Annotated in this window: 52 protein-coding genes and 2 pseudogenes (1 of these 54 only partly in view); 20 read left to right on the top strand and 34 right to left on the bottom strand. The window is 64.1% G+C overall.

Annotated features, from left to right (window positions below; all coding sequences use genetic code 11):
- Positions 1-64: 64 nt before the first annotated feature.
- From ACKUB9_RS16330 to ACKUB9_RS16340, 3 genes are all read right to left on the bottom strand, one after another.
- Positions 65-346: a hypothetical protein gene (locus ACKUB9_RS16330; RefSeq protein WP_407523692.1), complete on the bottom strand. Its 282-nt coding sequence runs from the start codon at positions 344-346 to the stop codon at positions 65-67.
- A gap of 64 nt (positions 347-410) precedes the next feature.
- Positions 411-632: a hypothetical protein gene (locus ACKUB9_RS16335; protein ID WP_407523695.1), complete on the bottom strand. Its 222-nt coding sequence runs from the start codon at positions 630-632 to the stop codon at positions 411-413.
- Between the two features lie 115 nt (positions 633-747).
- Positions 748-1,266 (bottom strand): hypothetical protein, encoded by a 519-nt coding sequence (locus ACKUB9_RS16340; protein ID WP_407523697.1) that lies wholly within the window; start codon positions 1,264-1,266, stop codon positions 748-750.
- Between the two features lie 643 nt (positions 1,267-1,909).
- Between ACKUB9_RS16340 and ACKUB9_RS16345 the strand changes: the two genes are divergently transcribed.
- Positions 1,910-2,116 (top strand): hypothetical protein, encoded by a 207-nt coding sequence (locus ACKUB9_RS16345; RefSeq protein ID WP_407523699.1) that lies wholly within the window; start codon positions 1,910-1,912, stop codon positions 2,114-2,116.
- A gap of 111 nt (positions 2,117-2,227) precedes the next feature.
- Here ACKUB9_RS16345 and ACKUB9_RS16350 read toward each other — a convergent pair.
- The 10 genes from ACKUB9_RS16350 to ACKUB9_RS16395 all read right to left on the bottom strand — a co-directional run bounded on the left by ACKUB9_RS16350 (position 2,228) and on the right by ACKUB9_RS16395 (position 11,424).
- A protein-coding gene (locus ACKUB9_RS16350) for an IS5 family transposase (protein ID WP_407523880.1) occupies positions 2,228-2,937 on the bottom strand; the annotation gives its coding sequence in 2 pieces (ribosomal slippage) (positions 2,228-2,661 and positions 2,661-2,937; 711 coding nt in all).
- A gap of 692 nt (positions 2,938-3,629) precedes the next feature.
- Positions 3,630-4,028 carry a response regulator gene (locus ACKUB9_RS16355; RefSeq protein ID WP_407523701.1) on the bottom strand — a complete coding sequence of 133 codons (399 nt, stop codon included), beginning with the start codon at positions 4,026-4,028 and terminating at the stop codon, positions 3,630-3,632.
- 903 nt (positions 4,029-4,931) lie between these two features.
- Positions 4,932-5,297 carry a Ros/MucR family transcriptional regulator gene (locus ACKUB9_RS16360; RefSeq protein WP_407523703.1) on the bottom strand — a complete coding sequence of 122 codons (366 nt, stop codon included), beginning with the start codon at positions 5,295-5,297 and terminating at the stop codon, positions 4,932-4,934.
- A 428-nt stretch (positions 5,298-5,725) separates the two neighbouring features.
- A complete protein-coding gene (locus ACKUB9_RS16365; protein ID WP_407523705.1) occupies positions 5,726-6,073 on the bottom strand; it encodes a hypothetical protein in 348 nt (115 codons plus the stop codon).
- Positions 6,074-6,283: 210 nt separating this feature from the next.
- Positions 6,284-6,541, bottom strand: coding sequence for a hypothetical protein (locus tag ACKUB9_RS16370; protein ID WP_407523707.1), 258 nt, complete (start codon positions 6,539-6,541; stop codon positions 6,284-6,286).
- A 15-nt stretch (positions 6,542-6,556) separates the two neighbouring features.
- A protein-coding gene (locus ACKUB9_RS16375) for an IS5 family transposase (RefSeq protein WP_407523709.1) occupies positions 6,557-7,326 on the bottom strand; the annotation gives its coding sequence in 2 pieces (ribosomal slippage) (positions 6,557-7,011 and positions 7,011-7,326; 771 coding nt in all).
- A 74-nt stretch (positions 7,327-7,400) separates the two neighbouring features.
- Positions 7,401-8,117, bottom strand: a complete 717-nt coding sequence (locus ACKUB9_RS16380) for an SDH family Clp fold serine proteinase (RefSeq protein WP_407523711.1) — start codon at positions 8,115-8,117, stop codon at positions 7,401-7,403.
- A gap of 572 nt (positions 8,118-8,689) precedes the next feature.
- On the bottom strand, positions 8,690-8,926 hold the full coding sequence (locus tag ACKUB9_RS16385; RefSeq protein WP_407523713.1) for a hypothetical protein: 237 nt from the start codon (positions 8,924-8,926) through the stop codon (positions 8,690-8,692).
- Positions 8,927-9,062: 136 nt separating this feature from the next.
- Positions 9,063-10,397, bottom strand: coding sequence for a calcium-binding protein (locus ACKUB9_RS16390; RefSeq protein WP_407523715.1), 1,335 nt, complete (start codon positions 10,395-10,397; stop codon positions 9,063-9,065).
- A gap of 628 nt (positions 10,398-11,025) precedes the next feature.
- A complete protein-coding gene (locus ACKUB9_RS16395) occupies positions 11,026-11,424 on the bottom strand; it encodes a response regulator (RefSeq protein WP_407523717.1) in 399 nt (132 codons plus the stop codon).
- A 299-nt stretch (positions 11,425-11,723) separates the two neighbouring features.
- On the opposite strand from ACKUB9_RS16395, the gene ACKUB9_RS16400 reads away from it, so the two are divergent.
- The 3 genes from ACKUB9_RS16400 to ACKUB9_RS16410 are packed head-to-tail and all read left to right on the top strand — an operon-like array spanning position 11,724 to position 13,354.
- Positions 11,724-12,815 carry an IS5 family transposase gene (locus ACKUB9_RS16400; protein ID WP_407523882.1) on the top strand — a complete coding sequence of 364 codons (1,092 nt, stop codon included), beginning with the start codon at positions 11,724-11,726 and terminating at the stop codon, positions 12,813-12,815.
- 56 nt (positions 12,816-12,871) lie between these two features.
- Positions 12,872-13,159: a hypothetical protein gene (locus ACKUB9_RS16405; RefSeq protein ID WP_407523719.1), complete on the top strand. Its 288-nt coding sequence runs from the start codon at positions 12,872-12,874 to the stop codon at positions 13,157-13,159.
- Positions 13,160-13,354: a PDZ domain-containing protein gene (locus ACKUB9_RS16410; protein ID WP_407523884.1), complete on the top strand. Its 195-nt coding sequence runs from the start codon at positions 13,160-13,162 to the stop codon at positions 13,352-13,354.
- Between the two features lie 249 nt (positions 13,355-13,603).
- On the opposite strand, the gene ACKUB9_RS16415 is transcribed toward ACKUB9_RS16410, so the two are convergent.
- Both ACKUB9_RS16415 and ACKUB9_RS16420 read right to left on the bottom strand, forming a co-directional pair.
- Complete coding sequence (locus ACKUB9_RS16415) at positions 13,604-16,111, bottom strand: CHAT domain-containing protein (protein ID WP_407523721.1); 2,508 nt, start codon at positions 16,109-16,111, stop codon at positions 13,604-13,606.
- Positions 16,111-16,506: a hypothetical protein gene (locus ACKUB9_RS16420; protein ID WP_407523723.1), complete on the bottom strand. Its 396-nt coding sequence runs from the start codon at positions 16,504-16,506 to the stop codon at positions 16,111-16,113. Before ACKUB9_RS16420 ends, ACKUB9_RS16415 begins: the two co-directional genes overlap by 1 nt.
- 980 nt (positions 16,507-17,486) lie before the next feature.
- On the opposite strand from ACKUB9_RS16420, the gene ACKUB9_RS16425 reads away from it, so the two are divergent.
- Positions 17,487-18,392, top strand: coding sequence for a CVNH domain-containing protein (locus ACKUB9_RS16425; RefSeq protein ID WP_407523886.1), 906 nt, complete (start codon positions 17,487-17,489; stop codon positions 18,390-18,392).
- Positions 18,393-19,156: 764 nt separating this feature from the next.
- On the opposite strand, the gene ACKUB9_RS16430 is transcribed toward ACKUB9_RS16425, so the two are convergent.
- Entirely contained in the window at positions 19,157-19,381 is a 225-nt protein-coding gene (locus ACKUB9_RS16430; protein WP_407523725.1) for a hypothetical protein, read from the bottom strand.
- Positions 19,382-19,655: 274 nt separating this feature from the next.
- Positions 19,656-20,894, bottom strand: coding sequence for an RHE_PE00001 family protein (locus tag ACKUB9_RS16435; RefSeq protein WP_407523727.1), 1,239 nt, complete (start codon positions 20,892-20,894; stop codon positions 19,656-19,658).
- A 175-nt stretch (positions 20,895-21,069) separates the two neighbouring features.
- Between ACKUB9_RS16435 and ACKUB9_RS16440 the strand changes: the two genes are divergently transcribed.
- Entirely contained in the window at positions 21,070-22,131 is a 1,062-nt protein-coding gene (locus ACKUB9_RS16440) for a tyrosine-type recombinase/integrase (protein ID WP_407523729.1), read from the top strand.
- Positions 22,132-22,574: 443 nt separating this feature from the next.
- Here the strand turns inward: ACKUB9_RS16440 and ACKUB9_RS16445 are convergent, their stop codons facing one another.
- The 7 genes from ACKUB9_RS16445 to ACKUB9_RS16475 all read right to left on the bottom strand — a co-directional run bounded on the left by ACKUB9_RS16445 (position 22,575) and on the right by ACKUB9_RS16475 (position 31,758).
- The gene (locus tag ACKUB9_RS16445; protein WP_407523731.1) at positions 22,575-23,513 is read right to left on the bottom strand and encodes a hypothetical protein; all 939 of its coding nucleotides are present in this window, start codon (positions 23,511-23,513) and stop codon (positions 22,575-22,577) included.
- Entirely contained in the window at positions 23,495-24,862 is a 1,368-nt protein-coding gene (locus ACKUB9_RS16450) for an AbiJ-related protein (RefSeq protein ID WP_407523733.1), read from the bottom strand. Before ACKUB9_RS16450 ends, ACKUB9_RS16445 begins: the two co-directional genes overlap by 19 nt.
- On the bottom strand, positions 24,859-26,742 hold the full coding sequence (locus tag ACKUB9_RS16455) for a UvrD-helicase domain-containing protein (protein WP_407523735.1): 1,884 nt from the start codon (positions 26,740-26,742) through the stop codon (positions 24,859-24,861). The genes ACKUB9_RS16450 and ACKUB9_RS16455 overlap by 4 nt, the downstream gene beginning before the upstream one ends.
- A 3-nt stretch (positions 26,743-26,745) precedes the next feature.
- Positions 26,746-28,710: an ATP-dependent nuclease gene (locus tag ACKUB9_RS16460; RefSeq protein WP_407523737.1), complete on the bottom strand. Its 1,965-nt coding sequence runs from the start codon at positions 28,708-28,710 to the stop codon at positions 26,746-26,748.
- 863 nt (positions 28,711-29,573) lie between these two features.
- On the bottom strand, positions 29,574-30,851 hold the full coding sequence (locus tag ACKUB9_RS16465) for a hypothetical protein (protein WP_407523739.1): 1,278 nt from the start codon (positions 30,849-30,851) through the stop codon (positions 29,574-29,576).
- Positions 30,848-31,198, bottom strand: a complete 351-nt coding sequence (locus tag ACKUB9_RS16470; RefSeq protein WP_407523741.1) for a hypothetical protein — start codon at positions 31,196-31,198, stop codon at positions 30,848-30,850. The genes ACKUB9_RS16465 and ACKUB9_RS16470 overlap by 4 nt, the downstream gene beginning before the upstream one ends.
- Entirely contained in the window at positions 31,198-31,758 is a 561-nt protein-coding gene (locus ACKUB9_RS16475) for a hypothetical protein (protein WP_407523743.1), read from the bottom strand. Before ACKUB9_RS16475 ends, ACKUB9_RS16470 begins: the two co-directional genes overlap by 1 nt.
- Positions 31,759-31,930: 172 nt before the next feature.
- Between ACKUB9_RS16475 and ACKUB9_RS16480 the strand changes: the two genes are divergently transcribed.
- The 5 genes from ACKUB9_RS16480 to ACKUB9_RS16500 all read left to right on the top strand — a co-directional run bounded on the left by ACKUB9_RS16480 (position 31,931) and on the right by ACKUB9_RS16500 (position 36,472).
- Positions 31,931-32,524, top strand: a complete 594-nt coding sequence (locus ACKUB9_RS16480) for a DUF6088 family protein (RefSeq protein WP_407523745.1) — start codon at positions 31,931-31,933, stop codon at positions 32,522-32,524.
- Entirely contained in the window at positions 32,517-33,536 is a 1,020-nt protein-coding gene (locus ACKUB9_RS16485; RefSeq protein ID WP_407523747.1) for a nucleotidyl transferase AbiEii/AbiGii toxin family protein, read from the top strand. Before ACKUB9_RS16480 ends, ACKUB9_RS16485 begins: the two co-directional genes overlap by 8 nt.
- Positions 33,533-33,730 (top strand): hypothetical protein, encoded by a 198-nt coding sequence (locus ACKUB9_RS16490; protein ID WP_407523749.1) that lies wholly within the window; start codon positions 33,533-33,535, stop codon positions 33,728-33,730. Before ACKUB9_RS16485 ends, ACKUB9_RS16490 begins: the two co-directional genes overlap by 4 nt.
- A gap of 432 nt (positions 33,731-34,162) precedes the next feature.
- Positions 34,163-35,941, top strand: a complete 1,779-nt coding sequence (locus tag ACKUB9_RS16495; RefSeq protein WP_407523751.1) for a Rieske (2Fe-2S) protein — start codon at positions 34,163-34,165, stop codon at positions 35,939-35,941.
- 237 nt (positions 35,942-36,178) lie between these two features.
- A complete protein-coding gene (locus tag ACKUB9_RS16500) occupies positions 36,179-36,472 on the top strand; it encodes a site-specific integrase (RefSeq protein ID WP_407523753.1) in 294 nt (97 codons plus the stop codon).
- 471 nt (positions 36,473-36,943) lie between these two features.
- On the opposite strand, the gene ACKUB9_RS16505 is transcribed toward ACKUB9_RS16500, so the two are convergent.
- Positions 36,944-37,813 (bottom strand): replication initiation protein, encoded by an 870-nt coding sequence (locus ACKUB9_RS16505; protein WP_407523755.1) that lies wholly within the window; start codon positions 37,811-37,813, stop codon positions 36,944-36,946.
- A gap of 1,550 nt (positions 37,814-39,363) precedes the next feature.
- Here ACKUB9_RS16505 and ACKUB9_RS16510 point away from each other — a divergent pair.
- The 5 genes and pseudogenes from ACKUB9_RS16510 to ACKUB9_RS16530 all read left to right on the top strand — a co-directional run bounded on the left by ACKUB9_RS16510 (position 39,364) and on the right by ACKUB9_RS16530 (position 42,848).
- Positions 39,364-40,026 (top strand): AAA family ATPase, encoded by a 663-nt coding sequence (locus ACKUB9_RS16510; protein WP_407523757.1) that lies wholly within the window; start codon positions 39,364-39,366, stop codon positions 40,024-40,026.
- On the top strand, positions 40,023-40,433 hold the full coding sequence (locus ACKUB9_RS16515) for a hypothetical protein (RefSeq protein ID WP_407523759.1): 411 nt from the start codon (positions 40,023-40,025) through the stop codon (positions 40,431-40,433). The genes ACKUB9_RS16510 and ACKUB9_RS16515 overlap by 4 nt, the downstream gene beginning before the upstream one ends.
- A 649-nt stretch (positions 40,434-41,082) precedes the next feature.
- Positions 41,083-41,955: pseudogene (gene repC / locus ACKUB9_RS16520) on the top strand (plasmid replication protein RepC); the annotation flags it as partial.
- The gene (locus ACKUB9_RS16525) at positions 41,952-42,404 is read left to right on the top strand and encodes a hypothetical protein (protein ID WP_407523761.1); all 453 of its coding nucleotides are present in this window, start codon (positions 41,952-41,954) and stop codon (positions 42,402-42,404) included. The pseudogene repC and the gene ACKUB9_RS16525, both read left to right, overlap by 4 nt.
- Positions 42,405-42,695: 291 nt before the next feature.
- Positions 42,696-42,848, top strand: coding sequence for a hypothetical protein (locus ACKUB9_RS16530; protein WP_407523763.1), 153 nt, complete (start codon positions 42,696-42,698; stop codon positions 42,846-42,848).
- Positions 42,849-43,196: 348 nt separating this feature from the next.
- Here ACKUB9_RS16530 and ACKUB9_RS16535 read toward each other — a convergent pair whose 3' ends face one another.
- From ACKUB9_RS16535 to ACKUB9_RS16545, 3 genes and pseudogenes are all read right to left on the bottom strand, one after another.
- Entirely contained in the window at positions 43,197-44,060 is an 864-nt protein-coding gene (locus ACKUB9_RS16535; RefSeq protein ID WP_407523765.1) for a hypothetical protein, read from the bottom strand.
- Positions 44,057-46,999, bottom strand: a complete 2,943-nt coding sequence (locus ACKUB9_RS16540) for a DUF927 domain-containing protein (protein WP_407523767.1) — start codon at positions 46,997-46,999, stop codon at positions 44,057-44,059. Before ACKUB9_RS16540 ends, ACKUB9_RS16535 begins: the two co-directional genes overlap by 4 nt.
- Before the next feature lie 1,372 nt (positions 47,000-48,371).
- A pseudogene (locus tag ACKUB9_RS16545) lies at positions 48,372-49,100 on the bottom strand (SDR family oxidoreductase); the annotation flags it as partial.
- Positions 49,101-49,674: 574 nt separating this feature from the next.
- Here ACKUB9_RS16545 and ACKUB9_RS16550 point away from each other — a divergent pair.
- From ACKUB9_RS16550 to ACKUB9_RS16560, 3 genes are all read left to right on the top strand, one after another.
- Positions 49,675-50,145: a hypothetical protein gene (locus ACKUB9_RS16550; RefSeq protein WP_407523769.1), complete on the top strand. Its 471-nt coding sequence runs from the start codon at positions 49,675-49,677 to the stop codon at positions 50,143-50,145.
- 179 nt (positions 50,146-50,324) lie between these two features.
- Positions 50,325-50,582, top strand: coding sequence for a hypothetical protein (locus tag ACKUB9_RS16555; protein ID WP_407523771.1), 258 nt, complete (start codon positions 50,325-50,327; stop codon positions 50,580-50,582).
- A 627-nt stretch (positions 50,583-51,209) separates the two neighbouring features.
- Complete coding sequence (locus tag ACKUB9_RS16560) at positions 51,210-52,310, top strand: VapE domain-containing protein (RefSeq protein ID WP_407523773.1); 1,101 nt, start codon at positions 51,210-51,212, stop codon at positions 52,308-52,310.
- A 456-nt stretch (positions 52,311-52,766) separates the two neighbouring features.
- Here ACKUB9_RS16560 and ACKUB9_RS16565 read toward each other — a convergent pair whose 3' ends face one another.
- The 3 genes from ACKUB9_RS16565 to ACKUB9_RS16575 all read right to left on the bottom strand — a co-directional run bounded on the left by ACKUB9_RS16565 (position 52,767) and on the right by ACKUB9_RS16575 (position 54,693).
- Entirely contained in the window at positions 52,767-53,393 is a 627-nt protein-coding gene (locus tag ACKUB9_RS16565; protein WP_407523775.1) for a hypothetical protein, read from the bottom strand.
- Positions 53,394-53,538: 145 nt separating this feature from the next.
- On the bottom strand, positions 53,539-54,096 hold the full coding sequence (locus tag ACKUB9_RS16570) for a hypothetical protein (RefSeq protein ID WP_407523777.1): 558 nt from the start codon (positions 54,094-54,096) through the stop codon (positions 53,539-53,541).
- Between the two features lie 123 nt (positions 54,097-54,219).
- Positions 54,220-54,693 (bottom strand): hypothetical protein, encoded by a 474-nt coding sequence (locus ACKUB9_RS16575; RefSeq protein WP_407523779.1) that lies wholly within the window; start codon positions 54,691-54,693, stop codon positions 54,220-54,222.
- Between ACKUB9_RS16575 and ACKUB9_RS16580 the strand changes: the two genes are divergently transcribed.
- Complete coding sequence (locus tag ACKUB9_RS16580) at positions 54,686-54,844, top strand: hypothetical protein (RefSeq protein WP_407523781.1); 159 nt, start codon at positions 54,686-54,688, stop codon at positions 54,842-54,844. The two genes, ACKUB9_RS16575 and ACKUB9_RS16580, sit on opposite strands and share 8 nt — an antisense overlap.
- 126 nt (positions 54,845-54,970) lie before the next feature.
- Here ACKUB9_RS16580 and ACKUB9_RS16585 read toward each other — a convergent pair whose 3' ends face one another.
- The 3 genes from ACKUB9_RS16585 to ACKUB9_RS16595 form a co-directional block, all read right to left on the bottom strand.
- The gene (locus ACKUB9_RS16585; RefSeq protein ID WP_407523783.1) at positions 54,971-55,432 is read right to left on the bottom strand and encodes a hypothetical protein; all 462 of its coding nucleotides are present in this window, start codon (positions 55,430-55,432) and stop codon (positions 54,971-54,973) included.
- A 332-nt stretch (positions 55,433-55,764) separates the two neighbouring features.
- Complete coding sequence (locus ACKUB9_RS16590; RefSeq protein WP_407523787.1) at positions 55,765-56,307, bottom strand: hypothetical protein; 543 nt, start codon at positions 56,305-56,307, stop codon at positions 55,765-55,767.
- Between the two features lie 536 nt (positions 56,308-56,843).
- Positions 56,844-57,010, bottom strand: partial view of a hypothetical protein gene (locus ACKUB9_RS16595; RefSeq protein WP_407523789.1) — the 3' portion only. Its footprint extends 163 nt past the window's final position; only the last 167 of its 330 coding nucleotides appear in the window; the start codon falls outside the window, past its right edge; its stop codon occupies positions 56,844-56,846.

Below are 57,010 nucleotides of genomic sequence, written 5' to 3' on the forward strand. Positions count from 1 at the left end.
CCATCTACTTCCCCTACTTGGCCCGCCCAGCCCTCTCCTCCGAGCTGTGGAGGGCTTCCTCGTCTCAGGCCTGCTCATCTGGCCACGGCACGTCCCGCCCGATCACCCGGTAGTCCGGCGGCAGTTCCGCCATGGGGCCCGCACCCGACCGACACCGGGCGTAGTGGGCGCGCATGTCCTTCATCACTCCGACCTCGCGCGAGCCGCAGGCCGAGCATCGGACCCTGAGCGCGATGTCGGGGAAGGGCAGGTCGGCCGGGAAGCGGTCGGTGCTGATCACCGCGCTGTGGTGGCAACCCCGCGCGTGGCAGAACACGGCAGCCGTGGTCTCGCCTTGCTCGCGCAAGAAGCCGATCGTGGGCGGGGCGATCTCCCGGCCTCGCGGTCGTAGGGGCGGCGGGGGTTGCGCCTCACTGGTAGAGTGGGCGCTGGTCGGCCAGGGCGATGAGCAGCGCCGTCGTGACGGCCCGCCGCTTCGCGCTGCGGTCCACCTGCGGATCAGCGACGAGGCGGGCCGCCCGATCATTGAAGGCGACCACTGCCGCGAGGTCGAGTGTGTACAGCCCGATCTGGTGCGAGCGCGTTGACGGGTCAGCGAGATAGACCTCGGCAGCCGCGATGACCGCGTCCATGTCGATCGGCGGAGCAACATTTCGGCGGCTCATGGCGTCTCCTCTGGAACACGGGCGCCGGGGCCACGTTGATGCGGCACATCCTGATCTCCATGACCAGACGCCCGGCAAGGTCCTAACCCTCCGCCGGGCGTTCTGCTGTTTGCTCCTGCTTTATCAGCAGGTCAGCCCCCAACCGCGACAGACGCTCAAGCTCCTCGGCCAAGAGGCGGCTGAGCGTTGTTGCTGGTGATGCATCGCTTTTCGCGAGCTGGATCGCCTCCAGACGCTGCAGATCGTCCGTCGTCACGATGAGAACCGGAAGCGCATCCGCCTCCGTAGGCGAGGGCTCCTGCATCGTAGCGGCCTGGTTCGCCACCAAGGCTTCGACAGGGTTGGGCTGTGGCTCCAGAGGCAGGATCGTGACCAGCACGGCTGTCCGCCGCTGGCCCGGCGTGATGTCCTGTCGGCTCAACAGGGTGCGGGCGTACTCACAGGCCATCACGGCTGCGGCGACGTCGAGCCACACCCCCTCTGCGATCCGAAGCAGCCGAGCGCGTTCATCGCCCAAATAGGCATCGGCAGCTGCGATCAGGTCGGCGTTGGTGATGATGCCAGCCTTGAACAGGGCTTGGATGGTGCGCAGTTCTCCCATCCTGGTGACATCGCACGCTGGGTGACTGCTGACGATTAGCCATTCGGCATGCGCACAATCCATTAGGCTGATTGGCTATTCACATTTCGGCGAGCGCACCGCCACCACCGAGCACCGGAACCGGTGACACATCTGCTGCAGAGGTGACACATCTGCTGCAGAGTGGGGGCCCAGGTCGAGCATGCGGCCGCTTCGAGTTCGGCAGCGCTCACGTGGCCGCGGTCGGCACGCTCAGCCGCACGGCCTGGGCCATGCGGATCAGCTCCCGGCGGTCAGGGCGCGCTGCTCTTGCTGCCGCCACGCGTCGTCCATCCCACGCTCCGCGATCAGCTCGACGGTCGAGAAAGCAAGCCGGCTGGGTCGAGCCGACCTGAGATGCCGACCGGATCGGACCCGCGATGCCTTCGCTGCTGCAACCATGCTGGCTCCCGTGAGAATCAGGTGTGCATGGTTAGCAAAGCGTGGCGGTCCGGCACATTCTTGAAGTGGTCGTAGCGCGCTCTAACCCGAGAAGTGAGCGGGCCGACAGCGGGCCACGCGGCTTGTTGCAGCTGTGGCTTCCGAGAGCCTGTGCACGCCAATTGCTGGCCCACCAACCCGCCCTCCCTATCTGCAGCTGCATGGTGGGTGGTCAGGAGGGGGCATGGGCTACATCATCGCCGGATCGAACCTCGCCAACTTGGATCGGCCTGTCGTGACCGACACGGTCGAGACGGTGCTCGATGCTTTGGTGCTCGTCGCGCGGCTCCAGAACGACGGCTATCAGGTACGTATCGCGACCTCGGAGGGCGACGAGGTCACACTGGAGGAGTTGAAGGCGCGCGCCGGTGTGGGAGGACGCTCCAGCTGATGCGTCCTGCAACCAATCGGCGGAACTCGGTTGTGCTCTGGATGGTTGATGAAGCGGCATACAGCCACGGGTTCACTTCTCGGCGTCGGCTAGGGTGTGGTGAGGATTTCACTACCTGAGCCAGATGCAGATGGCGGCGAGGGTGACGAAGCCGATGAAGTTGACGAGGAGCTTGTCGTAGCGGGTGGCGACGCGGCGGAATTGCTTGAGCTTGGCAAAGCAGCGCTCGATCAGGTTGCGTTCCTTATAGAGGTGATGGTCATAGCTATGAGGCCTGCGCCGCCTGGGCCGCGGCGGGATCACCGGGACCGCCCCGGCCTCCAGGACGGTGTCGTGGACGTGCTCGGCATCGTAGGCGCGGTCGGCGATGACATGGCCGCAGGCCAGCCCCTCGATCAGTTCGGCGGCACGCCGCACCTCGCCCTGCTGGCCCGGACCGGCCAGCAGGCGCACGGGATTGCCGAGCGCGTCACAGGCCAGGTGGATCTTGGTGCTCAGGCCGCCGCGGGAGCGACCCAGGCCTTGGGCATCAGAGCCCCCTTTTCGCGTGACGCTCCCGCCGCTTGGCTCTGAGCCCGCACGATGGTGGCATCGACGCAGACCCATTCCAGGTCGGCTTCCTCGGCCAGAGCGGCCAGGATCCCGGCCAGAACACCACGGGCCATCCAGTCATAATAGCGCCGCTTGACCGTCCCGACCTTGCCGAAGCGGTCGGGCAGATCCTTCCAGCGTCCGCCCGACCGCGTCATCCAGATCAACGCATCGAGAAACAAGCGATTGTTGGTGCGAGGGCCGCGCTTGCCCTTGCAGCCCCCCGGCATCAGCGGGGCCAAACGGGCCCATTGTTCATCCGTCAGGGCGTCCGGATCAGCTCTGGTCGACAAGGCCGCTCTCCCAAAGCGCGGCCTTGAACCACAACCACAAGCGATCCGGAAGCCCCAATCGTTAAATCCTCACCACACCCTAGGCTCTCGAGCCTCGGTCGGCGCTTTTTTGCCGCCATGAAGCACCCCGACGATCCTCATCACCTGCACGCTCGCGCCACCCTCATCAGGCCGCTGCTGCACCCGCGCGAGTTCGGCCGCGCCTTCGATCCGGTACTCAGCGGCGTGGCCGATGGGCTCGACGCTCTGTTCCCTCCAGTCCCGCATCCGCACCGGCTGAACGGGACCGATCGGGAGCCGATGCCAAGCGCCGATGCCAAGCGAGGCACGGGGGTGCGGCGGGATGCTTCACACGACCGGTGCCCGGCGAGCCTGCTAGCGTCGCATGGTGTCAGGCGCTAGGATGGGCGTGATCTCCGAAATTGGTCCGACTTCACGCCGGCCGAGTTCCCCTCGCGCCGGCGTCTCTTTGCGCGCGCAAAAAGGGACGGACCGGGTGCGGGACCGCTGCAATGGTCGCACCCGGTCCGCAGCCCGCGCCCTTGGAGGACGACGCGGACGGCATGATCCTGACCGAGGCCGAAGACGACCCGCAAGCCACTTCGCTGCCACAGGAGCAGGACAGCACATCACCCGACTGCAGCCAGGATCTTGTCCTGCAACGTCTGCGGCGTGAACGGTTTGAGCATGTAGCCGTCCACCCCTGCGTTCTTGGCCGCCAGGATCGCGGCGGCATCCGTGCGGGCGGTCATGATCAGGAACCTAATCGCGGCGAACTCCTTGTCGGCCCGTACCGTGCGCAGCAGCTCGAAGCCCGTCATCGGCTGCATGTTCCAGTCCGCGATCACGACATCGTAGGGCTGCTTGCGCAGCATCTGCAGCGCCTCGTCGCCGTCCTGCGCCGTGTCCACGGTGCCGAAACCGAGCTTCTCCCCGATGGCGCTGACGATCTGGCGGACGATGATCTGGTCATCGACCACGAGCAGGCGCTTGTCGCTGAACGGGGTTCGCTTCAGGCTCTCCGTCATCTTGCACTCCGCGCCAGGGCAGGACGTAACGCTAGGCCATCAAAGTCAAGTTGGATTGGGGTTGCGGGAGATCAGCCCCAGCGGCCAGCACCCGGCGCGCGCTGAGGAACCGGCCCTGATCATGTGCGGTTGTTCTGCTGCACATGATGACTTCCCCTTCGACGCCGGCCGGCCGTCCCCCCGCGCCGGCGTCCCTTTGCGCGCTGAAGGGGCGGACGGGCCGGGCACGTGGCCGCTGCAAGGTCCGCCACCCGACCCGCCGTCCCGCGCCGGAAGAGGCCGCTGCCGGGATGCGGAACACGGAAGCTTCGCACGGACCTGTTCTCCCACAAAGAGCAGGCCGCGCCTGCTGACCCGGAGCGGGCCGGGCGCATTGCGCCAGCGGGTCTTCCGTCGTGCACCCGGCCCGCCGTCCGGGCCAGGAGGGCGGCACGGACGGGCGCGATCCTGACCGAGGCGGGAGGCGATCCTCGAGCCGCCTCTCTGCCGCAGGAGCAGGGAAGAACAACCGCGCGCTTGTCGAGCCCTGCGGAGGGCCGATCGACTGAGCCTCGACTACGCGCCGGCTCGAAGCGCCCGAGAGGACTTCCGAACATTGTTCGGAGGTCCCATAACGTGTTCCATACTCGCCCTTATGCGGATCGACCGCCCTTGCGCGTGCGCGCCGGATCGTCTCGCGGCGGGTCGTCACATGGGCGGAGCGGCCAGCCTCAGGCATCCAGCGGATAGGGGAATTCATATAATGTCTGCACTGATCGTGAATGCTCGCTGGCGCTGCTGGCGGCCTGGCGCTCGTCGCCGCCATGCACCCGCGTGTCGCGCGCCTCTGGATCCGGAGGGTACGGTGACGAGCGGGCAGCGACCGGACCGGGATCATGGCCGCCCGGCCGCTGCCCGCGGCGATTAAGCGGACTGCCTCCGCCGCGGTCCGCCGAGACCGATGGTCTTGGCGAGTTCGGAGCGCTGCGCCGCGTAGTTCGGCGCGACCATCGGGTAGTCGGCCGGCAGGCCCCACTTCGCCCGGTACTGGTCGGGGGTGAGACCACGCCTCGCGAGATGGCGCTTCATCGTTCGGTAAGACCGTCCATCCTCCAGGCTGATGATGTGATCTGGCGTCACTGTCTTCTTGATCGGCACCGGCGGTACCAACGGTTCACGCTCGGGAGCGGCTGGCTGACCGAGCCTGAGGAGCTGGTCGTGGACGCTGTGGATCAGCGCCTGCAGCTCACCCATAGGAATGTTGTTGTGGGAGACGTATGCCGAGGCCATCCTGGCCGTCAGAGTCACCCAGACCGGATTAGCAGAGTTTTCGTTCCTCACCGAGTCACCTCTTTATTGTTGAGGTGAGCAAGTTGCTGATGCATGGCAACCATGTCAATGCATCGAGCTGCGACATTCTTGAATGACGTTGGCGCCCGCACCGACCCTATTAGCGATCTAACATGGCAGAGTGATCGTTGTCGTTCGTCAGCCTCACCCCCCGCACCCTCATCGTAAACATTGCCGAATGGAAGCCCATGGTGACCGCGCCTTGAGCAGCACGCCGGTGAGAAATTCACCGCGCTGGGGTGGCAGCCTCGCGCGTGGCAGTGCACGGCGGTGGTGGTGTCGCCCTGCTCGCGCAGGAAGTCGACCGTAGGCGGGATGATCTCCCGGCCCTCGCGGTCGTAGGCGCGGGGCGGGTTGCGGCGCATGGGTCAGAAGGGATTCGGCACGGTCTGCGTGGCGGGCGCCTGTCGCTGCGGGGCTGGCGAGCGCTCCCGCTGGGCCGGCGCCGCGGGCTGCCGCACGTTCACCTGCTCGGCCTTGCAACGCGACGTCGGCGGGCTGCCGCATGTCTCCGCCAGCGCGTCCCAGCCCACGCATCGCCCGTTCGGGCCCCGGTAGCCCGGCCCACCCTTGCAGCCGCAGCCGGAGCAGCTCGCCGCTTCGGCCTGCCGGGCGCAGAACGTCGGCCCCACGCCGATCAAAAAGCTGAAGGCGAGGGTTCCCAGGAACGTAATGTGGATCGCCCCGCGCCCGCGAGACTGCTCGTCCTCGGTCATGACTCCCTCGCCAGCAGATCGCCGTCCGGACCGGCATTCGCCGGCAAAGTCCGAATCCTCCACCGGGCGTTCTGTCGCAGGCTGGTCAGGTACTGCCATGGTGCCAACTACCAAGTGGTCACGCCAGCCCTGCCGCTCGCTCGGCCGGTGTCACATCGGGCGGCCCGGCAGCACTCTCCCCCTCCAACTAGGCCGGGCCGCCTTCGCGCCTCACCCTGTCCGCGCCAGCAGGATCGTCGTCCGGACCGCCATGCGCCGCCGGCCTTCCGGCGCATCCTCGCGCGCCAGGATCTCCGTCGCGTAGGGGCTCGCGAGCACGGCCGCGGCGATGTCGAGGCTGATGCCCTCCGCGATCTCGCGCGGGCCCGGCGTTGGGTCAGCGAGGTAGCCGGCGACGGCCGCGGTCATGTCGTCGTCGGTGAGGCGCTTGGCCTTGTAGAGGTCGGCGAGGGTGGGGGTGTCGGGCACGCGAGCTACGGCCTGTTATGGCTTGAGCCAGTCGAGTGCGGCGGCAAGGCAGAGGACACCGGCGAAGCTGGTGGCGGTCTTCTCGTAGCGCGTGGCAACAGCGCGCCACTCCTTCAACCGCGCCCAGAGACGCTCGACCCGGTTACGGTTGTTGTAGATCCACGCCGGACAAGCGACAGGAGCCTCGTGCCGCTGCGGCGGGATCGCAGGCCGTGCGCCCATGCCCCAGATGTGCTCGCGAAAGTGGTAGCTGGTGTAGCCGCGGTCGCCCACCACCCACCTCGGCACGCCCGGCAGCTGATCGAGCAGTAGGATGGCCTGAGGCAGTTCATGCGCTTGCCCAGGCGCGATCCGGAAGGCGATGGCGCGACCAGCGCCATCGGCGATCACGCAAGCCTTGGTGCCATAGCCGCCACGAGAGCGGCCAAGCGCCTCACGATGGTCTCGCTCAGCTTGAGATCCCCCCTTCGCGCAGCCCCAGCCGCCTTCTGGTGAGCGCGCACGCTGGTGCCGTCGAGGAACACCATGCCGAGTTGCACGCCGCGTTCTTGCACAAGGCTGAGGAGCCGCTCCCAGACGCCGGCCCGCGCCCACCGGATGAAGACCTGAGCGGCACGCCACCAGGGTCCGAGTTCAGCTGGCACAGCGCGCCACTTGGCTCCATTCTGATGGCGCCAGAGGATGGCCGAGACGGTGCGGCGCAGATCCTGAGGCGGCGTCTTGCCCTTCGGCCGGCAGGCTTCGACCAGCGGCTCCAACTCGGCCCATTGCGCGTCTGACAGCATCGCTCTTCCTCGTCCACGAGAGGCGAAACGCTCGCCGCATCAGGTGGTTCAAGCGATCACAGGCCGTAGACCCGTCAGCCAATTACCCAGGCGTTTCCGGCTGAATTTTCAATCAATTTGACTGCCTGCGTGCGTGCGAAAGTGGCCATGTAGGAATGATGCACGCTAAGTAAATTTTCTTGCAGCTCTTGATCATCTTCAACGGCAACAACATTCAAGCCAATGGTCCGACATTTATCAATCAGATAGTGCTCACCATGCTCTGTGTTTTCGCTATAGCTCATCAGGCCGCCAACTGCGGCCTCAGCCGCAGCTTCGGGGTCCTCCAAGTGAGCGAACATATTGCCGGCCAGCCAACCCTTGACCATTGCCCGCGCACCTTTCACGGAACGCTCGCAATCAAGGATAAAGGCCGGCGGATACTTTGCGAAAACAGCCTGCCAAACAACTTGGCGCACAGGATCGTGTTTGATGTCCTCTATTGCTGTGTCGACTTCAGCAAGTATACCCATTGCCGGAAGCCCGTTGATTTGCGGGTCCGTCGGCCCCAAACAGGAATGTTTGGCCATGAAAATCTGACGCGCAGCGCAGGCCATCATGGTCCCAACGCTCATCGCCATGTGGGGGATTAGCACACGCAGATCTGTGCCAAACATCTTGTAGAGATATTCGACCATGGCTCGGCCAGCTTCTATTCCCCCGCCTGGGGTGTGAAGCACGAGATCAAGGCCCTTCGACCGATCAAGACCGTGCACAACGGCCATCAAGCCGTTCATGTCGAGATCACTCACCGCGCACTCTGGATGCATTCTCCCGGAAGCATCCCTGCGGAGAAGGAACCCAGAGTAATACGCAATAACTGGCCTTTGAAGCTTTGCAGACAACTGGCCGAGATATTTATGCCTTACCGCATCTTGGGCATTGGGAACTCCTTGACCCTGGAGCGAGTCAATTTCCAGGTTGATCTCGTTCCAAGTCGGCATGCTTGATCTGCGAAGTGTTGGACCTGATAGTCACAGGTGTGAACTCTCCATACCCGGAGAGCGAGGGAAAAACGGGCGCGGTATGAGGAGTATACTTATGCAGCGGTTCGACTTGCGCCTCCTGCTGCCCGACGAGAGAAATGCCGAGCGCCTGAAGACTTGCTTGACGATCCGTCATTGATTTCCTCGCCCGGCGTTTAACCTGATCATTGCGCGTCCGTAGCATGGTAGCCCCCGTCGTGCCAATCACGATGCGAGGCCGGAGCCAACCTGCGTCGCGGTAGGCGGTTCCGACTTGCAGCATCAGAAGTTCGGCATTCGAGCACGCGATTCTGCCGCGGAGCTTGCCGTCTCGAACGGGTCCCCGCATTCAACTTAGTTCACAGCCGCTTGTCCCCGAACTCCCACACCACCACACCCCGATGCCGCGGCTTGTTCCGCTGGCAGCGCCACAGGTGCACCCGCAGGAACTCCGCTGTCACCTCGCGCACCGGGTAGGCGCAGGGCATCAGCACGCCGCGCCAGTCGCCGCGGGTCGCGCCCGACTTCGGGTGCACGTTGAACCGCGTGAGAATGTCCCACCCAAGCCGGTCGACCTGAAGCTCAGGCTCGTTCACGGAGCGGCGAACCTGCAAAGGGGTCGCGAGCGAACACCGTGATGAAGAATGTGGGACTCGGCAGGCTGGAGCGTCAGGACAAACCATCCTGAGAGGAATGTCCTGACGCTTTCATTATAGCTAAGCGCGCCGCAACTTACACGAAGACGAAGTTGTCCTGTGTGAAGTTCTTGGCTGCCAGATCAGAAACCGACTGCACATCCGTGAAGCGCGCAATCGACACAACATCGTTCTCGCCCCGCACATATAGCAGGCTGCCTACGTTGACAGTCGAATTATAGTAGACGATGAGATCACCGGTGGCTTCACCGTTGACGGAGGCAGCGGCTGCACCTGCCGAGGCGAATGCCTGATCCGTGAGCACCATCACGCTCTGACCGGTGGCTCCGGAGGCGGCACCGCTATAGAAGCTGTTGACGCGCGTCGATGCCCCAGCTGACGAGTTATTTACGAAATTCGCGCCAAGTTGATCAACTCCAAGCCCTGCGGCATCGAAGTTCAGTCGGTCCTCCGCTGCGTTGAAGTCCGTGATGTTCGTGAACCCTGCAGCGGAGGCGCCGTTCACAATGGCCTGAGGATTGTTGAACTTGAATTCGAAGATGTCGCGGCCCTGCTCTCCGGTGAGCGTGTCGATGCCTTCGCTCTGGTTGAGGATGTCGTTGCCCTGACCGCCGCGCAGGTTGTCGTTGCCGAGGTCGCCGCGCGCGGACTCGCGTCCGTCGTCGCCGAACATGACGTCATCGCCCGTGTCGCCGAACATCAGATCGTTACCTAAGCCACCAACGGTGGTGTCGTTGCCTTCGCCGCCCGAGACGAAGTCATTGCCATCCTGGCCATAGACACCGTCGTTACCGGATTCGCCGAAGACGAGGTCATCTCCGAGCGCGCCGATAACTGTATCGTTGCCAGTACCTCCCCGGACCTGATCGACGCCGCTGCCGCCGTTGACGACGTCGTCATCCTCATCGCCGTAGACAAGATCGTCGCCGGCATCTCCGTACACAGCATCACGGCCATTGCCGCCCGAAACGAAGTCATTCTCTGAGCCGCCCTGGACGAAGTCGTCGCCGTCTTGGCCGTAAACCAGATCAGCGCCCGGCTCACCGACAAAGAAATCATTTCCGGCTTGACCGAACAGGGTATCGTTGCCTGCGTTTCCTGCAGCGTAGTCGTTCCCGGTACCGCCGTAGATCACATCATCATCATCTTCGCCAACGATTTGGTCGTCGCCTTCGTCGCCGAAGATTAGGTCTCGTCCCGGGCCGCCTGCGATATAGTCAATATCGTTGCCGCCTGAGAGAAAATCGTCGCCCTCCTCGCCCTTGATGCGATCAAAGCCGTCCTGGCCAAGAGCAATGTCGTTACCCAGACCAGCGAAAATAATGTCAGCGCCTGCTGCTCCCGAGATCGAGTCCGCAAGCGGTGTGCCGATCAGGTTATCGTCGCCCAAGGTGCCATTGATGGTCGCCATTGCGATCCCTCCCCGCTCGCCGTGAGCCGGCAGCAGGAGGAAGCTAGGTTGGGTAGCAAGCAAATCAATAACGCGCGATATAGTCGGTGCTCGACCGCTGAACCGAAGCGGCCATTCCGATGGACGTGTTGGAAGCCACGTACGAGACGTGCACTCGATCAGGCTGTGAGCGAGCTTTCGTGTCTAGTGCGGTCGAGGCGCCCGACGCGCTGGTCCAGTGCCGTGATCGATGTAGGAGTCCGCGAGCCTCGCGCGAAAGGAAGTACGGGCCGGGCGTCTGTTCTCCCGTGTGTTCTCAAGGGGTCCGCCGCCCAGCCCGCTGTCCCCCGCTTGGAGCGCGGGACGGACGGGTTGTTGCACGAAGTCGATCGCGCGTCCCTTCCTCCGTTCGGATTAGTCCAGACGAACAGCTACCCCGGCAGGCCCTGCCGGAAGCAGATCAACCGGGTCTCCAGCCAGTCCTCAGGTTTGAAGCCGGGCAGGGCGGCTGGCCCGGCGAGAGGCCGGTGAGGCCGCGGGACCATTCGAGGACGGTGGGGGAGGGGGCAGCATCGGACATGCCAACACGCCTACTGCCTGGAGATGGAGTGGAGCTTGCCTGGGCGCGGTGGCGGAACACCGGCCTGTGTCAGGCTGCCGTGGCCAGGATCTTGTCGCGCAGAGCCTGCGGCGTGAACGGCTTGAGCATGTAGCCATCCACCCCCGCGCTCTTGGCCGCCACAACGGCGTCCTTGTCCGTGCGCGCTGTCATGATCAGGAACTTGGTCGCGGCCAGGTCCGCGTCGGCCCTAACGATGCGCAGCAGCTCGAAACCCGTCATGGGCTTCATGTTCCAGTCCGCGATCACGACGTCGTAGGGCTGCTTGCGCATCATCAGAAGTGCCTCATCCCCATCCTGCGCCGTGTCCACGGTGCCGAAGCCGAGCCTCTCCCCGATGGTGCTGACGATCTGCCGGACAATGATCTGATCATCTGCGACGAGCAGCCGCTTGCCGGCGAACGGGGTTGGCTTTGTCGGCTCGGTCATGGCGCATTCCTACCAACGCTGACGCCCGAGTTGGGGCAGAGAGCCGGAAAGTAGGATTGGGGCTACGCGAGGCTAGCGACGCAGCGCCACAGTCCAGAGCTTGCAGCGCGGAGACCCGGACAGGGCAATCGACTTGACGAGAGGCTGGCGAGGCCAAGGGATCACTCGAAGATGGTGAGGGAGGGCGGGACGGCCCGTGAGTCGAGCATGCGCCCCATCTAGCAGGGTGCTGAAAAACCCCGTGGCACGCGGGACGGCGGCGTGATTCACTCCCGATGGGACTGTTGTCGGGGGCGGGAATGCGGGGATCAGACACACGCTCTGGATCGCTGTTCTCCTACGTGGACCTGGAGGCGCGCGTCAGAGCCAACCACCCGCTCCGCACCATCCGGCAGATCACCGATGACGCCCTGCAAGCCATCAGTGGTGTGTTCGCGCCGCTCTACTCGCGGGTCGGACGGCCTTCGGTCGCACCCGAAATGCTGCTCAGGGCCATGCTTTTGCAGGCGTTCTACTCCATCCGCTCAGAGCGGCAGTTGATGGAGCGGCTGGAGTTCGACCTCCTGTTCCGCTGGTTCGTGGGTCTCGGCATCGATGAGGCGGTGTGGGACGCCTCCGTGTTCGCCAAGAACCGGGACCGGCTGCTCGAAGGCGACATCGCGGCCAAGTTCCTGGCTGCCGTGCTCAGTCAGCCCAAGGTGACGCGCCTGCTCTCCACCGAGCACTTCAGCGTGGATGGCACCCTGATCAAGGCATGGGCTTCGATGAAGAGCTTCAAGCCGAAGTCCGACCAGGATGCGGACGCACCGCCTACCGGCGGACGCAACGCGGACGTCGACTTCCGCGGGCAGAAGCGCTCAAACGACACACACCAGAGCACGACCGACCCGGAGGCGCGGCTCTACCGCAAGGGGGCCGGGCTGGAAGCCAAGCTGTGCTTCATGAGCCATCTCCTGATGGAGAACCGCGCGGGCCTGCTCGTCGGCACTTGCCTGACGCGCGCTGACGGCCACGCGGAGCGGATCGCGGCCTTGGCGATGATCGAGCCGCGAGCCGACCGGTCCCAGGCCATCTCAGTCGGGGCAGACAAGGCCTTTGACGCCGAGGATTTCGTCAATGAGCTGAGGTCCATGAACGTGCGCCCGCACGTGGCCCAGAACACGAACGGCCGGCGCTCGGCCATCGACCGACGAACGACGCGCCATGCGGGCTATGCCATGAGCCAGAAACTGCGCAAGCGCATCGAGGAAGGGTTCGGCTGGATCAAGACGGTGGCGGGCCGACGCAAGACCCGCTTTCGCGGCAAGGACCGGGTGGGGTGGGACTTCACCTTCGCGGCGGCGGCCTACAACTTGATTCGGTTGCCGAAGCTGCTGGGAGCCCTGACGTAACGCGCCGCGCGTCCGGGCTGGCCAAGGCCTTCCAAGGCCGGTGGCGGATCGTCGAGATGGACCTGTGGGACAACGACTATCTTGACCTGCTTGAGCCGGCCCACATCACCTTCGCGGGCGAGCACGACGGCCGCTTCGTGTTCGGCGCAGTCCAAGGTAGCCTCGACGTGCGCTACGGATCGCGCGACGGTTCGGCTTGCGCTGAGTTCTCCTGGGAAGGCTTGAACGACGCTGATCCTGCCTGCGGCCGCGGCTGGGTGATGCCGGGCACCGCGGGCCGGCTCGTCGGGCACATCTTCATCCACAACAGCGACGATTCGGGCTTCGTCGCGGAGCCAGACTGAATTTTTCAGCACCCTGTTAGTGGCCTTCGCGTCGGGGACATCTTGGTGGCACTGGACGGTCTGGCCGTGGACGGGGCCGACGAACTCATCCGTCTGCTCGACGCGAGCTACATCGACCGCCCGGCGGAGGTCACGATCCTGCGGGAGGGCGCGCTGCTGCGCCGGAGCGTAAGACCGCGCGAGCGGACCCGGTAGCTCGGGGTCTGGGTCGATTGGCTCACGGCCCAGGCCCCGGACTGCAATTGATTGCAGCAGGCGATGCCCCTCCCGAGAGGTCCAGGGCGCGAGGAGGCGATCACGGCCATCGACATGGCCGCCAAGACCAAGCTCGGCGAATCTCGCGGGCCACTACCATCCCCGCGGCTCTGCCTTCCGGCAGCTTCTGTGACGGTTCCGCTGGCCTCGACGCATCAGGCACCGACTCCTCCCTCGCATCGTCATCGGTTAGCGGACCGCGAGCAGTGAGAAGCCGATCCAGCCAGGCAGCGGGGCAGTTCCTGCTGCCAGCAGTTCCCGCTGCGTCTCTGCAAAGGCCTCGAGCGGCAGCATGCCGTCGAGACGCCGCCGATGATACCCGGTGAACAGCGCTGCACTCGCCGCCGGTGCGGTGGGCGTGATGCTCGTCAACACCGACGCCGCCCCCGCCTCGAGCAGACTTGCCAGCAACCCAACCAGATCGTCCCCGAGCATCTCGACGTCGCCGATCCGGCTAGGACGGACTCCGGTGCTGCAGGCCGACAGCGTGACTTCAGCGAAGGGAAGCGGGCGCAGTGCGATCTCGGCCGCGGTGAGCAGCCGGTCCGTCAGCACCAGCGCCGCGCCGGCTGGATCGTCGCGCAGGAAGACACCGTGTGTCGCGATGTGCAGCGCCGCGCCCGCCGCCTCCTCATGCGTGAGAAGTGCTCGGAACGCGTCCAGTGTCGCCTCCGGGCCGACTCGAGGCGCGCCGATGAGGCGGTCACCATAGAGCGCCGCCAGCCCTGCGAGTTCCGCCTCCGTTTGTGGCAGCGCGAGCGCCGCTGATCGCGGCACCGGCGCACCGAGCAGTGCCACGCGCCCGCCGCCTGTGTTACGCGCCGCCAGAGGCACGATGCAGGCGAGGTTGGGCAGGGTCGCAACCGGAAGGAGCTCGAACAGCCGACGCCCGCCACACGTCATCGCGGGCCAGGGCAGCAGGTTGAGACGCCCATGCGGGCAGACCAGCAGCGCCCGCGCGGACAGCACCGTGCTGAGCACTTCCTCCGGAAGGAAGGCTTCGGCTGAGAGATTCCACTCTGCAGGATCGTAATCGCGCTCGAATTGCTCATGCGCCGGCAGTGTGACATTGCGTTCGAAAGTTGCCAGTGCCTCGACTACTGGCAGCGGTAGGACGATTTCGTGCGCCGTCACCTTGCCACTCGTCAGCAACACGACGGTCAGAACGTTCCCTGCAAGGAACAATTGGACTGCGACCTGCCCAGCGGCTTGGAGTGTGGCCAGTGTCGCTGGGATGTCGAGCGACGTTGATGGCGTATCTACGCTGGCACCTGCCCTCACGCGCATCTGCTCGATAAGCGCGGCGCGCGCCGCGATATCGGTCGTCGCCTCCGGCGCGGCCTCGCCATAGGCCGACACGAGGCCATCGATGCGCGCGCCGAGTTCGTCCAACCGTTCGACGTCCTCCGACTTCGGCGCCGCGATCACTCCGGCCGCTAATGAAAGGGATAGGAAGCGCGACTTGGCGGCATCGGCGTAACGGGCTGCCCGCGTCCCATCGCGATGTGTGACCGCGCAGGCAATCGCTTCGTTGAGCATCCGGCGGGCCGTGCGTAGCGCGAGATTGTCGAGGCGGAAGCCGAGGCTCGCAGTCCGCACCTGATCCAGCGCCGCGACGGCGGCATCGAAGGCAGCCAACGCCTCACCCGCTCGCGAACTCGCCTCCTGTGCGCGGGCAAGCTGCCAGTGCGCCTTCCAAATCGACTCCCACTGCCCGTACGCGATCTCGCCATCGATTCCCGCGGCAGCGTCCTCAACCGCCTCCCGGCCTCGCCCAGCCTCATTGAGGAGCCTCGCGCGCAAAACGCGTACAGTGCCGCGCTTCTGCGTGAGCCGTTCGTGGACGTCGAATGCCGGCAGCAGCTCGTCAACCAGCCTCAGCGCACCCTGGAGATCTCCTCGCAGGCGCAGGATGTGGCATTGCTGCAGGCGCATCGCCTCCCCGGCTTCCGGCGCTATCACGGCGTAAACGGGATGGAGGCGATCCAGGGCGGCCTGCGCGATATCAAGCCAACGGGTACGCGCGGCCCCGTCCGCCTGCTCCGCGCGGTCGAGCGCCAGATACATCTCTTGCGCGTCGAGATTGATAGCCCGGCTGTCTTGAAAGAACGTCTGCAGCGGGTCCGTCCGCCCCTCCTGCATGCGATCGAGCCGAGCGCGGAGTTCGTGCAGGTGCGCCTCACTGCGTGAGAAATCGCCGAGCCAGTGAAGCGTCTCCGCGATGGCGAGCCCGACCTTATGCACTGGGTCGATCTGCCCGGATGGAGGCTGTGCCTCGCGCTGCAGGCGGTCGCGCTCGACGTACAGCACGGCAAGAACGGTGGCATACCGCCCTGCTTGGCGGAAGTGGATAGCTTGATCGGTGGCCATCCGCGCGATCAGCGCCGGATCGCCATATTCCTCCGCGATCGCCAGACCCCGCTCGAAGGTGTGTCGTGCCGCTCGGTGATCGCCGGCCGAGGCATACAGGTCGCTCAGTGTCCCGTATTCGTTGACCGCCATTTCGACCGTGCTGCGCTGATCCGCAGCTCCATCGCGGCGCGCCTTGTCGAGCACTGTCTCGATCGCCTGACACAGGGCGCTACGCGCCGCGATCCGCTCAGCGAGTGTGGCAGTCATGGTCGCCAACACCCGGCGCTGCGCCGCACCCAGCGCAAGCAGCAGATTTGCCTGCTGCAGCAGATCCTTGCCGCTCATCAGCTCATCTCCACACCGCTGCCTCGTGCCAACTCAGTCGCGAGCAGCTTCTCAAGCAATTCGCGACTCGCGCCCTCCACCTTGATGGGCCCGTTACGGCTTGGAATGGTCAGGGTTATGCTTGGATGGCGCTGCCGAAGTGCGAGCAGCTTGTCTGCGATTTCTGCTGCAAGCTTAGTGACTTCCAGCGCCGGCTTGATCGCAGTGGCGAAGACGAGGAGATGGGGTCCCCACTCGACGGCGTAGCGCCAGACATCAACAAGCCCGCTCATGACGGGTGCTGGCCGAATCTCGGCGAAAAGCGCTTCTCGCAGCTCGTCTTGCAGCCCTGGTGCATCCGCGCCTGGACCGGAGATGGCGATGACAATCGAAGCTTGCTTCGGCGCTACACTCATTGAGCGACCCCCGATGTTCGGCGATTGGCAGCAAGGCCCTGAGCACCTTCTCGGCGCTTCCCTTATTAGGATAATAGTCCAAGAATTCGCACCATGTCGGCCAGCCCTGATGACCGGCGAATTTTATAGCATACCATTTGTCATTACTAACGCAACATCTTACTCTCAGTTAGTATCCCTATTGATATTGATAAGTAAAATAACATCATGCATTACCTCAATCAATAAAGCAACAAGTATTATAAACGACTGCTAAAAATGATCTTGAGCTAGAAGTAGAATTTGTGCACTGAAATAACTTTAGGTTCAACAAAGCGGTTTGGCTGACAGTGTAGGACCAGACGTGCAGATTGTGAGCCACTCACGTCTCGCGGCACTTGGACAGGCTCCGACGTTCATCTCTGGCTGCAATCAGGCGCAGTCGGAGACGCTCCCTTTCCTTCCGTGGCGCTCGGCGGGCCAGAGGCGGCCGCCAGGACTGCAGAGGCAATCGAGTCCAGCGGACGATAGTGGCCGTAGCTCCCGCCCTGCGGTCGGTTTCCCGCATTATCGACGTTCACCACTAAGATCGTTACGCAGGAAACGAGGCGGTCGAGGGTGAAGGCCTAGCTGCCCGGTCCCGGCATGCGGTGTGACGGATCGAGCCTGAAGCGTTCAGGCTCTATGAAACCCGGAGGCTCGCCCTTCGACCGGACCAAGAGCCGGGGAATCGTCACTTGCGGCAGAGGATTGACGAATCTGCCACGGAATGATTTTCTTAGAACGTTATATCCTTTGTCTGCGGCTTCACTGCCGGCTAAAGTAACAAATTTTACCATAGGTCGATTGCAGCCTTAGATTTTCGCTCATGTCAACCAGATAAAATACACACTTTGACATATTTCATCAGTGTCACTTCCGTTTATATCGGTTGGCCGGGAGATAAATTCATGGCTCATTACCTGAGAAACGCAGCGTTATTTGCGTTGCTGAGTATCTCAATGCTTACGTGCTCACATGGCGGCGCCTCGGCTCAACCGAGCGGCTCCTACCTGCGGAGTTGCCGCAACATACGCGTCGACAACGACACCCTCTACGCCTCGTGCCGCGACAAGGGCGGCCGATATCGTGACGGATCTCTAGGATCAGTAGGCAGCTGCGCAGGGGAGGTGTTTAACGACAACGGCGCGCTCAGATGCTCGCGCGGCGAGTTGCCGAACGGGACATATCTGCGCAGCTGCTCTCGCGGTCGTGTCGAGGGAGACACTTTGTTCGCGCGTTGCAACCAGATCGGCAGCGGTGCTAGGGACGCGTCGCTCGCCGATTTCAAGCATTGCTGGTCAGATATCAGCAACGTTAATGGACATCTCACCTGCGATCAGGGTGACCGGCCGGCACCGGAAGGATCATATAAGCAAACCTGCATCCAGCGGATGATGAGTGGCGTGACCCTCGCCGCCCGATGCATGGACTCATACCGGGCATTCAAGACGACAAGCTTGGATACCTCGCGCTGTCGCGAGCCGATCCAGAACCGGAACGGACGCTTGATATGCGGATCGGTGGCACAGCAACCTCCGCCGCCGCCGCCGGCCCAGGGATACTCCGCCGTTGATGTTTTGAACTGCCAGGGCAGCAGACGCGCTTTAGTCATCTGGCGTAGTAGCGCAGTCAACCCGAACTGGGTGCGGGAGGGGGTCGCATCGACGAGCTATCAGGATAATATATGTCCTGGAACATCTACTGGGTTGCGGGTAGAACTCGCCGATGGCGCGAATTTAATCCGAGCATTAGATACTGCTGTTTGTGGTAGAGATGATCCGACAATTGGTAATTGCATTCGTGGAGAATTGAATATTATCGGTCGAAAGGGTGGTCCGTACGTACAGTATCCGTTCGGACCCTGAGCTAACCACTCCGTCGCGGGCTCAGTGGCCGGCCGCAGCCATCCCGGCCCTGCGTAGAAGCCGGCGCCCAACGCCGGCCACGCTCTCGAATGGGACCTGTTCATAAACGGTGGCTGTCAGGCCAGCGCTCCCTATCATTCCTCAATAAGATCAACTCCGGCGAGCCTCATCAAGATCAGCTTGGTCAAGCGCCGCAAAGGTCAAGGTGAGTGGTACTACGGCAGCAAGGGCTGCCACCATGATGGTGCTTGCGGAGATCTCCATCACCGTCCCAGACCTGCGAGCCAGTAGAAAAGCGTTGGTGCCGATCGGCGTCGCCGCGGTGACGATTATGACCGCAGCTGCTGGCGCCGGTACCGCCGCAAGAGTGTGGATCGGCGTCCAAAGCGGATCCGCCGACCACTCATGCCTAAGTATCTGGAATATTTCACCTTCAGCTCGCAAAGATGAGTACCGCTTCGGAGCCGATCGATGTCCAAAAGGTGCCACCTCAGAGACGGAAAAGCCTTTCTGGTAAAACTTTCAAGCGACATGCCGCTGTGGGACAGCTTTGCATGCCGACTCACAGGTGCGGGGAGTTCGCCGACTGGGCGTGGCCCTGAGCGAGCCGTTGAACCACCTCTCGGCAGGTCGGATCACCAAGCGCTGTGAGGGCGTACCATGCCTGCGAGGTAGCCATAGCTAACCGTAAGCAATAGCTTACTGGTAGGTTGAGACGCTCGAGAGAAGCCTGGCGGACTATCCTGCCAAAACCCTTCTCACCGCTATGCTGCAGATCGCCTGCTCGCAGAGCAGATCAGTTTGGCATGCAAAGCATCCTTCTCTCGGCGTGCGGCTGTGAGCTCCCGCCGCAGAGAGCGGATCTCATCGTTCAGGTAGCCAGCGTCGATCGCCATCTCGACACAGTGATCCTGGACCTCGGCGAGTTGCCGACGCAGGTCGGCCACCTCGGAGACGAGTTCCAGGATCACCAGGGTGGGATCGGGCATGGTGACCTCCAAGGATCAAGGCTGAGGGCCGGGACGGATGCGGCGGAGACTGGGATCGGAGAGGTTTGCCTAACAGAAGCTTGCTGACGTCGGCGAATTCCGAGCGCCGACGCTGAGGCCTTCGCAAGGCTGCGCAACAAGCTGTGGACGGCAAAGAGGGTAGGGGTCCGCCAGTTCGTTCTGCAGCCTTGCGATCGGAACGTGCTCCCCGAAGCCAGAGTGGACGACGGACTCTCGGGGTTCGGTGGAGCTGGCAGATCCCACGCCGGCGCCCTCACACGATGCCCCAGGCTCGATACCGCTTGCGCCCGGTCAGCTCGCGCGGACAGGCCGGACCGAGGTCGGCCAGCATGCCTTCGATCGCCTGCGACGACGTCCCGAGCCGCTTCGCCGCGCTCTGGATCGTGACCAGCGGGCTCGCCACCAGCACATCCACGAGCTGCGGCAACCGCGAGGTGCCGCGCTTGCCGCGCACCCGGCGCAGCATCAGCTCGCGCGCGAGGGTGAGCCGATCGAGGTCGCGTCCGGCGGCGTGAGCCGCGGCCTCGAAGGCGCGCAGGAGCCCACCGATGCGCTCGGCCGCGGAGGTCACCTTCAGCCAAGGGGTCCGGCTCTCCCGCAACCCCAGCGCGACGGCTGAAAGGTGATGGCGCGACGTCGCACGCCTGCGCAGGAGGGCGCCCGTGAGAAGAGGGCCGAGGAACGGGTGGCGCTCGGACGGGTCCAGCATGAACCAGGCATCGAGCGCAACCGCGGCCGCGAGTACCGCCGGCAGCTCCCGCGCGTCCTCGACGACGATCTGTCGCCAAGCTGCCACCCGCTCGGTCTCCCTGTACTGCGGATCGTGCACCCGAAGCGCGGCTCGGCCCTCGACGGTGGTCAGATCGTTGTACTCGGCGAGTGTGCGCCGGCTGCGGGTGAGCAGGCGGTCGATGTCCGCGAAGGCCGGATCGGTTGCCTCGTCCTCATGCCAAAGGTCATCTTCATCACTTGAGCCGGCGGCCTCGACGTCCTCGTCTGGCGCAAACAGGTCATCTCCGAAGCGTGGCATGATCCAGGGTTGAGCGTCGTTCTCGGCACCGCGGCTCGGCGCCTCCACCAGCGTGGTCTCGAGGGGTGTGACCAGGCCGTCGCACTCCCGTCCCGCGGCTCCGAACAAGGCAGACCAGCCTTCCGACGTGAATGGCCAGTCCGGTCGGGCCGCAGCGACGCGGCGCCGGGTCGCGAGGATGTGGGTGGCCCGGACGACCTCCGGCGTCGGGTGGCGCACGGGCATGGCCGCGTCATGCAGGACCAGGTCTTCCATGAGCACGAGCTGCCCCTCGAGCCCGAGCGCGGCCTGAGCGTCGACGAAGTGCGCGCGTGACCTCACGCCGTCAGCGAGGACCGGCTCCGTGCGAGCCAGGCGCTCATCGAGCCGAACGACGGCCTCGGCAGCGCGCGCGGCTGGGCCGGCGAGCCGCCGCCACGCCGCGGCAGTGAGAATATCGTCGAGGGCATAAGTGGTTGTCACAGCGGGATTGATGCTAGCTCACCCAAGCGATCCGAGCCATCGCTTGGTTCATCCAGCAATCTGCGCGCGCTGGCGCGAACCGGCTGCGCGAGGGCCTTCAAAATTCCCCCCGATAATAGCCTCTATCAGCGGGAATTGGTGGATCGTTAAGGCCTGTACGGCTACGCTTCAGGGCATGGAGTTCGACCCTGCCGATCCCGCGCCCAACCCGCCCCACGAGGCCCCCGGCGCCCTTCCCGTCCCGCTCGCCAGCGCTCTGCCGCTCGATCTCGAGGTGCTGGAGCGGCTCGAGGATTACGCCCGCGCGGCCCGCGGCGCCTTCGCGCCCAACACGCTGCGGGCGCTGGCCGCCGACAGCCGCATCTTCGCCGAGTGGTGCCGTACGCACGGCCGGTCGATGCTGCCGGCCGCCGCCCAGACCGTGGCGGACTTCATCGACGCACAGGCCGAGATGAAGTCGCGCGCCACCATCGAGCGCTACCGCTCCTCCATCGCCATGCTCCACCGCGCCGCCGGGCTGTCGAATCCCTGCACGGACGAGCTCGTGCGCCTGGCTGTGAAGCGCATGAGCCGCGCCAAGGGCCGGCGACAGAAGCAGGCTGAGCCGCTCAACCGCCCCAGCATCGATCGCATGCTGGTGGTCAAAACGACGGAGCGCCTCCACCGGCGTGTCGCCGAAGGCGACCGGGCGGTGCCGCTGATCGCGCTTCGCAATGCCGCGCTCATGGCGGTCGCGTACGACACCCTGCTGCGGCGCTCCGAGTTGGTGTCGCTGCTCATCGAGGATCTTGAGCGAGCAGAGGATGGCTCAGGCACGATCCTGGTCAGGAAGACCAAGACCGACCAGGAGGGCGAAGGCGCGGTTAAGTACTTGGCCCCAGATACGGTCGGGCATGTGAGTGCGTGGCTGGATGCATCTGGACTGACAAACGGACCTGTGTTCCGGCCCGTCAGCAAGGGAGGCCGCGTGGGCGCGGCCGCGCTTGCAGACGCCGAAGTCTATCGGCTCTACCGTGAGATCGCTGCGGCCTCGGGCGTGAAGCTGTCCCGTCCCCCGTCCGGGCACTCGACCCGGGTCGGGGCGACGCAGGACATGTTCGCGGCCGGGTTCGAGCTGCTCGAGGTGATGCAGGCGGGCTCTTGGAAGACGCCCGCCATGCCCGCCCGCTACGGCGAGCGGCTCAGAGCTCAGCGGGGCGCCGCCCGCAAGCTCGCGACGCTGCAGAACCGCGCGTGAGACATCGCTGAGCGTGCGGCGCCTGTGTGGCGTGTCAACGTGACCCATTGAACTGACCCACCGCCTACGGCCAAGCGTAAATCGTCCTGACCACTGATATCGAGACAGTGCCGGCAGCTAGATGATGTAACGGGCGCGGGGGGGGGGAGGGGGGAGANTGTGTGGCGTGTCAACGTGACCCATTGAACTGACCCACCGCCTACGGCCAAGCGTAAATCGTCCTGACCACTGATATCGAGACAGTGCCGGCAGCTAGATGATGTAACGGGCGCGCCGACCACCCAACCTCAAGCGGTCAGGTGGTCGGCGCGCCCGTTACATCATCTAGGAAGATACCGTCCTACTACTCCTCCAACGTACGCGCGGAAAGCACAGCAAGGTCCCCGGTATGAAACCGCGACACTCCGCTCTTCCGGACGAGGCCTGGCCTAGTACAGTGAGCTTTATAGCGGCGGCAGCGCGGCACGGACTAACAGGTCGTTCAATCTCGTGAGACATCCATGACGTCGTCGATCGAGCTCGCGAGCTAAAGAAAGGTCACTGATGTCGAGGTAGCCGTGTCGTTGCGCGAGGCGACCGTCCTTGATCCCCTCGACAAGCAACCCTCGCAGTGCCGTGAGCTCGCCGTCGAGGTCTCTTAGGCCCGCTTTCCATGCAGGCTCTTCCAAGTAACGCCATCCACCAACAGCCTTGCGGATCACATGTCGGCTTTGCCGATCCACAAGCTCGCCAGTGCGCAGCGCCGCCTGTGTGTCTTTCAAAGCTTGCAGCAGATCGTCGAAGTGCTCCTGCCCCAACGGATCGGTAAATGCCGGACGATGGAACGCCGTTGCGATCGTTTCGATGATGAGGCGATCCTGATCGCGCGCGCTTCGGATGCCGATGATTTGGTCGTAGTATCTTTTCTGGAGATCGGAGAAGGCGTTCAGCCAAGTGACGTAGTCGTCCCAGAACCAGAGCAAAACTTGGAAGCGACCAATGGAGCGCTGTTCTTCGTCGAGGAGCCGAGCTTGGCGCTGTGCTGCAGCGTCGCGTTTCGCGGTCGTCGCCAGCACCCAGACGTCCAGTGCTGGCTGAAACTCCATCGCTTTGCTCGCCTCCGATCGGAGCAGCTTGCGGCTGATCGGGCCGCCCGGGAGCGGGTGATTATTCTCATCGAGGTCATCCAAGCGCTTGCACTGGACGCCGACGGCGCCGACGCGGCTCCTTGAGGCATAGACGTCGACACCGTCCTGAGCTTGTCCGGGACGGCCGATCTTGTCTGCCGTCGGCACGCCGTAGACCATCTCGACAATCGACTGGGTGAGATCCTCGAACTGCTGCCAGTAGAGCGGTGGCTGGAAGACCTGAGTGACTTGCCCCATCAGCTTGGAGTCCCGCATGGCGTATGCAGCCGGCTCTGAGCACGACTGCCAATCTCATGTAGTTTGAACAGCTGGTCGAAGAAGCGTGTGATGAGCGCATGCGAGGCGGGCCCTACCAACTCATTCGCTCCGAAGCGAAAAACCTCGTAGCCGGCCAGGCGCAGATCGCGATCAGCGGACACCATATCTGCGTAAACAGCCAGTGACGGTTTGTCGTCGCGGCTGAAATGATGCTGACCGTCGACCTCGATCACCACTCGCGTGCTACTCGGGAGTAGGAGCAGAAAATCCATCCGCTGTCGTGGAAAGGATCTTCGGCGCTTCAGAGTTCGCACAATCGCTGGATCGTAGTGCAAGTAGACCTGCGGAACCAGGGCCGGGAGAGCCGCCTGAAGCAGCGGTCGATACCGCCGAAAATAGGCGTCGAAAAGACCCTGCTCGGCCAAAGACGACAGTGACGCTCGCAAGCGACGCCCAAGCGATTTAGCTGCATCTTGCTCACCTGGGTGCTGTGCGCCCCACCATGCGACTAGCTCTGACCAGAGGAGTCCATCCTTCCGGATTTGGCGATCGTAGATGAGGCAGTGCTCGGCGCCCGAAAGGATGACCACGTCGTTATTGACGGCGTAGGCGAAGCCTAGCTCAGGTTTCGGTCCAGTCGACGCGAAAATCAGGTTCTTCGGGACACCCACGACCCCGCGATGAAGGCGGGAGAGTTCATAAACCGGATAGCCCGACTCCTCCCCTGCGCTTTCGAGCTTATAGCCGTCTCGCCGCAAGATCTCGTTCAGAGCGTTTGCCAAACGCTGAGCGTCGTCGCCCCGTCCCGCCAGAGGGTGCATCACGGATTTGAGTAGTCTTGCGAATCGAGATCGCGAGCAGGTGAAGGCCCCCAATTGACCAAACAGATGTTCGGCATCCCAATCGGTCGGGTTCAGTACCATGTGCTGCACGATCTGCTGCGCGAGCGATCTGGTCGAAAAGAAGCCGTCTCTCATGCTGTCAATGGGCCAGAGCGGCTTCAGCACCTCGTCGATCGCGCTTTCGCCGGCGAGATCATGACCAAAGGCCTTCGCGATATCGCGCCGCGTGATCTCGCTGATCGGCGGCTCTCCTTCCTCCAGAACGAGGTAACCCGTCTCTTCAAGAGCGAAGTCGGAATAGCGTCGGCCTATGCGCTGAGCGATGGCGCCGAGCGTCTTGCGGTCAGTTACTGCGAGACCGGCAAGCACGCGATCCCGTTTGGAGATCGCCTCGCCGAGGCTGAAGCCGGCGTCTTCGGCCGCTCCGGCCAGAGTCTCATGAGTGCAGCGCTCTTTAAGCACCTCGGCGATGCGGAGCGCGAGCGCGTTATCGCCGGGGGTCAACAGGCCACCTCCGGCACCCCTGCTGCAGTAAGCAGCGCGTACAGGTCGGCGACACGCGTCCGCTGGCCCCGTTCGCGACAGAAGGTGAAGATCGCCCGCTGCTTGGCGCGTGAGAGTGCCACGAAGAATGTGGCGATGCCCTCTGGATTGCCTCTGCTATGACTCCACCACATTGCATCGTCGAGCCCGACGAAGACGATGGTGTCGTACTCCAATCCCTTGCTCTTATGTACGGTCATCAGCGGCACCTGATCGACGCCGGTGAAGCGATCGAGGCAGGTCGTCCATTCGGCGGCGCCATCGGCGCTCGCGGCGAGGTGCAGGCCAAATGCCTCAATCGCGATAGCGAGCGCATCGCCTGTTGCGTATTCAGGAGAAGATCGGGCGAGTGCGCGTGGGTCGACAAAAGCAAGCACTCGGTGAGCGAGCGCGGCCGCCGAGACGGTCGATGGCGGCGTCGCCGTCATGATCGCGCGCAGCGATTGCAGAAAGGCGGTCAGCGCTTCCTCCGCACGGAGACAACTCAACTCATCGTCAGGATCGGCGTCGCGCAGGCGAAGCACGGCTTCCGAAGCGATCTGCCAGGCGGCTGGGGCTCGTCGCACAGCGCCCAAGCGCAGCAGGGCCAGCGCGATCTCGGCGTAGGCATCGACCAGCAGATCCTGGAGTGTCGTTCGGCCCAGCGTGCGGCTTTCATTGCGAAGCCCAAGATCGGCAGCGGCCAAGGCTGGTGCGAGTTGCTCCTCGAACCGATCCGCCGTCTGGCGCACGAGGATCGCATAGTCGCGGGGCCGCGTTCCGCGCGCCCCCATGTCCTGAGCCAGCCATCGCGCCACATGCTGGGCTTCGCCGGCAGCGGTTGGAGAGGTCCAGACCTGAGCGACGGCGCCGTCAACCTGGCGAGCCGACTGCGCTACTGTCTCAATCGCACCAGCATCGAGCGCCTGCGCGACAACGTGCTGAATGCGGACAAGGTCGGGAGAAGATCGGAAGTTGAAGAGAAGCGGCACGCGTTCGGCAGCAAGGTCTCGTTGGAACCGCTCGAAAGCGTCGGTCTGCGCGCCGGCCCAAACCATGATGCGCTGTTTCTCGTCGCCAACGGCGGTGACCGTGATACGCGGATCACCAAATGCTGACAGCAGAAAATCATACTGCGCGTGGGTCGTGTCTTGAAACTCGTCGACGAAGACGAAGGGGTAGGTCGCGTGCAAGGCGCGGCCGATCTGCGGACGAGCCCGTAGCAATAGCTCCGCCAAGCGATTGAGCATGATGAACGTGAGAAAGGAGCGCCCCGGCCGCTTCAGGAGCTCGCCCCACCAGCGTTCGATCGCGAACTCCGTCGCTGTGGTCGGCGTCATGGCCTGGAACGGCAAGCGAAAGCCGCCGATGACCTTGGCCTCGAAGTCGGCTGGGCCGAACGCGGCGATCTCCGCCTGCCAGGGCTGCGGCGCGGCCAGGCGCGCGCGGGTCAGGAAGTCTTCAACATTGCGGCGCTTGGGAAAGCCAATGTCGTAGGGTTTGGTCGGGCGCCAGTCCGCGGGAATGGCGGGCAGGAAGCGATCCACAAGGCTCTTGGTGAAGGCGTCGAACGTCAGCGATATGAAGCGGTCGGCCTGCTCACGCGCGCAGCGCTCGCGCACGCGCGCCGCAAGGTTCTCGGCGGCGTCGGTCTTGAAGGAGATGGCCAGCACGAGATGAGGCGCAGGGCACGCACCAGTCTCGAGCAGGTAGGCGGCGCGCTGGGCCAGGAACTCGGTCTTGCCGGCCCCAGGCCCAGCGACCACACAAGTATTCCCCTGCCGGCGGAGCACCTGCCACGCGTTGGGTTCAAGATCGGCGATGCCACGTGGCCGCCAAGCGTCGGGTGCGACGAGCGGCATGGATCAGCACGCCCCTTCCGCTGGGACGATTGCAAGCGCCGCGAGCACATAGTTGAGCAGCGCTCTGAGCTCTTCCGGAATCCTGGCCTTCAGAGCTTCCGTATCGAGCCGCGCCAGAACGCGCACATGCGTGCTGGGCTTGCCGCGGCCAAGGAAGAGATAGCGATACCAGAGGAGTGCGGCATCGAAGGTCGCATCGTAGAGCTCGGGCCTGCCTTCATCGCCGAGCACCGCAGCGCGAGCGTCCCCGGGGCGTGGCCCGCGCATGCCGGGCTCGAGTCGCTGATAAGCGGCCATGAAGGCTGTCAGCATAGAATAGTCGAGATCGAGCGGCGCGGAGAAGAAAACGCCGAATCCGCGTAGCGCATTCATCCATGCCTGCAGACCAGCGGTGTCGCGCGGATCGCCAGCGCCGAGCGCCGTCCAGCGCGCTTCGATCTCGGCTGCGCCGAGATCGGCGCCGAAGATCTCCATGGACGACCGTCCGACGGCCACCAGTTGCTCGCAGGTCGTCTTGATCCGCCCCCACCCCCCGCCGGCGCGGCCCCAATCGAGGTCGAGCAGCGTCGCATAGGGAATGGCGAGATCGCTCAGCAGCCGCCAGAGATGATTCACGTGACGGCCGCCGAGCGGCACCATAGCCACGAAGGACCGATCAATCGGAAAGTCGAGCGCCTCGGCCAAGCGAGGCAGCACCACCTCTTCAGAGGCGCCTTCGCCGAGGATGACGAAACGCGCGAAGTAGAGCTCGGGATAGGTCCGGACCGCCTCGCGGACAAACTTCGCGGCGTCCTCGTCATCTGCAGGCAGGCGAATGCCTTTTACCCGAGCCGTACGGTCGGCCAGTTCGAGGCGGAAGTGCCGGACCTGCTTGGGGTCCACACGCGCGAGGATGCTGGCGGAATGGCTCGAGACGAAGGCCTGCGCACGCCCCGTTGCGGTCAGCTCCTCGATCTGACGCACGATCCGCGACAGGTAGAAGGGCGCGAGGTTGTTCTCAGGCTCTTCGACGGCGATCAGCGTCAACGCCGGAAGCGGCACGCCGCCAGCCTGGAACGCCGCCCCGGCCGAGCCGTTGGCAATGCGCCCCTCTACGTCGAGGGCCGCCGCGGTCATGGCGAGGTGGAAGAGGGAACGCTGACCGTCGCTCAGATCCTCGAGGCTGCGATCGCGCCCTTCCTCATCGGGATGGAACACCACCTCGACCTTGTGGATGAACTCCTGAAAGCGGAGATCGACCAGACGAAAGACCGGCTTGGTGTCGGTGCCGGCGCTGTGCACCTGCTGCCAGCGCCGCTCGACGGCCTTGGAAACGAGATCGACGGCCGCCTCGCCGCCGAAGGCGCCGTTCAGGCGCCCGCCAGCGTCGAGAAACACGTCCTTCATAGACTGCGACCAGGTTATCGCACGCCAGAGGCGGCCACGCAGGAACGCGGTGACCTGCGAGGTGCCGTCGCGGCTGGCGGGCACATAGATCATCTGAATGCGGGCGCGGTCGGTCGGCCGCAGGTCCGATCGATCGCTGTCCTCAAAGGGACCGAGCGCGCGAATTGCATGATACTTCAGCTCGATCACACCCTCGAGCGAGCCGTCGTCCGTCCAGCGGCCTTCGAGCCGCAGCCGGCATTTCAGCCGGCCATCCTGCTCACACGCCATCTGGTGGAAGAACTCGGGGACGGCCGCGTGGCCAGCCACGCCGTCGAGCTCGGGAAAGGACAGGATCGCCTCGACGATGAACTCACGCTCGGCGGGCGGGGCCGCCTCGTTGCTTGGAACATGAAAATCCTGGCGGCGGACGCGCCGGTGATCCGGCGTCACGCCGAACAGCCGCAGCAGCGCCTGCATCACCGCTGTCTTGCCGGAGCCATTGACGCCAACCAAGGCGGTCAGGCCCGGAGTTATGTCGATTGCCGTGGTCTGCGGCCCGAAACACCGGAAGTTCGTCAACAGAAGTCGTTCAAGGTACATAAGACATCCACAATGAAGCAGCGCACCGGGCTGCCCGTTTGGCTTGAGACAGCTCGCTCAGACAGTGGCGAACGCGGTCGGCCGATCTGCTATGAGGGTGGTTCCGGACCGTGAGCTCGGCGCACCTCATGGTTCGCTGGTGCCCGCCACGGCCGGTTCGGGGGGCGATGGAACAGGGCGTTGAAGGACCTGAGCAGACGCTGGTGGGCGACTTTGACGCCGCCGACGAACTGTTGTTCTCGGCCGCCGCCGGTGAGCTGGCCGATCTCGGTCCGTTGCGCGTTCAGCGGGCGGGGCTGATCGGGCCCTTGATCGAGTTGGTGCGGGGTCGGCAACGCTATCGAGACGCCTTCGCCACGGTGACGCTCGAAGCCCCGTTTGTCGCCACCATCGAGGCCGCGCTTGAGTGTGACGTCGCCAGCGGAACCGACAAGGGCGCGCGCGCAGGCGTCTTCCCTTTGCGAAGGCTGGGCGCAGACGGCGAGCGGACCGATCTTTGGCGGCTTTGGGCAAGCCGCGCCGACCAGGCGGCGCTCGCCGCCGGCTTCCCAGCGCGGATCGCGGCCGAGATCGTCGGAGCCTTGGGCGAACTGCAGGACAACGTCTTCCGCCACAGCGACGCGTCGATGACCGGGCTTGTCGCCTTCGCCGCACGGCAAGGCACGTTCGAGGTCGTGGTAAGCGACTGCGGTATCGGCGTGCTCACCAGCCTTCGTTCCCATCCTGACTATCAGCGCATCGAGGATGCCGGCGCAGCCTTGTCGGTCGCGGTAGCCAATGGCGAGTCCCGCTTCGGCCGCGATAGCGGCTGCGGCTTTGGCATGGGACAGATGTTCCGCGCGCTGGCCAATCACGACGGCGACCTACGATTCCGCAGCGACGACCACGCGCTGGAGGTCCGCGGGCACAGCCCGAGCCTGCAGGGTCGCGTCCAGCTGCGTCAGAAAGCTGCCCTGCCCGGTCTCACGGTCAGCGTGCTGTGCCGGCCGGCGAGCGTGCCGAGCCGAACGCTCTGATTGCCCCGGCGGCGCAAAGTCGGTCAGCAGCAGCGCCGCGCGCTTGGTGACGAAATTGTGGGCGAGCAGCTCGTCGATCGGCGCGCCCTTGGGGGTCGAGATCCGCGGCCAGCGCAGGCGGCCCGCTTCGGTCAACTCGGCGCGACGACGCTTGAGGGTGCGCGCGAAGGCGTCGGTTTCGATGAGCACGACCTGCGCGAAATGCCGCCTCAGGCGCTGGAGAACCTGACCGCCCCCGCGCACCACGAGGGTCAAAGGACGACCCGTCCCGTCGGCCAGGCGGCAGAGGCGGTCGACATGCCAGTCAATGCGATTGGGCGCGCCGGCGCCCGTCCCGAACTCGAAGGCGACGATCTCGACCTCCGAGCGCTCGCGGACGAAGCGCGCCCAACGCGCATAATCACGGTCGGTACGGGCGTTGAGATGTAGCGCTGAGGGAATGCCGGCCGCCATCAGCTCGGCCCAGCCGAGTGCGATGCGCTTTATGCTGTGCAGATTGTCGGGGCGCGGCACATTGAGGAACAGGCTGAAGTTGGGAACGGTGACCAGCGCGATCCCGAGGTCTCGCAGCGTCGCATAGATCAAGTTTCGATCGGCGAACGCCCACCAGGCTTCGAGCTTGATGTCGCGGTCGACGCCCGAGGCGATTACGACCGCCCCCTCTGAAATGCGGAAGCGCGCGGCAAGCTCCGCGCGCGTGCGCACCAACGGTTGGCCGGAGCCCATATGAAAAAGCTCGTAGAGCGGAACGGCAACCACAGGCTCGTTCAGCACCGCCTGACGACTGTATTTGTGGCCGATCAGCGGGACGATTGGCGGCAAACCCGGTGATACGAGGGCAGCCACCCGCGGTGTCGACTCCAGATCGAAGCCGCCGATCTCAAGATAACGCTCGAAGAAGGTATCGGGCTTGTTGCGGCAGACAGCGTCGCACAGTGCGGGGTCGCCACACGAGCAGAAGTCGTTGCAGTCGAACACGCCCGCGTCGGTGTGGAGGCCCCCGCAGGTCTCGAAGTCGGGACAACCGCCGCAACCGAGCGACGGCGCATAGAAAGCGGCATCGTCACGGAGCCGGTATGACGGCTCGAATCGACGTGTGGGTTCCTGCGGGGCGTGACGGGTCACTTGAGCTTGATCTCCGCCGTGGCGCCGAGGACGCCGACTCGCTCGACCACGGCCGGGGCCATGCCCTGCCGAGCCTCGATCGCGGCTCGCACGCTCGCCGGAGGGTTGGCTATGCTGGCCACCTGGCGCAGCCCGTCGAGGACGACCAACTCGGGGCCCTTCGACTGCACCAGAACCGTTCCGCCCTGACGCGCCGCTCCCTTTGCGGCCAGCTTGGCTGTGAGGGTCCGGCCTTCCTCCGACAGGCTGACGTCCATCAAGGTCGGCGACTTGGTGCGATCGAGGCCCTTCGCCCACCGCTTGTTATAGGGCTTGCCGCTGGCGTTGCGGATGAAATCGATACCCATCAGGAGATCTCCAACACGGGGGCGAAGGTCTTGGTCTTTCCCGACCGACGCTCGATCAGCAGGCCGCGAGCGGCGAGACTGGACAGGCGGTTGTTCCAGGCCGTTGGCGCGAGCCCCTCTTTGCTCTGCGCTGCGAGCCCTGGCGCGCTCGCGCTCTTGAGGCGGGCGACGAGATCGAAGGTGGACTGGTGAGCCTCGTCGAGTTCGCCGAGGATTTTGGGTTCGCGCGCCTCGCCTGACGGCGTCAGCTGGCAGGCCCACAAAGCGTCCCGCCGATGTCGCAGGAAAAACTCCAGCTCCTCGGTCACCGCCGGAGACGCGTTGGCGATCACTGGATAGAGCGCCGGCAGGGTTGATCGAGCATGATCACGAAAGGCGATTACGCCCTCACGCAGGAAGGATGCGGTGGCGACCTCCACTCCGTTGAAGTCCAGGTAAGCGGGCTCCGGATCGGCTGGTGGTCGCGCCGCAGCGACCAGCTTTCCCAAGAGCTGACGGCCAGCCTGCACCCCGCTGAGCACCTTCTGACCGTCCGCCAAGTCGATGATCGACAGCTTCACTCGCGTTTCCTCACTGAGTTCAGTGAAGATGACGAGGCCGCCAATCGTTGTCAAGCGCCGCCGTGGCTACGCTGCGGCTCTTCCAACGGCTGATGGATGGCCGGGCTATTCCGCGCAGCCCTTTGCTTGCGAAATGTCAGAAACGATGCTATGTTTCTGACAGAGGTGATCGATGATGCGTCTAGCGACTCAGATCATGGAGGAAGCCCGCCGGCTCCCGGAGGGGTCAACCCTGGGCGCTAAGGCGCTTCTGCACCTGGGTTCCCGGGCGGCCGTCGATCAGGCTTTGTCGCGGTTGGCGCGACGTAGCCAGCTGCTGCGTGCTGGCCGCGGCCTCTACGTCTTGCCCATTAAGGGCCGGTTCGGCGTCCGCGCACCCTTGGTCGAAAAGGTAGTCGAGGCCGTGGCCACCCAGCGTGGCGAGACGATCGCCCCAAGCGGCGCCGCCGCTGCGAATGCGCTTGGCCTGACGACCCAGGTGCCCGTTCGCACGGTCTTCCTAACCTCCGGGCCAAGTCGCACCCTGCAGGTCGGCAGCCAGCGGGTCGAGCTCAAGCACGCGCCCCCTTGGCAACTCGTCCTGCCCCACCGGCTTGCCGGCCAGGCGGTGCGCGCCTTGGCGTGGCTCGGCCCAACCAAGGCGCGGGAAGGCACGCTTCGCCTCAAGCGGACGCTTCCCGCCAGCGAATGGGAGGCGCTGACGAACGTCGGCGCACGTCTGCCGACCTGGCTCGCCGAGCCCGTGAGCCAGGTCGCTCATGGCTGACGCCTTCCTTCAGCTCTCGGCCGAGGACCGGCGCGAAGCGCTGGAATTTGCTGCGTCGCGGTCGGGCCGCCCGGCGCACCTACTCGAAAAGGACGTCTGGGTCGTCTGGTCGCTCGGCGCGCTCTTCGCGTCGCCTTTAGGCGACCAGCTCGTCTTCAAGGGCGGCACGTCCTTATCCAAAGCCTACCGCGCCATTCGTCGCTTCTCGGAAGACGTCGATCTCACCTACGACATTCGTGCGATCGCACCCGACCTCGTCGCCGACGCCGAAGATGCCCTTCCGACGACCCGCAGCGCCGAGAAGCGCTGGACCAGCGAAATCCGGAAACGACTGCCGCAATGGGTCACCGAGCAGGCCTTGCCGGTCGTCACAACCCGCCTCCGCGAGACGGGCGTTCCAGCCGAAGCCGTAGCGGTCGGCGAGAAGATCTTCGTCGCCTATGACGCAACTGCGGCCGGCACCGGCTATGTCCGCCCGGCGGTGATGCTGGAGTTCGGAGCGCGCTCGACCGGGGAGCCCTGCGCACCTTTCGACATCGATTGCGACGCCGCCGAGATGGTCGAGGGCCTCGTCTTCCCGCAAGCGACGGCGCGCGTCATGCGGGCGGAACGGACCTTCTGGGAAAAGGCCACCGCGGCACACGTCTACTGCCGGCAGGGCAAGCTGCGCGGTCGGCGTTTCGCGCGACACTGGTATGACCTCGCACGCCTTGACGATGCCGGCATTGCAGCGGCGGCGATCGCGGACCTACCGATCGCGCAGGCGGTCGCCGCCCACAAGGCGATGTTCTTCGTCGAGCGCGACAACGCCGGTGCGACCATCGACTATAAGGCGGCCGTCCAAGGTCACCTTGTGCTCGCTCCCCAGGACGGCGCGCGTGAGGCGCTTGCGGAAGACTACCGGGGCATGATCGAAGATGGCCTGCTGCTCGACGAGGGCGAGCCGTTCGATACGCTGATGGATCGGTGCGCCGATCTCGCCGCCCGGGCCAATGCCGCCGCGGCCGCATGATCAACCTTCACGAACACCTCTCTGAGTTCTCCTACGGCTACGGCGTGACCCGCGAAATCGAGCGAGTGTTCACGGCGAAGGGCCTGCGCGCGACGCCCTTTCTCCCCAGCCTCCTCCACGAAGCGGAGCTCGGCTTCGACGTCGCCTTCGCGGGACCCAGCCAGGTCGTCATGCTGCAGTTCAAGCTCGGATAGGAGCTGTCGCGCTTCCGTCGCCTGAACCCCGTTGATCCGATCCCGGCGCACTCCAGCGGAGTTGGCAGGCTGCTGCCCGGCCTCCTTGCTGTTCAAACGGATCCACGTCGTATGGATGAAAGCGTGAGCAGCTGTCAGCTTTGCGAAGGCGCTGGTGTAGCTCTTGCCTTCGATGTGCAGGCTGCACGCTCGGTGGAGGGCCACGGTAGCGGCCTAAGGTACGCAAGCCCCCTCCCCTCCTGTAGCTGCAGCTCAGCTCCCGCGATGATGCGTCCCGGAGACTACACCACCTCACATTCCAAGCACCGCGCCGGCGAGACCTTGCTTTAGCAGGCTGCCTTGACTGAGGCGTAGCCCAAGCGCATCGCGAGTGTGGATGGTTGCTACGTTCGTCTGCTTCAGAACACCAGCGCAGCTGCGGGAGGCAAGCTCATGCAGGCGCCGAACACGGAATTCTCGCGCGCGGGGAGTCTGGAGGAGCTGAGGGCGAAGGGGCGGATCGTGATGCACGGTCACCATCGTCCGATCCTCGTGATCTACGACCGAGGACGCGTCGTCGCCCTCGACAATCGGTGCCCTCACATGGGCTTCCCGCTCGACCGGGGCAGCGTCGAAGATGGCATCCTGACCTGTCATTGGCACCACGCTCGCTTCGCGCTCGAAAGCGGCTGCGCCTTCGACCTTTGGGCGGACGATGTGCCGGTCTGCCCGGTCGAGGTGCGTGGCGGAGAGGTCTGGGTGAAGACCGAGTTCACCCATGCCGACCCGGCACACCACTGGGAGCAGCGTCTGGCCGACGGCCTGGCCCATGACCTCAGCCTCGTCATCGCTAAGGCTGTGCAAGGTCAGCTCGCGGCCGAGGTGCCGCGGGCCGACATCGTGCGGCAAGTCGCGCTGTTCGGCGCGCGCAACCGCGACGGCTGGGGTGTGGGTCTCACGATCCTCACGGCCCTCGCCAATCTCCTGCCCGTGCTGCCGGAGGAGGAAGTATACCTCGCCTTGTTCCATGGCGGACGCCACGTGGCGGCGGACTGCGACGGCGCGGTACCACGGCGGGAACGGGCGGCGCTTGGAGGCCGACCTGACGCGGCTGTGCTCAAGCGCTGGCTGGGGCGTTGGATCGCCGTTCGTCATCGCGAAGCGGCCGAGCGCACCATGCTCACGGCAATCACGGCCGAGCTCGCTCCTCCCGTACTCGCCGATTTGCTTCTCGCGGCTGAGACAGAGCGGGCGTTCGCTGACAGCGGACACTCGCTCGACTTTACCAACAAGGCGTTCGAATGCCTCGACCTGATCGGCTGGGAGCACGCGACAGCGGTGCTGCCGACCGTGGTCGGTCAGATGGCGGAGGCCCGCGGTGCCGAGGAGTCGACCACCTGGCGCCAGCCCATTGATCTGGTTGCTCTCTGTGATGAAATCGCCGGGCAATTGCCAGACCTGCTTGCTGCCCATCGGGCCGAAAGCTGGTCGGACCACGTTACGCTAGCCCGAGAGTTGCTCGGCGACGATCCCGTCGAGATCATGGACACGCTCAAGGCGGCGATCCGCGCAGGCGCCTCCCCGGCTGACTTGGGCCAGTCGCTGGCATACGGAGCAGCGCTCAGGGTCGCGCGCTTCGGCAACACGAATGAACACGCCGACTGGGAGGCGGCGCACCACGTCTTCACCTACGCCAGCGCCGTCCACCAGCTGCTCAAGCGGATCGGGACTACCAGCCCCAATGGTCGCGTCACGGCCGTGCGCAGCATTTTGCACGGAGCGATGGCCCTGTACCTGACCCGCTATCTCAACGTGCAACCGACCCGCATCCCAGGCGACGGTGATGAACCACTTGACGACCTGCCCACCGACGAGGAGACCATCCGCGCCGCTTTGCTCGATGCCTTCAACCGGCAGCAACAGGTCGATGAGGCGGCGAGGCTCGTGGCCCGGCATCTCACACTCGGCCACTCGTCAGAGGCTTTGATCGCCACGCTCGCACGTGCCGTACTGCGCGAAGATGCAGGTTTCCATGCCTATCAGATGCTGGAGGCCGGGGTCCGTCAGTTCATGGTGTGGGGCGACACCGATGCGGGTCGACACATCCTCGTTGCGGTTGCCCGGTATCTTGCAGCCCATTCACCGACGCAACGAGCGGCGTTGCAGACGGCCGACATCGCTCGGCGCTTGATGCGTGGAGGCGAGCTGCATCAGGAGGCGGGCGCGTCATGACAGCGCGCTGAGGAGGGGAACTGGAGAAGTGATCTTTGGCCATTAGCTCTGCTCGACCCTTCCCGCTTGATACAGATAAGCTTTTCACGTTGGGCGAGTACAAGCTGTCCGATAATTCAACACGGCGACGCTTTAGTCGTCATATCTTTGGAAACGCGCGAACTGCTATGACTCAGGGTACCAGGAGCGAGACGCAAAATTCGCTCAACGTGGCAGCCTTGAGCGGATCAAAGCTCCTTGCTGTACTCCGCCGTCGCCGACGTGCTGGGTGTCCAGTGTTATTTGGCCTATGACATTTCGGGAACTCGCTCCTATCATGGGTGGACGGAGTGGGAGGTCGAGACCTCGCTGGCCGAGCGTGACAAAGCGATTGCAGATACCGAAGTCTACCGGCCCCACCGTGAGATCGCTACACCTGCCGGCATCAAGCTGTCCCGATCCCCGTCCGGACACTCGACCCGAGTCGGGGCGACGCAGGACATATTCGCGGCCGGGTTCGAGCTGCTCGAGGTCATGCAGGCAGGCTCCTGAAAGACGCCCGCTATACCAGCCCGCTACGGCGAGCGGCTCAGGACGCAGCGCGGTGCCGCCTTCGAGCTCGCGACACTGCAAAATCGAGTTTGATTGCTCCGATTAGCGGATTTGCTCTTTTCACGGCCGAAGTCCGATCATGGGCACCAGCTTCCAAGGAAGGCGGTTGGTCTCGGAGCTGAGCCTCCTCAAACCGATACGCTGAGCCAACTGTGCTACAGCGGCCTGCTACAGACAGGCTCAAGGCCACCTTCCGCTTTCGTCGCCTACGCAATCCCCGAATCCCTCATAAAAGCGACCCGGAATCCTCACAGTATGCCCCGAAGGCCTCATCGCAAACGGGCTCTTCGCCCCGAACCCCTCAGCGGAGCCCCCGGATCTCTCACACTTTGTACTGCAAGCCACTGATGGTTAACAGAAATCCGATCGAGAATCTTGAATCTTTTGAAGATGTTGAATACCCGAATCCAACTATGAGGTTTTCGGGGTTGGACGCTTCCGAGCCTTCCGTGCCAGCCGGTTCGGTGAGGCTACCGGGGGAGCATGCTCGATCGTCATGATTCGCGACCGCCTCCCTGCCCTACTGCGCTGGATCTCTTCCCAAGCAGCCTTCAGCGCCTCGTCGTCCTTCTGCCACCAGCCGATCGTAATCTCGGTGACTCTCTTGCCCTGCTTCAGCGGCTGAAGAGTCATTCCGAACGGCGCCAAAGCATTGATCTCGTCCACCGCAGGCTTGATGACGTGCTTGTTCAGCTCCCCAAAGGTCTTGTATTTCTCCGGCGGAACACCCAGCATCTCGCGGAATTCTTCAAGCGTGTATTTATGGCTGTGCTTGTAATCCAGGTTAACCAGCTGGGCGACGTTCTCATATAGGCTGATCGCGTATTTCGACGTAAACGACATCAGGACAGGGATCGCGATCTTGCCCCAGATGGTCGATTTCTGGAGAAGGTCGATCAGTCGCTTGTCGAAGCTGTAGGTCATGACGCCGGCCGGACGGTCTGGATCGTCCATGTCGTTACCGCCGAGGAACTGGACACGGCGGGTTTTGCCGTCGGGCAATTTGATGACGATCAGCGCCCGCATCAGCGCCTCGACCGCCTCTTCGACCATCTCGAACCCCTTGTGGCCGTCGGGCTTCAAGTCGTCGATCTCGACGGTGTAATCCCTGCCCTCCTTGATCCCCTGCATGTGGGCAGAGTGCCAAAGGATGGTGATCGCCCGCCGAGCATTGAGGGTCAGCTCGTGGTGCCCGGTGATTTGAATCAACTCGGCAGGCTTGATCGCCTCGCCCGCGCGCGGCTTCAAATCAAAGGTCAGGGTGAGCTGTTTCTCGGCCATGACGCAAGCTACGCCTGGCCCCGAAAAAATGAAAGCGGTTGCCGTACCGCTTCACAGATAGTTCCCCGAATTCCTCACAGAAACCGAACTATGAAGGAATCGGGGCGCGAAAACCACTGTGGTGACAACGGCTTGCGAGGGGGCTTTTCCGGTTCGGCCCGATCCCGAACTCCTCATAGTTGAACCGCCCTCCCCTGCCCTGAAGCGGCTGTCGTGCTAGTCCCCGAATCTCTCATAATAAGGCCCCCTCCCCTCTCGTTCCGGCGGTGGTCGCATGATCCCCGTGGATATGCCTGTGGCGCGCCGAGCCGCGTCCTGCCATACCGAGCCGAGCGGCACATTCCGGATCAAGGCAATTTGTACAAGTTCCGATGCCGGAAGAACCGCGGGTCAGCATGTGACATGAACGGCAAGCCGTATGGCCGGCAAGCTGATATGCGCAAGCCTATAAAGACTCCGTGATCGCGATCCCGGCATCCGGCAGAATGGCTGGACCTCCTTGCCGCAGGATGGGCGGAAGGCCATGCCCACAAGCTGCCACCCCGTCAGGCCGCCATCTCGGCGTCTGGCCGCTTCGGAAGCTTCCGTCACGCCGATACGGGAGGACTGGCAAGCCCACGCTTTCACATCCCGCGTCCTGTCGGCATGGCGGCCTTCACACCTCGGCTCGTGCCGGCTTAGACGGAAGGACAGGTCGGAAACAATCCTCCCATCCAAGCCGGATGATGCTGGGATCGGCAAGCCGCGGTATGGTTTCAAGGCAACATCGGCGCTCAATCAGGCTGCAAGTTTCCTAGATGGCGAAGCGCAGGCGCTGCCATGCCTCAATCTCGCCATGCTGCAGGATTGCCTTGCTGACAGGCTGAGGTATGGGCGCAACGGAGTGTGTCGAAGAAGCGAAGACGGTAGGTCGCAACACCGGTGTCTTGCCAGATTACGAGATGGATGTTCTCACAGGACGTCATATGCACTGATGCTGATGCCGACATCCTGGTGTCCTCCGATGAAGCGACACTCACATGCGTCCTGGTCGGCTTAACGGCAGATGGCGATAGTGGCATGATCCAAGGTGCCCATGGATTCAGGTCGCTAAGCCAGAGAGTGCCGATAACGGCATCCGGCCGAGTGCCGATGACGTATGATCGGCTGGACGCCATGACGGCGTGATCCGATACCGACGTGTTCCGGGATGTGAAGGAGCAGGGGAGGGCGCTTGCCGATGCTAGCGTTTGGCCACTCGCCGATCAGTCGGTCCTGCCAACTGTCGGGATGGCAACCCTTCGAAGTCGCGTTCCAGGCATGAAGCCATGCCGGATTTCCGGCTTGAGCCGGTGAGGAGGAAATGGCATCTGCCGGTCCCGGCGTGATGCGAACTTCACGGGTTGCCGAGATGTACGGATGGCGAGGCCGCCATCCGCCGATGCGTAATCCCTGCCGCTTCGCCATGCGCCGAGGTGGCGGAGTGTTAACCCACTGTAAACGGCATTCGCTCAGATTGATGGGCTTACAGGCTGCCGCCTTCACAGGTCGGCGCATGGAGGTATGTCAGCATGGCTGCGGTTCTCTCGACTGCCTCGGCAAAAGGCGGGGTCGGCAAGACGACCCTGTCGATCCTGATCGCCGCGGATCTCGCCCTCGACGGGTACAAGGTCGCGCTGCTCGACTGCGACCTCAACCAGCACGCCTCGGCCTTCGGCGCCAAGGCCGATATCCCGAACCTGACCGTGATCCCGGCCGTCGTGGAGCAGAACGTGCTGTCCGCGACGCGCCAGGCAGAGGCCGACGCCGACATCGTGATCGTCGACCTACCTGGCGGATCCTCGACGCTCGCGCTCAAGGCGCTTCAGCGCAGCAACTTCGTCATCGTCCCGTGTCAGGCCAGCCTTCCGGACGTGAAGGATGCCGTGAAGACGATGGAGCAGATTGCCGACGCCGAGGACCTGAGCCGTGTGAAGATCGCCCGCTCGCTGATCTGGACCCGCGTCCTGCCTGGGTACGAGTCGCGCTCGGCGAAGCACGTCCGCGAGAGCATCGAGCAGACCGGCCTACCGGTGTTCACCACCCAGCAGCGCGAACTGTCGGCCTTCCGCGAGATGCACGTCACGGGCAGGGTGCCCCGGCAGATGGATGAGAAGTCGGCGGCGTCCGCGAACGTCGCGGCGATCACGGCCGAACTGCTCGGCAAGCTTGAGCGCATGGCGGAGGCAGCATGACTAAGGCGACCCTTCCTTCCATCACTGAGGATCTGGCGCCGCGTAAGCGCGTCGACCTCAAGGCCATTCGTCCGGTGGCGGTCGATGATGCGGCCGTCACCGAGAACAGCCGCAAAATCGGGACCGAGTGGGGTGCCCAGACCAGCCTGACGCCGGTCGAGCCCAGCCCGCCGCCTGCACCTGCTACGAAGGCTGAAGCCCAGGTCGCGGTGCTGGAGCGTTCGAAGGTGCCGCTGGCGTCCCTGCGGATCGAGGTGCCGGAATATCTGGACCGCGAGCTGGCGATCCGCGCCGCCGAGCAGCGGGTCACGAAACAATACCTCGTCGCCAAGGCACTTCAGGCCGCCGGCTACCGGCTCGATGACGCCGATCTGGTCGAGGACAAGCGCAAGGCGAAGAAGCGATAGGGCAGGGGGCTTAGCACACCCTCGCCGATGGTTTCGCGGCGTCGTTGAACATCCGGTCGTAGGTGCGCGACAGGTCCGATTCCCTCGCGGGTGCCGACTTCGATAGCTCCTGCTTGGCAGGCACCGGCTTCTTGCGCTGCTCCCACTGCATTGAAAACTTCCTTGCAGGAAGACGGCTGGTTTGGTCAGCAGAGACGGGCTACGGGAGTTCGCCAGCCTCTCGCTCTGCATTTCGGAGCGCGTGCTCGATCGTGGCGCGGGCGTCGAGTAGTCGGCTCGCGAGGTTCTGAACTGCCACGTACGCCTGCAGGAACTCGGCAATCTCAAGCGCAAACACCCTCTCGCGTCGCAGTTGCCGACATGCGGCCGCCACTACCGCCGGCGCGAAACCCTAGTCGGCGAGGTCGTGTGACAAGGCTTCAGATCATATCTCGGGATTGATCTCAAGCATAATTGTCGACAGAGCTAAGGTATACATTCTTGAAGACTATAGGAGCGCAATCGCTCTGCCAGCAGCCAGCATTTTCAACATGAGATTGATCGGCAGCTAGCTTTAGGTCTAGAGCGGGGCTCGTCCGATCGGAAGCTGTGCTGGGTTGCATGGGGTTGAGGGGCAAGGAGGAGGCCAAGCCGACAACCTTGTCCCACGCTACGACGTCAGTTGCAGGCGCTGGTGTCGGCTGGCCTGATCATCCGTCGTGATAGCCCGAACGGCAAACGATACATCCGCAGGGGAGGGGAGAGTGCTATCGAGGCTGCCTTCGGCTTCGACCTGACGCCGCTGGTGGCAAAGGCGGCCGAACTGGAGCGCATGGCCGAGGATGTCCGGCACGAACGTCGGCAGGCCGCTATGGCGCGCGAGCGCGTGACGATCTTGCGGCGCGACATCGGCAAGATGCTGATGGCCAGCGCCGAGGCTGGGATTGGAGCGGACTGGCCGACGATCCGATCGAGGTTTGCCGACCTCTGCCATCGCCTGCCCAGATCGGCCACCGCCGCGATGTTGGAACCGCTCGCGGCCGATCTTCAGGCCTTGGCAGTCGCGGTGGGCAAGCTGTTGGAAACCCACGCTGATGCTGTGGATATAAACGGCACTGACAGCCACAGCGTGCGGCACTATCAGAATTCAAAACCAGACCCATCTGTGAGTCTTGAACCGGCTCCCGAACGGGTGCCTGGGCAGAAGCCGATGCGCTTCGCCTTGGGGTCGATCCTGAAGGCATGCCCCGATATCGCGATGTACGACCGGCACGGCATCAAGGGGTGGCATGACCTCGTCGCGACAGCCGGGATAGTGCGGAGCATGCTCGGGATCAGCCCGAGCGCCTGGGAAGAGGCGAGGGGAGCGATGGGCGACGTCGAAGCCTCAGTGACGATCGCGGCGATCCTGCGGCGTGTCGAGGAAATCAAAAGCCCGGGCGGATACCTGCGTACCCTGACCGCCCGGGCTCAAATGGGCGAATTCTCGACCGGGCCGATGATCATGGCGTTGATGCGCCGGCAACAAATGCGCCCCGGATGAGCGGAACTTATGCCTCTGAATACATGACAGATCCACATGTACCACGCGGAGCTTCATATTTTCGCAAAGCGGCGCTCACCATCAACGATACGCTGCTCTCGCGCATGCTTTTCGTAATGGATAGGATTTCTCTTTCGGTCGTCGAGGCCGTCGAGGCCGCTCGCACGATTGCTCGTAACCGCTGGGAAGAGCTCAAGAGGCTGCTCGCAAATCCTTCGAAAGCTGCGTTCGCAGCGGAGCTCAACGGGTCGGACGCGTTCCTGAGCAAGGAGAGACTTGAAAGGTTCACGCGTCTGTTCGCCCAAGTGAAGTCCGGCCGGAAACCAGTCCGCAAACCGATGGAGCCGGAATGCTGGAGTGGGGAGGGGACTCAAGCCCGCTTCCGTAGGTCTGGAAGCAATTTCGGCCTATCGCTGTCGTCGAGCGATGTGGGCGAGTTCGGTTCTTAACTAGCAGCTCAGCTCAGGCAGCTCTACGAAGCATCCAAGAAGGAGAAAGGGAGGTAATGGGTGCTGCGCATTGCCGGCTCACCAAACCGAACGGAAATGCCTGTGCACGACGGCCGCGGAAGGCTTCTGTCAGCACACAGCCTTCGCGGTAAGCTGGTCAGATTGCTAACGCGAAAGAGAATGATCGGCATCCGGCACTGGCCGCTGTACAGGCCGCTGTGCCCAAGCCTGAGGCGCCGGTTGCCATTCCGGAACGCCTGAAGGTACCGCTGGCGTCCCCTTCGGATCGAGGTGTCGAAAATTCTCGATCGCGAGCTGGCAATTCGCGCGGCCGAGCAACGCGTCACGAAGCAGTATCTGGTCGCCAAGGCGCTTCAGAACGCTGGCTATCGGCTCGATGACGCTGATCTGATCGAGGACAAGCGTAAGGCGCAGAAGCGATAGGGCAGGGGGCTTAGCTCTCCCTCGCGTGCGACCGCTTCGCGGCTTCGTCGAAGATCCGGCCGTAGCTGCGCGATGCGAGTCGGGTCGCGGGTGAGCTCGGTACATAGCAGCGCCTCAGGCGCGAAGTGTCCGTCAGGACCGCCGATCAGGAACCACGGGGTCGGCACGATGGGCAGGCTCGAGTGCCGCCACACGGCGGTGTCGGAGGCGACGACGGCGCGACTGGGCCAAGGTGCAGATCGAGGTCAGGACTGCCTCCGCCTACGAGAGAGCGCAGGCACCGGAGGCAGGCACCGTGCTCCGCCTCGTCGAGGCCTGGAGCGAACGGGCCCCACTGGTCAGCCGGGCTCATCGTGCGAAGCTCCAGAGCGGCACACCACGGGGCAGGTGCGGCTTGCGGTAGAAGGTTAGGCCGCGGTGACGGATGGTGTCACTCGTGATGGCAACGATGGGGCCGCTGATCACCAGAACCAGCGCACCGCAATGGTCGACGCGAACCGTCCCGACCATCGGGTGCACGCCCCATAGATCGGGCGTCGTCCAGCCCAGTGCCTCGGCCTGCGCACCGAAAGTGTCGAGGAATGCTACGGCGCGAACATGGACCCGGCGCCACTCCTCCTCGCGGTAGTCGGGGCATGGCGGCACGGAGGGTGAGAGACGAGCCAGCCCCGCCCACCATAGGGCGAGGCCGTCGCCGGTCGGGAGCGGCTCAGTGGCGGGTGCGGCGTAGATCCTCCGAACGTCCAGCGGGTCGGACAGTGCCTCCGCCTCGGTGTGGGGCAATCCGCCCTCATACTGCATGATGGCGGCCAGCTCCTTGGAATCAACGCCGTCGGAGGCGGTCGCCAGGGGAGCGGGATTCCCGGTTTCCCTGTCGTTTCCCGGTTTTCTAGCAGAAGAGTCGGAAAAGTAAGTATATGAACCTATGGGCATTTCCGGCGTTTCCGGTGCTTCCGGCGTCTCTGCATAAGATCCACGCGGGTGCGCCTCCCCGCCCACATACTCACGCGTTCGGCTGCTGGCTTGCGGGAAAAGCTCGTGTCCCCTTTGGCGGGATCCGGAAACACTGGAAAGGCCGGAAATGTCTTTGATATCAACATTTTGTTCCTCCGGTTCGGACTTTTCGAAAACCGGGAAGCCGGAAGAGCTTTCTCCCGTCGCGGACGCCAAGTCCTCCGCCGCCTGCGCAAACATGGAGACGAGATCGATCACCGGCGGTCTCCCTGATGAACCTCAAACCGTGGCTCTGGGCTCGGACGCCCGAACGCTCCGCGGGCGAGCGCGTATGCTTTTACCTTCCCAATCTTGGGGACGTAGGAGACATAAAAGCAGTCATTGCTGTGCCTCTTCACGATGAGCTCCTGCTGGCTCAAGGCGCGGCCAATCTCAATTTCCTTGAGGGCGCCGCCAGTCGCTTCAGATATTCTTCGAGAAGGAATGTAAACGGCTACGTCGTCGTACCAGCCGAGCGCATCACGGGACGAAGCACGCATCATGTCGTCGGAAGTGATCGGGTGGATACTTGAGTTCCACCGCTCAGCGATCCAGGCCTGCAGGTTCATCACGACCTGCTGCTCCGGATCGAGCGCCAGGGCGTCCGAGGACGCGGTGAACCGGGACCACGCCCACCGAACGGCGCGCGCGACCGCAATGCTCCGTGGGAGGATCCCGAGTTCCTGTGCTATTCGCCCGGCAGTGTCGAGAGCGGCAAAGGGGGTGGCCGCACGAACGTGCTTACCGTCGGCACCGGGGCCAGCGATAGCGCGTGCGCTCTGATCGATCCCTCGCCGAAGCTCCTGCGCCTGTCGGTGGAGCCCCGCGGCAATCAGCGCCTCCACGAAAGCCGGTCCGGCGTGGCCGTGATTGCGGTCGATGCCCCCAATCCGGTCGAGAATGGCTTGATCTACCACGCGGTTGATACCGGAAGTATCCACATCCGGGAGGCGCACGGCCATACCAGGCGCGAACTCGCCGCCGTCGCCGCGGACCTTCTCCTCGATGGACTTCTCAGCCGAAAGCAGGATGAAGGTCGCCCATGTGTAGGAGGGGCGCAGCTGAGCATCGGCGCCCATTCGGGCTTTGCCGACGCCACTCGCGAGGCTGTAGATGATGCGCCCGAGCTCCTTACCGTCGACGTGTCCCAGCTCGTCCAAGGCCAGAACGGTGCCGTTCGCCCGCGCGGCTACCGGCTCGATACCGTTCGCGGTCGCTTTCGCGCTCTGCAACAGGCTCTGGCGCTGGTTGAGTGTTGCGCGGGACCATGCCGACACCGCGAGTTGCTGCGCCGTCGTCTTCCCGACGCTCGTTATGCCCGAGAGATTGAGCCCACAGGTGTCGAAGCCGCACAGAGACAGGATCGGAGCGCAGAAGCCAGCGATGGCGCCGATGATCCAGTGTTCGCACCGCGGGGCCGTACAGGCCGCCTCCACCGCCTGCTGCCAGCCCTGTAGCGTCCCGTTACGGGCTACCGTGGCGCTAATTTTGGCATTGACGGACAGCTCGGGGATGTCATCGCCCTCTGCGCCGAGCACCTGCCCGTCAGGGCATACGAAGTAGGGATCGTCGGTCCCATCCAGGCTGTGCCAGCCCGGCCGCTGCAGGACGACGATTTCGCGCTCCGGGTCCGCGGCCTTCAGGGCCTTCACGACGACGTGCTCGCCGTCATTCTCGGTCCGCAAGCCCTCGGCGTAGAGCAGAGCACGAATGTCGGCTGCACCCTGCTTGGCGAGGGTGGCCCGAGCGATGTCAATCGTGCGGCGGTTGCCGCCGAAATCTTCCACGGCGAGCCGCAGGCCGTAGGGGTCTCCATCATCGGCGAACCGCAAGCGTGCCAGCACTCCGAACGGCGACGAAATCGGCACCATCTCGACGTCCTGACCCACCTTGACCGCCTGATGCACTCGCACCTTGCCGGAGCGGGTGCGCTGGTAGGTGAGTGTCAGCCTGTCCAGATCCGGCAGGGGATACTCGTACGCCGCCTTCTGCACGCTCGCGATCCCTTCATGGCGCTCACGCTCGGCCTTGATCTCTTCGGAGGTCGGGGTGAACGTCGCCGCCGCGAGGATGCCGGCGCGCACGCCGGCCGAACCATCTCGGCCGTGGATGTCGAGCCAGTCGGTCTTCGTCCCGGGCTCTCCCGGCAGCGCGACCGAAACGGCAAGCCGGTCGTGGCGGCGGATGCCAAAGATCCGGGCCGCCAGCTCGCCCCTGCGGGTCGGAGCGAGGCGGCCGGGCTTGAGCGCCTCGTCCCGGTCCGCCGCAACGGTCAAGCGCCGCGTGGCGGGCCAGGGCTCAAAAGCTTCGATCCCACCCGCGTTGATCGCCGCGGCCACATACGCCGTGCCCGCCTCGATCTCCGACCGGAAGGCGTGGGCGACGGCCGCGGCCGTCTCGATGCCCTCGGCAAGGAGGCACCACTCCGCGCGCTCCGGGTCGCCCCAGATCACGGATCGGCCGGCGGTACTCTCCTCACCCGTGACCTTCGCCGACTTCTTCGGGTCGCGGGACTTGCCATCCGGCCCGTGCCCGAGGTCCGCCTTCCCGGCGCCGCCGGGGGAGAGGTAGACGCGGTGGGCGTGGCGCCAGCCCGCCGTGTCGATCTGGCCGAACACCGCGCACGGGTACTCGCCTACCAGCGCCGGCTTGCCCTTGCCCTTCGGCGAATCGAAGTAGGCTAGCGCTCGAAGCCCGACCACAGGCGTGCTCGGCATCAGCACGGCATCGGGCTCGATGCCGAGGCGGTAGGCGAGGTAGGCCCGCGGAAGGACCTCGTCACGCCGCTCCACGGGTGCCTGCATCAGGCTCTCGGCGTCGGTGGCCTGAAACCGGCCGTCGCCCGACTTGTGCCGGATGAGGTCTGAGCGGCGGATGATCTCGACGCAGCGGATCTTCGCCGCCTCGAAGTCCAGGCCCTCGACCTTGCTGGCGACGTCGAAGACGCTGTCGGTCTTATTGCCGGTGCAGGTACAGATCGCCCGGCCCTTATCGTTCAGCCGCCAATCGTCTGCGCCGCCGTGCGACGGGTAGGGGCAGGTGATGTGGTCCTTCTGCCCAGCTCGCCACTGGATGCCGAGTGCCTGGATAATCTCGATCTCATGGCCCGCAACAGCCTGCTGAGCGGTCTTCGTCGGCACGTAGGGGGCTGACGTCATCGCCCCATCCTCTTGCACGCCTGCGGGATGGGGAGTGCCCCCGGGATGCGGTTGAGGCCACGGATACGATTGGTGGTCCGGCCGGTGTCCTCGCGGCTTGGGCGATAGAATGTCCGCTGGATCCAGCCGTGCCGCCTGACGGTCACGCGCCAGCGGCCGCAGTCAAAGCCGGCGACAGTCCGTACGGGCGCGAAGGACAGGACGATCGCGCTCATGTGGCGCCGCCTCCGATGGCTACCTCGGTCCAGAGCCGGAGCGCTTAGCGCATCCGACTCTTGGCCCGGCGGAGGGGCCGGGCTCGGGGAGCGAGAGTCGAGCGGGACCATAATCGTGCGTCTCCAATGCTGCAGAGGCAGTCAGGCATGTCGATGCATCCGGCGAGCCCCCACGCGAATGTCGAGTAGCGCGGCCGAGCATCCCGCTGGATCGTGAAACAGGTCTCTCGGAACCGGCGCAGCCGCGCGGCGTCCATGGCGCGCCACTCCTCGTGCTCGGTCAGCGCGTAAGGTGCCGCGGCCTCAAGGCAGTCGATCTCCGTCCCGCAGAGGTGCTCCAGGGCACCCGTGAGCAGAATTGAGAGCGCGGCGGCAAGGCGACTCCGAGCAACTCGCCGCGCGCCGGGCTGCTCCAGATTCTCGTCGAAGATGCCGATCAGGAACTCGGCCCGGTCGTGGGGCGAGGCGTCCGAGCAAGATGCGGACCGGCTCGGGGAAGCACCGTGCTCTCACACCTCGCTCCAAGAGCGATCCGTTGACACAGGCAGCACAGCTCGAAAGATGGGTCAACGCGCCCACAGTATCGCGCTTGCAGCTCGCGGAAGATCTAAGCCTGCACTCAGTTAACGGGTTCATCGCGTCTCGCCTTTTCTTTGCATAACACCATGATTGCAGCAGCCGGTTGGCTGCGGCATGAGGCGTAGGGTGCCGCGAGTTCACGTGCGGACACGTGGACCCTTGGCAGACCTTATGTTGAGAAAAGGCTTTCGAATAAGTCGTGACCTAACAATATACGTTAGATCACTCTGGCGCTGTGGAGAGAGTTAAAGCACTCTCAAAATCCACATGTGAGGACAAAAGGTGCCCTCTGGCCTTTCGAGATAGGTAAACAGCGTCCCCGCGGGGAAGCCGCCTTTCCGAATGCGCGACGATCTAAGATCGCTTCGTTTGAGTGTCAACCCCATACGCCGTGCTATTCGGCGGTGTAGTCGCTCGGAGGGGGCATGCCGCCAACCCCGAGGTGATCGTCATCAATTTCGTATCAGGCCCCGGGCGCCACGAGCATGAAGACGCCGTTCGCCGCTAGGACGAGCCCGAGAAGCGTCGCGAGGGCGAGGCAGGCGGAGGCGGGGTGCATCAGGCAGCCACCCGTTGCCCGCCGAGGCGGCGAGCCAGGCGTCGAACCGCGTCGGAATGATGCGCGCGTTCGGGCCCGGCGTCAGGGTGGCGTCGGTGATCGGCACGCCGAAGTAGGGCGCCGCCGGGTCGACCACGGTGCGGCGGGGATCGTCCTGGTGGCCGAGCCAGGTGGCGACGAACTCGGCCAGCGGTGCGCGCTCGGGGCCGGCGACCTCGACAACACCGCCCACCGGCTCCGCGACGGCGGCCTCCGCGACCGCCCGCGCGACGTCTGCCGAGGCGATCGGCTGCATCGCGCCCGGCGAGAGGCGTATGACGTCGCCCCGCGTCCCCCGCCCGCGACGCTGCCCATGAACTCGTAGAACTGGGTCGCGCGCACGATCGTGTGGGGCAGGCCCGCGGCCGCGATCAGCCGCTCCTGGGCAAGCTTGGCGCCGAAGTAGGCGGGCGGGCGCGGCTGGTCGGTGCCGACAACGGAGAGGGCGACGTGGTGGCGGATGCCGGCGCCGCCTCGGCCGCGAGGAGGTCGCGGCCGAGGTCTCGAAGGAGGCGAGGACTGCGACCTCCTCGGAGGAGGGGGGCGCGACGTCGACGACCACCTGCGCGCCGCGCAGAGCGTCGGCGAGCCCCTCGCCGGTGAGGGTGTTCACACGCGAGGCGGGCACGGCCTCGTGGCCGAGGGTGCGCAGGTTGGCGACGCCTTGGCGGCCGATCAGCCCGGTTCCGCCGATGACGACGATTTTCATAATCCATTCCCGCTTGCATCACGTCGGTGTCGAGCTTGGCTGATGCTTCGACGGGGCGGTGAGAAGGATTATGACATCGGTTCGCGAGGGAGTGCGGCCTCCCGAGATGGCCCGACTCGCACATCCGTCGCCCGACCCGCGGCGCGTCCCGCGATGACGACCTTGCGTGGTGCGGAGCCACCGATATCACATCCGGCGCCGCTCCCTCGTTTCCCGGGTGCACGCCGCGGTGAACGATGGCCGCGCGCGGCAACTCCGGGAAGGAGCATGGAACTGACAGTTGGCGGACACGGCCTTATCGAACCAGAGGCGATCCGTGACCCCGCGATCCACCACGCGGAAGCGGGCGTACTCGAGCGACGCATCGCGGCCGCGCCCGCTGAGAAGCAGCGGACGCCTCGGCGCGCAGGCGCTCACGCTGGACTTCGTCGCAGTCGCCGCCTGATGCGCCCTCGTCCACCCCTGGCCCGGGACGGCTTTTTACCTCGGCTTGGTGGCCGCATTCGTGGGTATGGCGCTCGCGTGAGGACGGCTGGCGACGCGGCCGGTGCCCGGGTGGACGGTTCTCGGCTTCGTGCTGGCGAACGCCGCTTTGCTCACCGCGACCTTGATGGTGCCGAACCCCCTCGACGCCCCGCCCTGGCCCGTGGCGATGAAGCTGCGGCCGCCGAGGTTCACCTTCTTCCTGATGCTGGTCGCCTGGTCGGCCTTTACCCTGTCGCCGCGGCTGGTGCTCGGCTCGGGGCTGACCGTCATCCTGAGCTGGAGCGTCGGGGTCGGCGTGGTCGCGCTCCGGTCCGAGACCGTGCTCGGGTTCGGCCTGCCGGACGCCCGCTCCGAGGCGCTGGCGCGCTACCTGGATCCGCGCTTGGTCGACGTCGCGGCGTGGGCGTCGACCGTGTTCACCGCCTGCCCGGTCACCGCGATCTTCGCCACCGTGGTGGTCCCCACGCGACGGCTGGAACACCGAGGGCAAGGCTTCAAAAAAGGGGCTTGCAATCGGGAATCCACGCTCTTAGGGGGAGGTAGCAGGAGTGAACAATGACCCCTGCAAACACCTCAGAAATCGGCATCTCTGAAGTCGAAGTCGATAAATTCGGCCTCAGGCGCATGTGTTCGACGGTCAAAGCGACCCTGCAATCGCCGTGGGAGCACCGGTACGATCAGAGATACTAAGTCCAATTCAGCAGTCGCGACATCCGCTATACCAGTATCAAACTGACGATGCGACCGAACTGGCTGACGTTCGGATTTGTCGACATCAACCAGCCGACATTCACCGATTACTTTATGGAGAAGGGCGAGCAAGATTTGGCGTGGATGGTCGCGTGCCAAATGATTGCTGAGGGGATCATCAAAGGTATCCCACAAGACGATGGCTGGACGCACGAGGTGCTGACCAAGAAAGGGCTCGGGATCGCGCGCGTCGACCCCGAGATGTACGAGTGCTGGGTGGATACGGCCTACTACGGGCAGTGGTGATCCGCGCCCATCGAGGATCCGCGGGCTCTCGACCGGCTGCTGATGCTCGACGAGGCGGGCAGCGCGGTTGTAGGCCGCCTTCCCGCGTGGCCTTAATGGCCTTCAGGAACTCGACCTCGGCTTCGAGTTCCTGGATCGAGATCAAGCCCGGGCAAAGCTGCTTCAGCCTCCCTGAAGCCGCTCGGCGAAGTCCTCCGGCACCTCGCCGAACTGGCCAAGGATCGCCACGCTCTCAAGCTCGTCTGTCTCGACGATCACGATCTTGAGCTTCCCGGCACCGGGCATTCGCCTGCGATGGCCTCGGCTCCTTTCGGAACGCAGCTTCTTTCGATCGGTCCTTGACACGGCGGTCGCGACCCCATACGAGCCCGCCCCGGCTCAGAGCTGGGACTGAACGAGCGTTGCCGCGAGGCCCGAAACAAGGGCTTGGCGGCGGCTCCGCAGTCTGCAACACAGGTCAGGACGCCGCGGGCCAATTGCTGAGCCTGCGGCGTTAGATTTTTGTGATGCTCTTCCTGCTATTTTCATGCAGGACACTTGGAGATACTGGCAACAAATTCATAAAGCACGTTCGTTTTCAACTTAGACTCATTGTCATTTACCACTTCATACTTCAAGGCTACTGCTATGTTTGACGGCGTTTATAGCGTCGCTGCTTCCGCGCGCGGCCAGTCCCACTCGGCTGCCCAACTCGCTCCTTCGATCGCGCAGGCGGTCGCCGCGCAGCCTGCCTTTTCCCAGGTCGGCACCTACGGGACCGGCGTGAGGGCGTTCGTCGAGGGTATCCTCGAGCAGCGGGAGATCACCTTCCAGTTCAACGGAAGCCCGCGATCCCTTAAGGGACAATGGACGGCGACGTGCCTCGACGAGGTGCTGGCCTGCCTGTCGTTCCAACCGATCTCGCTCAGCAACCTGCCGGGTGATCTCGTGCTGGCGGCTCGTGACCTCGGGCTCAAGGTCGGAGCTGACATCCTGCGACATGTCGTGCGCACCCTGCAGGAAGAGGCGAAGACGCGGCGTCGGGCGGCCGTGCTGCATCCCCTCATGCAGCCTCTCACCTCGGACGAGCAGATCCGCGCCGAACAGATGTGGCGCGATCTGGTGGCTGCGGCGTTCGACATGCCCGCGGATCTCGCGATCGCGCTGCTCAAGCACTTCATCCATCAGGTGAAGAGCAAACCTCTCTATCGAGAGATCCATCACCACATGATGCCGATCATCGTCTCCCCGCATCAGGATGCCGGAAAGACAACGTTCGTTCGCCGTCTCGTCCAACCCCTGGACGATCTTGTGAGTGGTGCTGCCCTTCTGTCGGATCTGAGCGACAAGCGCTGCCAAAAGCTGCTGTCTTACCCCGTCTTCGTGATTGACGACTGCGAGCAGATCAAGGGTCAGCAGATCCCAATCCTTAAGGCTTTGCTGACGGCGGAGGAGGTGGAGAGGCGCAACCTCGGCACCTCGTTTACCGAAACCGTCAGCCAGCTGGCGACGATGATCGCCACGGCCAATCAGCCGGTGAGCGAGTTGATCAAGGATCCGAGCGGCCACCACCGGTTCCCCCAGATGACTTTCCGCATCGATCCGAATTCGCCCGACCACGCCGCGGCCTGGGAGGTGATCAACGCCACGAATTTCCATCTACTCTGGCGGTCCGTTGACGTGTTCGAGCCTTCGCCGGTCCTGCACCATCTGCCTGCTCAGCGCGAACTTCAGGCGGAGCACACGTAACCGGGGCAAATTCCCGGGCGAGCACCACGCTTGCTCGGCACCGGCTTATCGCAAGCCATTGAGATTGTTGTACCCGCCGTTTGCGCGAGACGCCGACACGGCCATGCTGCCCGGGAATTTGCCTCGGTTACGGAGCACACCGACCTGTGCGAGGTCGAGGAGTGGCTGTCCGAGTTGCGGCCGAGCGAGCCCAAGTACGCGATGATCCGGACTGGGGGCGGCCTTAAGGCGGAGGGGCTGTATAAGATCTTCGAGGGCAAGACCGGCAGTCGGCTGACCTTGTCGGCTTGGGGCCGCCGAATGAACCAGCTCACTCGACGTCAGAGCATGCCCCTCTCCCCCAAGCGTAAGGTGTCGTCCGGAACGGTTTATCCGATCCGGTAGGTTGACACGGCAAGTCTCGCGTCGTCAAGCCCAACAAGGGCCTGACGATCTCTAATTCTAGCCAATCGTCCGTCAGGCGAAGCGCATTACCAAGTAGACCAAGTCATCTTCGTTCGGAGTGTCGTCGAAGAAGATAGCCGAACGCCCATCGATACTCTTGCGCAAGAGCCGACGCTTCGTCGCCAAATTATCATCGACAAAGCACATCTCCTCCTCATCGAGAGAATGCTGCCACGCACCGAAGATCCAGCGGGTGCGAATGTCGGTGCACAACACGGCGTCGCCGTAGCAACAAACTTTCCGGTGCCGTCCGCTGATCCAGCGCGCGTCCGGCTGGTGGATGAGGCCCGTGGCTAGAGGATTGAGCGGGAAGTGAGTGGACACGTCACAAGGTGAGTTGGTCCAGCCAGGCACTCCGTAGGTCGCAACAACCTCAGCGTATTTGCCGTTGTACACGGTTCGCACGTTACACTTCTGAGCACCAGGATGCCAATTCGGCAAGTCGATGTCATCACCGCATCGGAAGACCCACGTCAATCCTTCATGTTCTGTGACGGAACCGTCGGTCCGGATAATGTGTCTGAAGCCGAGTTTTGTGTTCCACATGAAGCCTTTCCCTTGCAACCTCGCGAGCGCTGCTTTTGTGCGGCCAGAAATTTTTCGTCTTTCATGCATGTTGATCAGTGTTCCGCAATCCATCTAATAGAACTTGTGAAGGGCTTGGCGTCATCATAGTTGATGGCCGAGTTGCCCTTCTCTGCCTTGCGAGCAGAGAAGGGCTGGTGTGCTTGAGGTCCCGCCGTTCAGGCGTCGTCTGCGTTCGAGACGAAACTCGGGCGCAGGATCAGCTGGCCGCCGAGGCGGGCAGAGCGAACGCGAACTGCACGATCCCCGAGTTGCGGGGCAGCTCGACCCCGGACGCTTTCAGCTTCTCGAGGCGGTCGATCGCCGTCGCGATCAGCGGCTCCTCGCTGATCGCCTTCACGGTCCGGGGATCATCCATGGGAAGACTGTTGTGAACCACGTCCCGGGGGATCTCCCAGTCCTCATCGTGCGCGGCCATGAGGTGGGTCATGCTCGACCAGATCGGGGCGCGCACGCGGGTCATGCCGAACGTTTCCGGTCCGGCGTACCACACGGGCAGATCAGGATACTGCTCCTTGAGAGTGCTGACAAAGTCCAGAAGCTCGGCCGCGTCTTCGAAACCAGCGTAGTTCCAGGCCGGTCGATTGGGCATTCCGAACCTGAGCACATAGTAGTCCGCACAATCGAACCACACGTTCGCGTCGTCCTCGTCCGTGAGGGCCACAATCTCGACGTAAGTCGCCCGATCGAACTGGTAGCAGCCAAAGCTTTCTTGCGTGCAGTTTCTCTTGAAGCGCAAATAATCGCGGGTGTGCATAATATATCTCAATAAAATTCGAAATGATCAAAAAATCTGGCGTTTTCCATGGGCCGCCGGCTGTTCTGCGCGACGGCACTCGTGGCAAATGGCAGGCGTTAGCAACCTGCGGTCCGACTGCAACTACGGCGTGACGTGCGCGATGACCGCCGCGATCAAGGGGATCTCGTCGATCGCGCCGAGCACCTCGGGATCATCCGGCGCGAGGGTGCCGGCCGCGACCTGGGCCACCAGCTCCCACTCTCCATAGACCTCACTCAGGACTTCCGCGAGCCCGAGCCACACGTCGCCGGTGATCTCGGCCTGGGTCTCCAGCCCGTCGTACCAGACCCGCAGATTGGGGTGGGCCGCCTTAATCGCGATCATCGTCTCGACCGCGTCCTTGGCGTCATCACACCGCACGAGCGTGAACGGCGGTCCCTCCGCGCGGCCGTAATCGACCCGAAAATCGCCGGCTTCGGTGATGTAGCTCACGACGGTGTAGTCGTCGAGCTCGCAGGTCGGGCGGAGCGAAATGTAGGTCGCTTGCCCAAGCTTCTGAACCGTCTCGCGGTTAGCATAGGCATCCTTCGAGCAGACGAAATCTTCGATGGTCATCAATTGGCTTTCTGAAATCAGCCGCGCCCTTGAAAATCAGCGGGTGGCGGCGTTGAACATCTTGGTGATAGCGGATGTAGCGCTCGGGCGTCAAATTTTTTCACAGCGCAGTCCGGCTGAGGTAGACCGAGTTCCCGACGATCGTTCGTGACGAAGGTGCTACTCGCCTGACCTCAGTCTCTCGCCCGTCTCGCCCGAGATCTACTCGATCCCGGGCCGGACGTAGATGGTGATGCGGGTGCCAGAGGCGTGCGCTCTGCCCTCTATGCAGCCGAGGCTACGACGTGGCGTGCGCGATGACCTTCGCGATCAAGGGCACCTCGTCGATCGCGATGAGCACCTCAGGATCGTCAGGAGAGAGGGATCCATCCATAACCCACTGCATCACCTCCCACCATTCGCTCGCGAAGCTCCAGAACTCAGCGAGGCCGAGCCACACGTCGCCGATGATCTCATCGTGCGTCTCCTTACCGTCGTACCAAATCCGCAGGTGAGGGTAGGCGGCCTTGATCGTAATAATCATCGCGACCGCCTGCTCGGCGTCGGTGTACGTCTCCATCGTGAACGACGGCCCATGCGCCGGGCCATAGTCGATCCGGAACTCCTCGGCCTCATCGAAACTCGCCAGAACGGTGTTAGCGCCGAGCTCGAACGTGGGACGGAGCGCAATGTAGGCCGCGTCCGCAAACCTCTGGACCACCTGGTGCTCGATGGAGCAAGACAAATCAGTCGTGTTCATGAAAGTTCTTTCGCAAAGGTGCCGTGCCCTTGAAAACTGACGGTTAACGGCGGTGAATATCTTGGTAGTAGCTGACGCCGCGCTCTGGCGCCAAATTCTTTCTTGAGCTGCTGGCCGCCAGGAGCGTGACGCCTTCTTCGAACTCGCGGTTGGCGGCGGCATTTCCCGGCGTCAGACCGACCAGACCCACCATAGCCTCCAGGGTGGGGTGATCGGCTGGGCGGTGTCGAGGGGTTCGCGAGTTCGAACACCGTCGCTCGCGAGTGACGAAGTGGCGGTCGCGGACGATCGACGCAATGCTGCCGTCGCCCTCGTCAAACGGTATTACCCATCTACAGGCTCGCCTGCCGGGAGGCACGAAGCCTCTCAACCATCTGCTTCGTAACAGAGAACTCGATAGCCGAACCCAGCGCTCGGGCATGCTCGTAGAGTTTCAGCGCCCCGTCGCGCTCCAGCCGCTCGATCACCTCCTCGGTCGTGCCAGGCAACTTCACGTATGCGTAGCCGATCGACGCGTTGGTGATGAGCACATTCCGGTAGCCGAGGTACTTCAGCAGGCCCATCGCCGAGGCGTGGAGCAACATCTGCCCCGTAAAAACCATGGCGAAGGTGAGAGTGCCCGGATTGCCATCTTCGAGCTGGACCGGCTTGCCGAGCTCCGCGCCGAGGTTGTCGATGAGCGTGTTGGTCCAGACCAGCGAAGGCTTCGGCCGCTCCTCGCGCGGAACGCTCCTGATCATGCCGGCGATCACCTTGCGCAGGCGTCGCTCCTCCTTGCGCACCAAGGCCATGTCCAAGACCTTGCAGCCATCCACCTCCCCAGTCACCCTGTCGACGTACGTCACGAACCCGTAGGGATTGATGTCCTGAAACATGTTGGTCCTCAAATACTGCCGCGGCGACCCGCGGCGATGAACGAGGACCAGAAACCACATCGGGTAGGCGGATGTCGAAATTCTCGTGCGGTGCCTTCGCGCGAAGTTTGACAAGCTGAGAGTAAGGTGTGGCGGGTTCGTCACGCGACGACGACCGTCGTGTGCGAGAGTTGATGCGGATCGCGACACCTTGCTCCGACTCGTCGACGAAGGTGTCGGCTCCGCGCTGCAGCGGCACCGCGTACTCGCCAGACCCACCATAGCCACCGGGGTCGCCATGGTGGGTCTGGTGGCCTTGGTGGATTGGAGCTCAGTTCGTAACGCACGACCGGCAGACAAAGCCGCCGCGGTCGAGCGTCGCCCTCGACAAACAGGATCACTCGGCAGCCTGTTCGGGCAGGGCGGGGCAGTCGATGGATCGGCCGCGCTCGTAGAAGGTCCGATGGTGGTTGTAGGAGTGACAAGGGCGCCAACCCGCAGCCCCTCCGGCGAGCCCGATCGAGACATAGATCTGGGGAACCGCCAGCGAGCCTGGGTCAGCTCTGCCGGAAGATCCGGCGCAGTTCGCGGTCGGTCTCGATCTCGACGTGCCAGCGCGCCCCGGCACTACCGCCCCACCGCTTCCCAAACCTGGCCCGCAGACGGGCGACGACCTCGGCGCGCACCGCCTCGTAGTTCCTCGTGCGGTGCGCGCGCCACAGAG

Source organism: Methylobacterium oryzisoli, from assembly GCF_046557895.1.
GTDB classification, from domain to species: domain Bacteria; phylum Pseudomonadota; class Alphaproteobacteria; order Rhizobiales; family Beijerinckiaceae; genus Methylobacterium; species Methylobacterium oryzisoli.

Excerpts from the sequence above, each read along its gene's own strand:
- ACKUB9_RS16335 (WP_407523695.1), bottom strand. The coding sequence starts at position 632 with ATGGACGCGGTCATCGCGGCTGCCGAGGTCTATCTCGCTGACCCGTCA.
- ACKUB9_RS16340 (WP_407523697.1), bottom strand. The coding sequence starts at position 1,266 with ATGGGAGAACTGCGCACCATCCAAGCCCTGTTCAAGGCTGGCATCATC.
- ACKUB9_RS16345 (WP_407523699.1), top strand. The coding sequence starts at position 1,910 with ATGGGCTACATCATCGCCGGATCGAACCTCGCCAACTTGGATCGGCCT.
- ACKUB9_RS16355 (WP_407523701.1), bottom strand. The coding sequence starts at position 4,028 with ATGACGGAGAGCCTGAAGCGAACCCCGTTCAGCGACAAGCGCCTGCTC.
- ACKUB9_RS16360 (WP_407523703.1), bottom strand. The coding sequence starts at position 5,297 with ATGGCCTCGGCATACGTCTCCCACAACAACATTCCTATGGGTGAGCTG.
- ACKUB9_RS16365 (WP_407523705.1), bottom strand. The coding sequence starts at position 6,073 with ATGACCGAGGACGAGCAGTCTCGCGGGCGCGGGGCGATCCACATTACG.
- ACKUB9_RS16390 (WP_407523715.1), bottom strand. The coding sequence starts at position 10,397 with ATGGCGACCATCAATGGCACCTTGGGCGACGATAACCTGATCGGCACA.
- ACKUB9_RS16395 (WP_407523717.1), bottom strand. The coding sequence starts at position 11,424 with ATGACCGAGCCGACAAAGCCAACCCCGTTCGCCGGCAAGCGGCTGCTC.
- ACKUB9_RS16400 (WP_407523882.1), top strand. The coding sequence starts at position 11,724 with ATGCGGGGATCAGACACACGCTCTGGATCGCTGTTCTCCTACGTGGAC.
- ACKUB9_RS16405 (WP_407523719.1), top strand. The coding sequence starts at position 12,872 with ATGGACCTGTGGGACAACGACTATCTTGACCTGCTTGAGCCGGCCCAC.
- ACKUB9_RS16415 (WP_407523721.1), bottom strand. The coding sequence starts at position 16,111 with ATGAGCGGCAAGGATCTGCTGCAGCAGGCAAATCTGCTGCTTGCGCTG.
- ACKUB9_RS16420 (WP_407523723.1), bottom strand. The coding sequence starts at position 16,506 with ATGAGTGTAGCGCCGAAGCAAGCTTCGATTGTCATCGCCATCTCCGGT.
- ACKUB9_RS16425 (WP_407523886.1), top strand. The coding sequence starts at position 17,487 with ATGCTTACGTGCTCACATGGCGGCGCCTCGGCTCAACCGAGCGGCTCC.
- ACKUB9_RS16430 (WP_407523725.1), bottom strand. The coding sequence starts at position 19,381 with ATGCCCGATCCCACCCTGGTGATCCTGGAACTCGTCTCCGAGGTGGCC.
- ACKUB9_RS16440 (WP_407523729.1), top strand. The coding sequence starts at position 21,070 with ATGGAGTTCGACCCTGCCGATCCCGCGCCCAACCCGCCCCACGAGGCC.
- ACKUB9_RS16445 (WP_407523731.1), bottom strand. The coding sequence starts at position 23,513 with ATGCGGGACTCCAAGCTGATGGGGCAAGTCACTCAGGTCTTCCAGCCA.
- ACKUB9_RS16455 (WP_407523735.1), bottom strand. The coding sequence starts at position 26,742 with ATGCCGCTCGTCGCACCCGACGCTTGGCGGCCACGTGGCATCGCCGAT.
- ACKUB9_RS16460 (WP_407523737.1), bottom strand. The coding sequence starts at position 28,710 with ATGTACCTTGAACGACTTCTGTTGACGAACTTCCGGTGTTTCGGGCCG.
- ACKUB9_RS16470 (WP_407523741.1), bottom strand. The coding sequence starts at position 31,198 with ATGGGTATCGATTTCATCCGCAACGCCAGCGGCAAGCCCTATAACAAG.
- ACKUB9_RS16480 (WP_407523745.1), top strand. The coding sequence starts at position 31,931 with ATGATGCGTCTAGCGACTCAGATCATGGAGGAAGCCCGCCGGCTCCCG.
- ACKUB9_RS16485 (WP_407523747.1), top strand. The coding sequence starts at position 32,517 with ATGGCTGACGCCTTCCTTCAGCTCTCGGCCGAGGACCGGCGCGAAGCG.
- ACKUB9_RS16490 (WP_407523749.1), top strand. The coding sequence starts at position 33,533 with ATGATCAACCTTCACGAACACCTCTCTGAGTTCTCCTACGGCTACGGC.
- ACKUB9_RS16495 (WP_407523751.1), top strand. The coding sequence starts at position 34,163 with ATGCAGGCGCCGAACACGGAATTCTCGCGCGCGGGGAGTCTGGAGGAG.
- ACKUB9_RS16505 (WP_407523755.1), bottom strand. The coding sequence starts at position 37,813 with ATGGCCGAGAAACAGCTCACCCTGACCTTTGATTTGAAGCCGCGCGCG.
- ACKUB9_RS16510 (WP_407523757.1), top strand. The coding sequence starts at position 39,364 with ATGGCTGCGGTTCTCTCGACTGCCTCGGCAAAAGGCGGGGTCGGCAAG.
- ACKUB9_RS16515 (WP_407523759.1), top strand. The coding sequence starts at position 40,023 with ATGACTAAGGCGACCCTTCCTTCCATCACTGAGGATCTGGCGCCGCGT.
- ACKUB9_RS16525 (WP_407523761.1), top strand. The coding sequence starts at position 41,952 with ATGAGCGGAACTTATGCCTCTGAATACATGACAGATCCACATGTACCA.
- ACKUB9_RS16540 (WP_407523767.1), bottom strand. The coding sequence starts at position 46,999 with ATGACGTCAGCCCCCTACGTGCCGACGAAGACCGCTCAGCAGGCTGTT.
- ACKUB9_RS16555 (WP_407523771.1), top strand. The coding sequence starts at position 50,325 with ATGCGACCGAACTGGCTGACGTTCGGATTTGTCGACATCAACCAGCCG.
- ACKUB9_RS16560 (WP_407523773.1), top strand. The coding sequence starts at position 51,210 with ATGTTTGACGGCGTTTATAGCGTCGCTGCTTCCGCGCGCGGCCAGTCC.
- ACKUB9_RS16565 (WP_407523775.1), bottom strand. The coding sequence starts at position 53,393 with ATGGATTGCGGAACACTGATCAACATGCATGAAAGACGAAAAATTTCT.
- ACKUB9_RS16570 (WP_407523777.1), bottom strand. The coding sequence starts at position 54,096 with ATGCACACCCGCGATTATTTGCGCTTCAAGAGAAACTGCACGCAAGAA.
- ACKUB9_RS16580 (WP_407523781.1), top strand. The coding sequence starts at position 54,686 with ATGGTCATCAATTGGCTTTCTGAAATCAGCCGCGCCCTTGAAAATCAG.
- ACKUB9_RS16575 (WP_407523779.1), bottom strand. The coding sequence starts at position 54,693 with ATGACCATCGAAGATTTCGTCTGCTCGAAGGATGCCTATGCTAACCGC.
- ACKUB9_RS16585 (WP_407523783.1), bottom strand. The coding sequence starts at position 55,432 with ATGAACACGACTGATTTGTCTTGCTCCATCGAGCACCAGGTGGTCCAG.
- ACKUB9_RS16590 (WP_407523787.1), bottom strand. The coding sequence starts at position 56,307 with ATGTTTCAGGACATCAATCCCTACGGGTTCGTGACGTACGTCGACAGG.